The 56,182-nt window shown below is 59.0% G+C and carries 56 protein-coding genes and 1 tRNA gene (2 of these 57 only partly in view); 35 read left to right on the plus strand and 22 right to left on the minus strand.

Going from position 1 to position 56,182, the window contains the following annotated elements:
- On the minus strand, positions 1-855 hold the 5' portion of the coding sequence (locus CRO18_RS10260) for a PAS-domain containing protein (RefSeq protein WP_097082051.1). 753 nt of this gene lie to the left of the window's left edge; only the first 855 of its 1,608 coding nucleotides appear in the window; the start codon lies at positions 853-855; its stop codon lies beyond the left edge, outside the window.
- A gap of 85 nt (positions 856-940) precedes the next feature.
- Positions 941-2,344 carry a sensor histidine kinase RegB gene (regB, locus tag CRO18_RS10265; protein ID WP_083952017.1) on the minus strand — a complete coding sequence of 468 codons (1,404 nt, stop codon included), beginning with the start codon at positions 2,342-2,344 and terminating at the stop codon, positions 941-943.
- 89 nt (positions 2,345-2,433) lie between these two features.
- Here regB and CRO18_RS10270 point away from each other — a divergent pair, with 89 nt between their 5' ends.
- The 3 genes from CRO18_RS10270 to CRO18_RS10280 all read left to right on the plus strand — a co-directional run bounded on the left by CRO18_RS10270 (position 2,434) and on the right by CRO18_RS10280 (position 4,086).
- Entirely contained in the window at positions 2,434-3,075 is a 642-nt protein-coding gene (locus CRO18_RS10270; protein WP_097082052.1) for an SCO family protein, read from the plus strand.
- Positions 3,076-3,152: 77 nt separating this feature from the next.
- Positions 3,153-3,707 (plus strand): ActR/PrrA/RegA family redox response regulator transcription factor, encoded by a 555-nt coding sequence (locus tag CRO18_RS10275; protein ID WP_076484337.1) that lies wholly within the window; start codon positions 3,153-3,155, stop codon positions 3,705-3,707.
- Between the two features lie 67 nt (positions 3,708-3,774).
- Positions 3,775-4,086 carry an H-NS family nucleoid-associated regulatory protein gene (locus CRO18_RS10280; protein ID WP_076484528.1) on the plus strand — a complete coding sequence of 104 codons (312 nt, stop codon included), beginning with the start codon at positions 3,775-3,777 and terminating at the stop codon, positions 4,084-4,086.
- 16 nt (positions 4,087-4,102) lie between these two features.
- Here the strand turns inward: CRO18_RS10280 and CRO18_RS10285 are convergent, their stop codons facing one another.
- A complete protein-coding gene (locus CRO18_RS10285; RefSeq protein WP_170952628.1) occupies positions 4,103-4,957 on the minus strand; it encodes a LysR family transcriptional regulator in 855 nt (284 codons plus the stop codon).
- A gap of 203 nt (positions 4,958-5,160) precedes the next feature.
- Positions 5,161-5,751, minus strand: a complete 591-nt coding sequence (locus tag CRO18_RS10290) for an HD domain-containing protein (RefSeq protein WP_097082053.1) — start codon at positions 5,749-5,751, stop codon at positions 5,161-5,163.
- 121 nt (positions 5,752-5,872) lie between these two features.
- On the opposite strand from CRO18_RS10290, the gene CRO18_RS10295 reads away from it, so the two are divergent.
- The 3 genes from CRO18_RS10295 to CRO18_RS10305 all read left to right on the plus strand — a co-directional run bounded on the left by CRO18_RS10295 (position 5,873) and on the right by CRO18_RS10305 (position 8,344).
- Positions 5,873-6,376, plus strand: coding sequence for a hypothetical protein (locus CRO18_RS10295; RefSeq protein WP_097082054.1), 504 nt, complete (start codon positions 5,873-5,875; stop codon positions 6,374-6,376).
- Between the two features lie 78 nt (positions 6,377-6,454).
- Complete coding sequence (ahcY, locus tag CRO18_RS10300; protein ID WP_076484334.1) at positions 6,455-7,846, plus strand: adenosylhomocysteinase; 1,392 nt, start codon at positions 6,455-6,457, stop codon at positions 7,844-7,846.
- Positions 7,847-8,002: 156 nt separating this feature from the next.
- Entirely contained in the window at positions 8,003-8,344 is a 342-nt protein-coding gene (locus CRO18_RS10305) for a DUF2853 family protein (protein ID WP_097082160.1), read from the plus strand.
- 41 nt (positions 8,345-8,385) lie between these two features.
- On the opposite strand, the gene CRO18_RS10310 is transcribed toward CRO18_RS10305, so the two are convergent.
- The gene (locus CRO18_RS10310; protein ID WP_097082055.1) at positions 8,386-8,997 is read right to left on the minus strand and encodes an enoyl-CoA hydratase/isomerase family protein; all 612 of its coding nucleotides are present in this window, start codon (positions 8,995-8,997) and stop codon (positions 8,386-8,388) included.
- A gap of 111 nt (positions 8,998-9,108) precedes the next feature.
- On the opposite strand from CRO18_RS10310, the gene CRO18_RS10315 reads away from it, so the two are divergent.
- Genes CRO18_RS10315 through CRO18_RS10325 form a run of 3 tightly spaced genes read left to right on the plus strand, consistent with a single transcriptional unit; the run spans position 9,109 to position 12,783 of the window.
- The gene (locus CRO18_RS10315; protein ID WP_076484331.1) at positions 9,109-10,602 is read left to right on the plus strand and encodes a DUF2125 domain-containing protein; all 1,494 of its coding nucleotides are present in this window, start codon (positions 9,109-9,111) and stop codon (positions 10,600-10,602) included.
- 59 nt (positions 10,603-10,661) lie between these two features.
- A complete protein-coding gene (locus CRO18_RS10320) occupies positions 10,662-12,008 on the plus strand; it encodes a TldD/PmbA family protein (protein WP_097082056.1) in 1,347 nt (448 codons plus the stop codon).
- Positions 11,995-12,783, plus strand: coding sequence for a 3'(2'),5'-bisphosphate nucleotidase CysQ (locus CRO18_RS10325; protein ID WP_076484329.1), 789 nt, complete (start codon positions 11,995-11,997; stop codon positions 12,781-12,783). Before CRO18_RS10320 ends, CRO18_RS10325 begins: the two co-directional genes overlap by 14 nt.
- A 74-nt stretch (positions 12,784-12,857) precedes the next feature.
- On the opposite strand, the gene CRO18_RS19075 is transcribed toward CRO18_RS10325, so the two are convergent.
- Positions 12,858-13,106 carry a hypothetical protein gene (locus CRO18_RS19075; RefSeq protein ID WP_249276039.1) on the minus strand — a complete coding sequence of 83 codons (249 nt, stop codon included), beginning with the start codon at positions 13,104-13,106 and terminating at the stop codon, positions 12,858-12,860.
- Here CRO18_RS19075 and CRO18_RS10330 point away from each other — a divergent pair.
- The 5 genes from CRO18_RS10330 to CRO18_RS10350 are packed head-to-tail and all read left to right on the plus strand — an operon-like array spanning position 13,105 to position 17,999.
- Complete coding sequence (locus CRO18_RS10330) at positions 13,105-13,686, plus strand: transglycosylase SLT domain-containing protein (RefSeq protein ID WP_249276040.1); 582 nt, start codon at positions 13,105-13,107, stop codon at positions 13,684-13,686. The two genes, CRO18_RS19075 and CRO18_RS10330, sit on opposite strands and share 2 nt — an antisense overlap.
- Positions 13,686-15,773, plus strand: coding sequence for a flagellar biosynthesis protein FlhA (gene flhA / locus CRO18_RS10335; protein ID WP_097082058.1), 2,088 nt, complete (start codon positions 13,686-13,688; stop codon positions 15,771-15,773). The genes CRO18_RS10330 and flhA overlap by 1 nt, the downstream gene beginning before the upstream one ends.
- A complete protein-coding gene (locus CRO18_RS10340; RefSeq protein ID WP_097082059.1) occupies positions 15,770-16,546 on the plus strand; it encodes a flagellar biosynthetic protein FliR in 777 nt (258 codons plus the stop codon). The genes flhA and CRO18_RS10340 overlap by 4 nt, the downstream gene beginning before the upstream one ends.
- On the plus strand, positions 16,543-17,628 hold the full coding sequence (gene flhB, locus CRO18_RS10345) for a flagellar type III secretion system protein FlhB (protein WP_097082060.1): 1,086 nt from the start codon (positions 16,543-16,545) through the stop codon (positions 17,626-17,628). Before CRO18_RS10340 ends, flhB begins: the two co-directional genes overlap by 4 nt.
- Positions 17,628-17,999 carry a hypothetical protein gene (locus CRO18_RS10350; RefSeq protein ID WP_076484324.1) on the plus strand — a complete coding sequence of 124 codons (372 nt, stop codon included), beginning with the start codon at positions 17,628-17,630 and terminating at the stop codon, positions 17,997-17,999. Before flhB ends, CRO18_RS10350 begins: the two co-directional genes overlap by 1 nt.
- A 37-nt stretch (positions 18,000-18,036) precedes the next feature.
- On the opposite strand, the gene CRO18_RS10355 is transcribed toward CRO18_RS10350, so the two are convergent.
- The 7 genes from CRO18_RS10355 to CRO18_RS10385 form a co-directional block, all read right to left on the minus strand.
- Positions 18,037-18,939 carry a ParB/RepB/Spo0J family partition protein gene (locus tag CRO18_RS10355; RefSeq protein WP_097082061.1) on the minus strand — a complete coding sequence of 301 codons (903 nt, stop codon included), beginning with the start codon at positions 18,937-18,939 and terminating at the stop codon, positions 18,037-18,039.
- Complete coding sequence (locus CRO18_RS10360) at positions 18,936-19,757, minus strand: ParA family protein (protein ID WP_076484322.1); 822 nt, start codon at positions 19,755-19,757, stop codon at positions 18,936-18,938. The genes CRO18_RS10355 and CRO18_RS10360 overlap by 4 nt, the downstream gene beginning before the upstream one ends.
- Entirely contained in the window at positions 19,750-20,373 is a 624-nt protein-coding gene (rsmG, locus tag CRO18_RS10365; protein ID WP_097082062.1) for a 16S rRNA (guanine(527)-N(7))-methyltransferase RsmG, read from the minus strand. The genes CRO18_RS10360 and rsmG overlap by 8 nt, the downstream gene beginning before the upstream one ends.
- On the minus strand, positions 20,370-22,232 hold the full coding sequence (gene mnmG, locus CRO18_RS10370; protein WP_097082063.1) for a tRNA uridine-5-carboxymethylaminomethyl(34) synthesis enzyme MnmG: 1,863 nt from the start codon (positions 22,230-22,232) through the stop codon (positions 20,370-20,372). The genes rsmG and mnmG overlap by 4 nt, the downstream gene beginning before the upstream one ends.
- A 12-nt stretch (positions 22,233-22,244) precedes the next feature.
- Positions 22,245-23,528: a tRNA uridine-5-carboxymethylaminomethyl(34) synthesis GTPase MnmE gene (mnmE, locus tag CRO18_RS10375; protein WP_097082064.1), complete on the minus strand. Its 1,284-nt coding sequence runs from the start codon at positions 23,526-23,528 to the stop codon at positions 22,245-22,247.
- Positions 23,529-23,555: 27 nt separating this feature from the next.
- Positions 23,556-24,824: a transcription termination factor Rho gene (gene rho / locus CRO18_RS10380; RefSeq protein WP_076484318.1), complete on the minus strand. Its 1,269-nt coding sequence runs from the start codon at positions 24,822-24,824 to the stop codon at positions 23,556-23,558.
- A 152-nt stretch (positions 24,825-24,976) separates the two neighbouring features.
- Positions 24,977-25,420, minus strand: coding sequence for a CopD family protein (locus CRO18_RS10385; protein WP_076484526.1), 444 nt, complete (start codon positions 25,418-25,420; stop codon positions 24,977-24,979).
- Between the two features lie 442 nt (positions 25,421-25,862).
- Between CRO18_RS10385 and CRO18_RS10390 the strand changes: the two genes are divergently transcribed.
- The 7 genes from CRO18_RS10390 to nadC all read left to right on the plus strand — a co-directional run bounded on the left by CRO18_RS10390 (position 25,863) and on the right by nadC (position 32,144).
- Complete coding sequence (locus CRO18_RS10390) at positions 25,863-26,462, plus strand: nucleoside triphosphate pyrophosphatase (RefSeq protein ID WP_097082065.1); 600 nt, start codon at positions 25,863-25,865, stop codon at positions 26,460-26,462.
- Positions 26,459-27,298 carry a shikimate dehydrogenase gene (locus CRO18_RS10395; protein ID WP_097082066.1) on the plus strand — a complete coding sequence of 280 codons (840 nt, stop codon included), beginning with the start codon at positions 26,459-26,461 and terminating at the stop codon, positions 27,296-27,298. Before CRO18_RS10390 ends, CRO18_RS10395 begins: the two co-directional genes overlap by 4 nt.
- Positions 27,295-27,891 (plus strand): dephospho-CoA kinase, encoded by a 597-nt coding sequence (gene coaE / locus CRO18_RS10400; protein ID WP_097082067.1) that lies wholly within the window; start codon positions 27,295-27,297, stop codon positions 27,889-27,891. Before CRO18_RS10395 ends, coaE begins: the two co-directional genes overlap by 4 nt.
- A complete protein-coding gene (dnaQ, locus tag CRO18_RS10405; RefSeq protein WP_076484314.1) occupies positions 27,884-28,579 on the plus strand; it encodes a DNA polymerase III subunit epsilon in 696 nt (231 codons plus the stop codon). Before coaE ends, dnaQ begins: the two co-directional genes overlap by 8 nt.
- Before the next feature lie 114 nt (positions 28,580-28,693).
- Positions 28,694-29,746, plus strand: a complete 1,053-nt coding sequence (nadA, locus tag CRO18_RS10410; protein WP_097082068.1) for a quinolinate synthase NadA — start codon at positions 28,694-28,696, stop codon at positions 29,744-29,746.
- On the plus strand, positions 29,743-31,305 hold the full coding sequence (locus tag CRO18_RS10415; protein ID WP_249276041.1) for an L-aspartate oxidase: 1,563 nt from the start codon (positions 29,743-29,745) through the stop codon (positions 31,303-31,305). Before nadA ends, CRO18_RS10415 begins: the two co-directional genes overlap by 4 nt.
- Complete coding sequence (gene nadC, locus CRO18_RS10420) at positions 31,302-32,144, plus strand: carboxylating nicotinate-nucleotide diphosphorylase (protein WP_097082069.1); 843 nt, start codon at positions 31,302-31,304, stop codon at positions 32,142-32,144. Before CRO18_RS10415 ends, nadC begins: the two co-directional genes overlap by 4 nt.
- A gap of 1 nt (position 32,145) precedes the next feature.
- Here nadC and CRO18_RS10425 read toward each other — a convergent pair whose 3' ends face one another.
- From CRO18_RS10425 to rsfS, 8 genes are all read right to left on the minus strand, one after another.
- Positions 32,146-32,811, minus strand: coding sequence for a hypothetical protein (locus CRO18_RS10425; RefSeq protein WP_097082070.1), 666 nt, complete (start codon positions 32,809-32,811; stop codon positions 32,146-32,148).
- Complete coding sequence (locus CRO18_RS10430; protein WP_076484310.1) at positions 32,801-33,886, minus strand: GSCFA domain-containing protein; 1,086 nt, start codon at positions 33,884-33,886, stop codon at positions 32,801-32,803. The genes CRO18_RS10425 and CRO18_RS10430 overlap by 11 nt, the downstream gene beginning before the upstream one ends.
- 89 nt (positions 33,887-33,975) lie before the next feature.
- A complete protein-coding gene (locus CRO18_RS10435; RefSeq protein ID WP_097082071.1) occupies positions 33,976-34,464 on the minus strand; it encodes an RNA pyrophosphohydrolase in 489 nt (162 codons plus the stop codon).
- 48 nt (positions 34,465-34,512) lie between these two features.
- Complete coding sequence (locus tag CRO18_RS10440; protein WP_076484308.1) at positions 34,513-35,874, minus strand: S41 family peptidase; 1,362 nt, start codon at positions 35,872-35,874, stop codon at positions 34,513-34,515.
- Between the two features lie 2 nt (positions 35,875-35,876).
- Positions 35,877-37,019 carry a murein hydrolase activator EnvC gene (locus CRO18_RS10445; RefSeq protein WP_076484307.1) on the minus strand — a complete coding sequence of 381 codons (1,143 nt, stop codon included), beginning with the start codon at positions 37,017-37,019 and terminating at the stop codon, positions 35,877-35,879.
- On the minus strand, positions 37,016-38,536 hold the full coding sequence (gene gpmI, locus CRO18_RS10450; protein WP_097082072.1) for a 2,3-bisphosphoglycerate-independent phosphoglycerate mutase: 1,521 nt from the start codon (positions 38,534-38,536) through the stop codon (positions 37,016-37,018). Before gpmI ends, CRO18_RS10445 begins: the two co-directional genes overlap by 4 nt.
- Before the next feature lie 108 nt (positions 38,537-38,644).
- Positions 38,645-39,112, minus strand: a complete 468-nt coding sequence (gene rlmH / locus CRO18_RS10455) for a 23S rRNA (pseudouridine(1915)-N(3))-methyltransferase RlmH (RefSeq protein ID WP_097082073.1) — start codon at positions 39,110-39,112, stop codon at positions 38,645-38,647.
- Positions 39,113-39,121: 9 nt separating this feature from the next.
- Positions 39,122-39,487 (minus strand): ribosome silencing factor, encoded by a 366-nt coding sequence (rsfS, locus tag CRO18_RS10460; RefSeq protein WP_076484304.1) that lies wholly within the window; start codon positions 39,485-39,487, stop codon positions 39,122-39,124.
- A 409-nt stretch (positions 39,488-39,896) separates the two neighbouring features.
- Between rsfS and leuC the strand changes: the two genes are divergently transcribed.
- The 13 genes from leuC (at position 39,897) to CRO18_RS10525 (ending at position 54,606) form a co-directional block, all read left to right on the plus strand.
- Positions 39,897-41,303: a 3-isopropylmalate dehydratase large subunit gene (gene leuC, locus CRO18_RS10465; protein WP_076484303.1), complete on the plus strand. Its 1,407-nt coding sequence runs from the start codon at positions 39,897-39,899 to the stop codon at positions 41,301-41,303.
- Positions 41,304-41,315: 12 nt separating this feature from the next.
- Positions 41,316-41,921: a 3-isopropylmalate dehydratase small subunit gene (leuD, locus tag CRO18_RS10470; RefSeq protein ID WP_076484302.1), complete on the plus strand. Its 606-nt coding sequence runs from the start codon at positions 41,316-41,318 to the stop codon at positions 41,919-41,921.
- 268 nt (positions 41,922-42,189) lie between these two features.
- Positions 42,190-43,017: a hypothetical protein gene (locus CRO18_RS10475; protein ID WP_076484523.1), complete on the plus strand. Its 828-nt coding sequence runs from the start codon at positions 42,190-42,192 to the stop codon at positions 43,015-43,017.
- Positions 43,018-43,118: 101 nt separating this feature from the next.
- Positions 43,119-44,018, plus strand: coding sequence for an endonuclease/exonuclease/phosphatase family protein (locus tag CRO18_RS10480; RefSeq protein WP_249276042.1), 900 nt, complete (start codon positions 43,119-43,121; stop codon positions 44,016-44,018).
- Positions 44,019-44,087: 69 nt separating this feature from the next.
- Positions 44,088-45,197 carry a 3-isopropylmalate dehydrogenase gene (gene leuB, locus CRO18_RS10485; protein ID WP_076484301.1) on the plus strand — a complete coding sequence of 370 codons (1,110 nt, stop codon included), beginning with the start codon at positions 44,088-44,090 and terminating at the stop codon, positions 45,195-45,197.
- Positions 45,198-45,313: 116 nt separating this feature from the next.
- On the plus strand, positions 45,314-46,291 hold the full coding sequence (locus CRO18_RS10490; RefSeq protein ID WP_097082074.1) for a DMT family transporter: 978 nt from the start codon (positions 45,314-45,316) through the stop codon (positions 46,289-46,291).
- A gap of 73 nt (positions 46,292-46,364) precedes the next feature.
- Positions 46,365-46,441: transfer RNA gene (locus CRO18_RS10495), tRNA-Pro, on the plus strand.
- Between the two features lie 173 nt (positions 46,442-46,614).
- Entirely contained in the window at positions 46,615-49,437 is a 2,823-nt protein-coding gene (locus CRO18_RS10500; RefSeq protein ID WP_170952630.1) for a calcium-binding protein, read from the plus strand.
- Between the two features lie 212 nt (positions 49,438-49,649).
- Entirely contained in the window at positions 49,650-50,426 is a 777-nt protein-coding gene (locus CRO18_RS10505; protein ID WP_097082076.1) for an ABC transporter permease, read from the plus strand.
- Positions 50,423-51,076, plus strand: a complete 654-nt coding sequence (locus CRO18_RS10510; protein WP_097082077.1) for an ABC transporter ATP-binding protein — start codon at positions 50,423-50,425, stop codon at positions 51,074-51,076. Before CRO18_RS10505 ends, CRO18_RS10510 begins: the two co-directional genes overlap by 4 nt.
- Before the next feature lie 208 nt (positions 51,077-51,284).
- A complete protein-coding gene (locus tag CRO18_RS10515; RefSeq protein ID WP_097082078.1) occupies positions 51,285-52,361 on the plus strand; it encodes a hypothetical protein in 1,077 nt (358 codons plus the stop codon).
- Positions 52,362-52,367: 6 nt separating this feature from the next.
- On the plus strand, positions 52,368-53,423 hold the full coding sequence (locus tag CRO18_RS10520) for a hypothetical protein (protein ID WP_097082079.1): 1,056 nt from the start codon (positions 52,368-52,370) through the stop codon (positions 53,421-53,423).
- Positions 53,407-54,606, plus strand: coding sequence for a hypothetical protein (locus CRO18_RS10525; protein ID WP_097082080.1), 1,200 nt, complete (start codon positions 53,407-53,409; stop codon positions 54,604-54,606). The genes CRO18_RS10520 and CRO18_RS10525 overlap by 17 nt, the downstream gene beginning before the upstream one ends.
- An 84-nt stretch (positions 54,607-54,690) precedes the next feature.
- Here CRO18_RS10525 and CRO18_RS10530 read toward each other — a convergent pair whose 3' ends face one another.
- Positions 54,691-55,950, minus strand: coding sequence for a hypothetical protein (locus tag CRO18_RS10530; protein WP_097082081.1), 1,260 nt, complete (start codon positions 55,948-55,950; stop codon positions 54,691-54,693).
- A 214-nt stretch (positions 55,951-56,164) separates the two neighbouring features.
- On the opposite strand from CRO18_RS10530, the gene rfbC reads away from it, so the two are divergent.
- Positions 56,165-56,182, plus strand: the start of a protein-coding gene (rfbC, locus tag CRO18_RS10535; RefSeq protein ID WP_097082082.1) for a dTDP-4-dehydrorhamnose 3,5-epimerase. Its footprint extends 546 nt past the window's final position; 18 of the gene's 564 nt are visible here — the first part of the coding sequence; it begins with the start codon at positions 56,165-56,167; its stop codon lies off the right edge, out of view.

Raw genomic sequence — 56,182 nt, forward strand, 5'->3', positions numbered from 1 at the left:
GACCGCAAGGCCAATCGGCAAATCGGCGAAGGTCTTGCTGAGCGTTTGCACGAAATCGCGCAGCGCTGCCTCCGCCCGCACCGTGGCATCGGCTGGCACCGCAAAATGCAGCGAACCACGCTCCAACGGGTAGGAATGGCAATCGAACCAGTCGATTTTGTCGGGCGCTTGTTCCAACCGCATGCGGCGCATGCTGCCCGGGCGCAGCGCGGGATCAAGGTCAAATAGGCGCGGCAGCGGCCAGATCAGACTGTCATCGCTTTCGGAAAACGCGCCCGAGCGCAGAACATAGGCCCGGTTCGCCCAAGTGAGCATGCCCGACGCATCTTCGCGCCAAATCAGCACCGGCGCGCGGTCCAGCGTTTGGCGCATGTGATCAAGCTCGTCTTCCAGCGCGCGTTGCGACAGGCCATCAACCAAGACGCCCCGCCCCTCTGCCTCGGGGTCAATCAGCGTGATCCGGGCGAGGCCGTTCACATCCTCTGCCACAAGCTGCAATGGCAGCGTCCGCCCCTCTTCCAGTTTGGCGCGGATCTCTATTTTGCCGCGTTCGGAAAGCTGCGCCATGCGCTCGGCAAACCCCTCAAACCGAGGAGAGATAAAAGCGCAAAGCCGCGTCCAATCGTCGGCAGCCATTGGTGCTGCATCCAGAAGAAGCCGTGCAGGCGGCGTGGCGTCGACCAAATCCCGATCATCGAACAAAAACACCGTTTGTTCGAGCACCGGATGCACTGAGCTAGATTTTCTTGGCGCTTTTTTGCGCCCGGTAAGGAAGGTGACCGCCAGCAGCCCTATGGCCACAGAGCCGACGGAAGTAACGACGATAATGATCGCCTGAAGATATTCGACCTGCATGACTGCAGCCCCTCTCGCTGTCCCGCAGTCATGATTGATCAATAAAGGTTAATGGGTCGTTAAACAGGTTAGGTTTGATTCACCATTAGCTTTGGATCGGAACATTTTCGCCCAAGGGACCAGCTTCGGGTGCAAGCAACCGCCCGATGTGCCAGCGCAGTTCAACCATGGCCCCCGAACGGCGCGGCACCGGCGCGTTCTTCTGATAAGGCTCTGTTCCGTTGGAAAAGCGCAGTTTTGCGCCGGTCCGCTCCAGAAGTGTTTTGGCGATGAAGAGCCCAAGGCCCATGCCTTCATATTCGGGGCGCTCCATCTTGTTGGAGCCCCGGCTGGAGATGAAGGGGTCGCCAATGCGGTTGATCACGCTTGGCGCATAGCCCCGACCATCGTCGCTGACGCGGACGATGATGCTGCGGTCGGTCCATTGCGCATCCACCCAAACCGTCGTTTGTGCAAAGTCGACCGCGTTTTGCACAAGGTTGCGCAAAGCATGGACGAGTTCCGGGTAGCGGTAGATGGTCGGCTGGCGTTCAGAGCCGCCTTCGCCCGGAACACAGTCGAAATAGATATTCTTGCCCCGCTCCATATGCGGCTCGGCGGCCTCGCGAAGCACGGCCAAAAGCGGCGCAGTGCGCAGATGCACGTCATCTTTGCCCGCGCGCCCCATGGAGCGCAGAATATCGCGGCACCGATCCGCCTGATCGCGGATCAGGACCGCGTCGTCAAAAAGCTCTGGATCATCGGAAAGCTCATCGGCCAATTCGCTCGACACCAGTTTGATCGTGGCCAAGGGCGTGCCCAATTCATGCGCCGCCGCAGCCACCACACCACCAAGGTCCGTCAACTTTTGTTCGCGCGAAAGCGCCAATTGCGTGGCAAAGAGTGCATCAGACATGGAGTGGATTTCTTGGGCGATCCGGTGCGCATAGGCCCCCAGAAAGATCACGCCAATCACGATGGCGACCCAAGTGCCAAATTCGATCTGCATCGGCACGGTGATCAGCTCACCATCATGGGTGCTCAGCGGTTCCGCCACCAAAGCCACAAGCGTGATCATCAAAATCGTCGCGCCACCCAAAAGCAGCGTTGGCCGCAGCTTCAGCGCGGTGGCCGCAATCGTCACCGGCACAAGAATGAGCAGGGCAAAGGGGTTATTGAGGCCCCCAGTCAGCGTCAGCAACAGCGCCAATTGCGCGGTGTCGAACAGAAGCGTTGTCGTCACCTCAACCTGCGAAAGTCGCCGCGATTCCGGGTAAAGGTTGATCGCCGCAATGTTCGCCACCACCGCCGCACCCACGGTGATGAGGCACAGGGGCAGGTTCAACTCGATATTGAAAAACGTATGCGCCGCGACCAGCGCCGCGAGCTGACCGAAAATCGCCGCCCAGCGCAGCAAGATCAGCGTGCGCACCCGCACCCATTCCTGATGGCTTAGCGTTGCCGAAATATCGAGTTCCACCCGCTCGGGCGCTCGCAGCAGATCAGCCATCGCTAAAACCCTCTTCTTATTAAAAAATCCCTGCCTCTTGATATTCGCGATGGGCTGGGCAATCAATGGCTTGCTTGAAAGGATGTCGCATGGCCATTTCTGCGAAAACTGCCGCCGTCGGCGCCACGCTTGCTGTGGTGGCACTGCTGGGGGTGACCTACACGCTGACCGTGGGCGCTGGCGCCGATGACCCCTTTGCCGAATGCCGTGTTGGGCCGCGCGCGGGCGCCGCCCAGATTGGTGGCCCGTTCACGCTGCTTTCGGAAACCGGGGCAACGGTGACCGACAAAGAGGTGATCACCAAGCCGAGCCTTGTTTACTTTGGCTACACATGGTGCCCCGATGTCTGCCCGATCGATTCAGATCGCAACGCAGAAGCTGCCGAACTGCTTGAGCAGCGCGGCTACGATGTGACCCCGGTCTTTATTTCGGTGGATAGCGCACGCGACACACCCGAAAGCCTGCAAGAATTCACCGATATCATGAGCCCGAAAATGATTGGGCTCACCGGCACGAAAGCGCAGATTGATGCTGCGGTGAAAGCCTACCGCGCCTATTACAATGTGGCCGACCCAAGCGACCCTGAAACGCTGATCGACCATTCCACTCAGACCTATCTGATGGACCCAAAATTCGGATATCTTGATTTCTATGATCGGGACACACCGCCCAAAGAGATGGCCGATAGCGTCGCTTGCTTCATCGACGCGCTGAAAACAAACGCAAAATAAGACGCATCTGATCAAGAGAAATTGACCCGCGCGACAGTTCGTCCTAGAAACTGGAAAACGGGTGGAAGGGGAAGACCATGGCCGACGAAGAATTTACCGAACTGGGTAGCGACCGCACGCTTCTTCTTGTTGATGACGACAATGCCTTCCTGACCCGCTTGTCGCGTGCAATGGAAAAGCGTGGTTTTCAGACCGAGATCGCCGAAACTGTCGCCGCTGGCAAAGCCATCGTGCAAAACCGCGCGCCCGCTTATGCGGTGATCGACCTGCGGCTGGAAGATGGCAACGGTCTTGAAGTGGTGGAAGCGTTGCGCGAACGCCGCCCCGAGGCGCGCATTGTCGTGCTGACCGGTTATGGTGCGATTGCGACGGCCGTGGCCGCTGTGAAAATGGGTGCCACCGATTATCTGTCGAAGCCGGCCGATGCGAATGACATTTCCAATGCGCTGCTCGCCAAAGGCGAAATGTTGCCGCCGCCGCCGGAAAACCCGATGAGCGCGGACCGTGTGCGTTGGGAACATATTCAGCGCGTTTACGAACTTTGCGACCGCAACGTTTCGGAAACCGCGCGTCGTTTGAATATGCACCGCCGGACGCTTCAGCGGATTTTGGCCAAACGCAGCCCGCGTTGACCTTTAATACTACTTGAATATTTCACAATAATAATCGATATCCGTAGAAACCCCCATGGAGGCTTTTATGGATATCGAAGACCTTTCGCTCAGCGAACTCAAGGCCCTGCGTGCGAAAGTAGACCGGGCGATCGTCACTTACGAAGATCGTAAGAAAAAAGAAGCTCTTTCGGAGCTTGAAGATGTTGCCCGCAAGATGGGCTATTCGCTCGCCGAATTGACGGAAATGACCGTGAAGAAACCGCGTAAAGCGGTGGCGCCCAAATACCGCAATCCGGAAAATGCCGAAGAAACCTGGACCGGGCGTGGCCGTAAACCGAAATGGGTTGAAGCGGCTCTGTCGGCAGGCAAAACCATCGACGATCTGCTGATTGCCTGATTGGGGCGTTGCGGGGTCACACCTCCGCTTTTAGCCACTCAATGAATGTTTTGGCCGCTGGGTTCACCGGACCTGGCGGCCTGACTATATAATAGCCCAAGCTTTCCTCGGTCAGCTCGTGAATTTTTACGAGCCAGCCAAGCTTCAAATCTTCTTGAATAAGGGATTCTGTTTCCAAATGGAGGCCAATCCCTTCGCGCGCTGCCGCAAGCGCCAATTCCTCGTTCGGAAAGTCCACAAACTTTAGCGCGGCGGGCTTGAGCCCCATGCTTTCGAGCAATTGCATTTGCTCTGGCCAGTCGCCCTCTCGAATCCACGGCAGGACCGACATCTCTCGCAACGAAAGCCTTGTGCGCCCGCCCAGCAATTCGGGCGCTGCAACCACCACCTGCGGCGCAGCGGTCAGAAATTCGGATACCACCCCGCGCCATTTTCCCACACCGAACCGCAAGCCCAGATTGGCGCCTGCGGTTTGCAGGTCGACCACCCGCGCTTCTGGCAACAGCGAGAGCGCGATATCGGGATGCTTCTTCCAAAACCGCGCCAGCCGCGGCATGAGCCATTCAGAGGCGAAGGTCGGCGGCACCGTCACCGCGAGTGGCTTTTCAGACCCCGTGGCGCGCAGATGATCAGCCGCAGAAAGGATTGTCGCAAAGCCCTCGCCCAGCGCCTCGGCAAAGCGCTGGCCCTCTGGCGTCAACGCCAGATGTTTGCCATCGCGCCACACAAGCGGCACGCCCAGATCGGCCTCTAACGCACGAACCTGCTGTGCTATCGCAGCATGGGTAACATTCAGTTTACGGGCTGCTGCACTGAAACCACCCTCCTTTGCCGTTGTGACAAAGGCACGCAGGGCCGTAAGGGGCGGCATTCTTTTCCAGTCGATTTCACTCATGTGTTAGCCAATCTAACAGGTGGTGAAAAATTCCTGACTCGCTTTACAGCCCGCGTCAAGGCAAAGCAGGCGCAGAAGGAAGACAAGGAGATCCGTGATGTTCCGGATGCTTGGAGAAGTATTCACCTTGGCGATTGGCGGCTACGCGCCCCGCGCCCGTAAAGCTGGCGAATACACGTTCAACCGCTAAGCGCGGTCAGCAGGCTTTGATAGCGCGCCGTGAATTCGGCGCGCACCTCAGCCGGGGGACGCAAACGGATCGTCAGCCCCCGCGTATGCACCAAATCAGGCTTGCCAAAAATCCGATCCGCTTCCGCTTTTGAAAATCCGGCAATCTGCTCGGCTTCCAGCCGGGCTGAAACCGTATCCGCCGCTTTGATCGCTTTCTTGATCGGCGCGGGCAATGCGGCTGGCAGGCCAAAGCGCAAATGCACCGCCGCCGTCAGCCGCGCATCCAACTCACCATAGCCCGACCCAATTGCCGCTTTGACCGGGCTGATCATATCGCCCAGCACATATTCGGGCGCATCATGAAGCAGCGCCGCAAGCCGCCAGCGCAGATCAATGCCGGGGTTCATGCGGGCAAAAAGCTCTTCCACCAAAATCGAATGTTCGGCGACCGAATAGGCATAATCGCCAAGGGTTTGCCCGTTCCAGCGCGCCACGAAAGCAAGCCCGTGGGCGATGTCTTCGATCTCGATATCCATTGGCGTCGGGTCCAGCAGATCAAGCCTGCGCCCCGAAAGCATCCGCTGCCACGCCCGTTTCATTGCACCCTCCACATAGGTGCCTTCTGCTAGCCAATGCGGGCGCGGCTGTAAACGGGATGCGGAACTTTAAAGCCCCATCTGACGTTAACCTTTTGTGCGACCAATCGAAAGGGGGCCCGCCATGACCATCTCCACCCGCAAGATCACGTATATCGGCGCAGCCGTTGCGCTGGCGATGCTGGTTCCGGTGACGGTCGCCTTTTCAAGCATTGATCCTGATGAGGTTACTGGCCCCGCCGAACCGCAAGCTTGGGCCTCCAGCAATGCGGACTGGGGTCGCCCGATGGATGATCATGGGGCCGATATTGCCTATGGCGATTTGAGCGTCTTTGACGCGATTTCGGAAATCGGCGCCGATCAATCCCCCAATGTGCCCTATTGTGATCGCCATGGCCGTTTGGGCGAAACGCTTGCGCATGACTTTGGCGAACACCCCCGTGTCCAGCGCCCACTTTCAAACAACCGTTCGGTGGCGCTTTGGGCCTCTGATGTGATGGGGACTTGGACCGCCGTTTATACCCGCGCCGACGGTGTGGCCTGCGTGGTCTCTTCCGGGATCGGCTGGGAAAGTGGTGGAAACCCTATTGCTCTGCTCGGTTCTGCGGGCTTGCTAAGCAATGGCTAAGCACCGCGACCACTGCTCCGTTGCTGCGAAGCTGAGGGGATGGTAGACAGCGCCAACTGAAATTTGAAGGAAGGCGTCATGGTCGATTACATCGTCAAAGATATCAAGCTGGCCGACTACGGTCGCAAAGAACTCGATATTGCCGAGACCGAAATGCCGGGCCTGATGGCCTGCCGCGAAGAATTCGGGCCGAGCCAGCCGCTGAAAGGCGCGCGTATTGCCGGGTCGCTGCACATGACGATCCAAACCGCAGTGCTGATCGAAACGCTCAAAGCGCTTGGCGCCGATGTCCGCTGGGCCTCGTGCAACATCTTCTCGACGCAAGACCACGCGGCCGCGGCCATTGCTGCGGGCGGCACCCCGGTCTTTGCGATCAAGGGCGAAACCCTTGAGGAATATTGGTCCTATACCGACAAGATCTTCCAGTTCGAGGAAGGCACCTGCAACATGATCCTCGACGATGGCGGGGATGCGACGCTTTACATCCTGCTTGGCGCGCGCGTCGAAGCGGGTGAAACCGATCTGATCGCCACGCCCACCTCGGAAGAGGAAGTGTGCCTGTTCAACCAGATCAAAAAGCGCATGGTCGAAACCCCCGGCTGGTTCACCAAACAGCGCGAAGCGATCAAGGGCGTTTCGGAAGAAACCACCACCGGCGTGCACCGCCTTTATGACCTGCACAAGAAGGGCCTGCTACCCTTCCCGGCGATCAACGTGAACGACAGCGTCACCAAGTCGAAATTCGACAACAAATACGGCTGTAAGGAATCGCTGGTCGACGGTATCCGCCGCGCCACCGACACGATGATGGCGGGCAAAGTGGCCGTGGTCTGCGGTTATGGCGACGTGGGCAAAGGCTCGGCCGCCTCGCTGCGCGGCGCTGGCGCGCGCGTGAAAGTCACCGAGGTGGACCCGATCTGCGCGCTGCAAGCGGCGATGGACGGGTTTGAGGTCGTGGTTCTCGAAGACGTGGTGCATGACGCCGACATCTTCATCACCACCACCGGCAACAAAGACGTGATCCGCATCGAGCATATGCGCGAGATGAAGGACATGGCGATCGTTGGCAACATCGGCCACTTCGACAACGAGATCCAAGTTGCCGCGCTGAAAAACCACAAATGGACCAACATCAAAGACCAGGTGGATATGATCGAGATGCCCTCGGGCGCGCGGATCATCCTGCTCTCGGAAGGACGTCTGCTGAACCTCGGCAACGCCACCGGCCACCCGAGCTTTGTGATGTCGGCCTCCTTCACCAACCAAACGCTGGCGCAAATTGAGCTGTGGACCAAGGGCGAAGAATATCAGCCCGGCGTCTACATCCTGCCCAAAGCGCTGGATGAAAAAGTGGCTCGCCTGCATCTGAAAAAGATCGGCGTGAAACTGACCGAACTGCGCCCCGACCAAGCCGACTATATTGGTGTCACGGTCGAAGGCCCCTACAAGCCGGAACATTACCGCTACTGATCTGGCAATCAGAAACGTTCAAACGGGGCCCTCGCGGCCCCGTTTTTTATTGCTTCGTTCTATTGTCCTGTCTCTAATTCTGCTTGCGGGATGGGAAACTCCAATCAACTTTGAGGTTACCGCGAAAATCATAAAACACGCAAAGGGAGAGAGATGATGGGGAAACGGGACGAATTGATCGCCAAATATTCCGAAGACCTGAAATCCAAATGCGGCATAGAGCCGGATATGGATTTGCTGACCAAAGTCACGATCGGCTGCGGCCCGGCGATTTATAGTGCGGATGCAGAAACTGTCGCCGCAACGCAAAAGGAAGAGTTGGACACCGTTCGCAAGAACTTCCTCGTCAAGAAACTCGGCCTGAAAGATGGCCCAGAGTTGGACGATGCGATTGACGCGGTCATCGAAATCTATGGCCGCTCAGAGCGGAACAAATACCGCGCCGTTGTCTATTACATGCTGGTCAAACACTTCCGCAAAGAAGCCGTTTACGCCTAATCAGATTGCCCAAGCGCCCGGTGATCCGGGCGCTTCACATTTTAAAGCAGCGCTTTGATGCCCACAACATGGGCGTGATCGGCGGCTTTCACATCGGCCACCAAGGCTTCAAGCGTTTCATCCATCGCCTCTGGGGCAACGATCCGGTCGACAAGCCCCCACGCCAGCGCCTCTTCCGCGCCGACCTTCTGTCCCGCCATCAGCAGCATTTTCGCCCGCGCCGGACCCACCAAGTTTTCAAGGCGCTTCGGGTCGGAGGGCTGCGGCATGAAGCCAAGCTTCATCACCGGATAAAAAATCTTCGCTTCCGGCACGGCAATCCGCAGATCACAGGCCAAAACCATCCCCATCGCGCCGCCCGCAAGCGTGCCATTCAGCGCAGCAATCGTGAGGCAATGGAGCGAGGCAACGCTGCCCGATAGCTTTTCCCAAACCCAATCGGTGGCAAGCCCGGCACGCGCCTCATCCAAATCGGCACCAGCAGAGAAGACCTTACCTTTGCCGCGCAAGATGAACGCATTCGCCTTGGCAGCCTCGGCGGCTTCTGCGGCTTCGGTGATTTGGATCAGCATATCCCGCGTGAGCGAATTGGCTTTTTCAGGCCGATCAATCGTGACTGTCCAGATACCCTCTTGATCATCAACATGGATCATCGCCCAAACTCCCGATTTCTGCCGAACTCGTCCTAGCAACCCGTTCGGCCCTTGACCATTGGGAACACGCGTCAGAGGATGCGTGCGTCCATTTTCCACAAGAGGTCACATATGACACGGCTTCGCACCGCTGGCACAACGGCTTTCATCGCCCTTCTTTTGAGCTCGACGGCGCTGCGCGCCGATGTCACCCCGGAACAAGTCTGGGAAAGCTGGCAAAAACAATATTCATCCTATGGTTTCACCGTCGCTCCGGGCAGCGTGGATCGTTCTGGCGATACGCTTGCCATTCGGGACGTTGTCTTTACGGCGGCGGATCCCGATGGCTCCACCACCACGGTTCTGAACGTGCCCGCGCTTTTGCTTGAAGACCAAGGTGATGGCACCGTGAAAGCCTCGGTCGAAGGGGAAATCACCGGGACCAATAGCGCCAATGTGGATGGCGGTACCGAAACGGCGCATATCCGGATCGACAAAAGCGAAGCCATTGCCGTTGTGTCGGGCACGCCCGAGGCGATGTCTTACCTGATCGACGCGCCGAGCATCATGCTTGCGGTAAGCACAGAAAGCACGGTTCCGAGCGCGGGTGAACCGGCTGAAGTATCAATGCAGCTCACCGGGCTTGCGGGCACCCAACAAGTGACCGCCGATGCCACGGCGCAAACCATGAAAACCGACATGAAAGCCGCCGGTATGACCATGCATCTGACGGGCACGGACCCGGAAGAAGGCACCACGGTCGTTGCCGATGTCGCGCTGACGGATCTGGCCATCCTTGGCACGAATGTGATGCCCGAAGGCGCCGATGCCGCCGAAATGGGCAATGCCATCGGCATGGGCATGAGCACCGACATGAAGATGGGCTATGGCGGCGTCACCTACACGATGTCTGCTGAAACCAGCGATGGCCCGGTGAACATTTCGGGCAGCGCGCAATCGGGCCAAGCCACGATCGCGCTGAGCCGCGATGGGTTCCGCTACATGGTTTCGGGCGACAATACCGCGGTTTCGGTGCAAACCGCGCAATTCCCGATGCCGGTTTCTGCGCAAATCGCGCGCGGTGAGATGGATCTGGCTCTGCCGCTTTCGGCCACGCCCGATGCACAACCCGTTACCGCCAAGCTGGTGATTGATGGGCTCAGCGTTTCGGAGCAGCTTTGGGCGATGTTTGACCCGCAAGGCCATCTGGGCCACGGCCCGGCCACTTTGGTGATTGACCTGAGCGGCAAGGCCAAAGCGCTGATGGATCTGTATTCGGACGAAGCCGCAAAATCGCCGGTGCCGCCGATGCAGATCGACAGCCTTGACGTGAACAAGATCCAGCTCACCGTTGCGGGGGCGGATCTGAGCGGCAAAGGCGCGCTGACCTTTGACAATTCGATGGGCATGCCGATGCCGCTTGGCGCGATTGACCTGCAACTCTCGGGTGCCAACAAGCTGATGGATGGGCTCGTTGCAATGGGGATGATGCCCCAAGATCAGGTGATGTTCGCCAAGATGATGATGGGTGTTTATGCCACGCCGCAGGGCGAAGACATGTTCAGCTCGAAGATTGAGTTCAAAGAAGGCGGGCGCATCCTCGCCAACGGGCAACCGATCCAGTAAAGCAAACCAACGCATGAGCCGCCCGGTCCACGCTGGGCGGCTTTTTCATTGAGGAACCGATGCCGCCAGTTTTGTCCGATCTGACCGAGGCGCTGCTTGCCGCCGCCAAATCCGCCGGGGCCGAAGCCGCCGATGCGCTTGCTGTTGAGGGCCGCGCCGTGTCGATTGATGTGCGCGGCGGCGCGCTGGAACAGGCGGAACGCTCTGAGGGCGTGGAAATTGGCCTGCGGGTGCTGATGGGCGGGCGTCAGGCTTGTGTCGCCGCCTCGGATATTTCGGCGCGCACGATGGCCGATATGGCCGAACGCGCAGTGGCAATGGCGCGCGAGGCGCCAAATGACCCCTATGCCGGGCTCGCCGATCCCGCGCAATTTGCGCGCGCTTGGGATATTGCCGCCTATGAGATTGAAGACCCAAGCGCCGAGCCGGACCCGGCCGCACTTGAAGCCGATGCCCGCGCCGCAGAAGCCGCAGCGCTTGCGGTTTCTGGCGTCGCGCAGGTGCAATCGGCCTCTGCCTCTTGGTCTGGACGCAAGCTGCATTTGGCCAATTCAAAGGGATTTTCAGGGGGTTACGGGCGCACGTCTCGTTCTGTTTCTGCCGTTGCAATTTCGGGCGAAGGTGCAGAGATGGAGCGCGATTGGGCCGCTGAATCGCGCATTTTCCAAGCTGATCTGCCCGCTGCGGAAGAGGTCGGGCGCCTTGCTGGCGAACGCGCCGTGGCACGCGCCAAGCCCCGCCGCCCGAAAACGGGCGCCTATCCGGTGCTGATTGATGAGCGTGTGGCGGGCAGCCTGATCGGCCATCTCCTTTCGGCGATCAACGGCTCGGCGATTGCGCGCGGCGCCTCTTGGCTGCGTGATGGGCTTGGCACGCAGGTTCTGCCCAAAGAGTTGAGCCTGATCGAAGATCCTTTCCGCCCGCGCATTTCAGGCTCGCGCCCCTTTGATGCCGAGGGACTGCCCACGCAGCGCCGCGCGATTGTGGAAAACGGTATCCTCACCGGTTGGACGCTGGATTTGGCCACCGCGCGCAAACTGGGCCTGCAAAGCACCGCCAATGCTTCACGTGGAACGACCTCAACGCCAACACCCGCCACCGGCAATGTGGCGCTGACCCAAGGCACCCGCTCACGCGATGAATTGTTGCGCGACATGGGCACCGGGCTTTTGATCACCTCGTTCATCGGTGCCACGATCAACCCAACGACGGGCGATTATTCGCGTGGGGCCAATGGCTTCTGGGTTGAGGGAGGCGAAATTCGCTATCCGGTGAACGAATGCACCGTGGCGGGCAATTTGCATGACATGCTGCGCGCGATCATCCCCGCCAATGATGCCCGCACACATCTGAGCCATGTCGTTCCCTCGCTTTTGCTGGAGGGATTGACCCTTGCCGGGGCCTGATTACGCCACCGATCTTGCGCTTCTGAGCGAAGCAGCCGTGGCAGCGGGCGAACTGGCTTTGCGTTATTGGAAGCGCGCGCCCAACGCTTGGGAAAAGGATGGCGGCGCCGGCCCTGTGTCAGAGGCCGATCTGGCCGTGAACGATCTTTTGGCCGAGATTTTACGCGATGCCCGGCCCGATTACGGCTGGCTATCGGAAGAAAGCCAAGACGATCCGGCTCGGCTCGCCGCCAAACGGCTGTTTGTTGTTGACCCGATTGATGGCACGCGAGCGTTTTTGGCCAATGAACCGGGCTTTGCCCATGCAATTGCGGTTGTTGAAAACGGCAAGGCGGTTGCGGGGGTCGTGCATTTGCCGGTGCTGGAACAAAGCTACACCGCCACGCTGGATGGCCCGGCGCAATTGGATGGAAAAACCATCCAAGCCACGGAAACAGAAGAGATTGATGGCAGCACGCTGTTGACGGTGCGCGCCGTTGATGAGCCGTTTCATTGGAACGGCCCCTGCCCCGCTTACAAACGCAGTTTCCGCCCTTCGCTTGCGTGGCGGCTCTGCCTAGTGGCAGAGGGGCGCTTTGATGCGAGCCTTTCGCTCCGTCAGGCATGGGAATGGGATGTCGCCGCCGCGAGCCTGATTGCGGAGCGTGCGGGCGCGGTCACAAGTGACCGGATTGGCACGCCGCTGAGCTTTAACACCCCCTCTGCGCGGGCCGATGGACTGTTGGTCGCAAACCCGATTTTACACGCGCATTATCTGGCGGCGCTGCGCCGATAATCGCCACGATCCGGGCAATCCTTACCGGTTATAAACCTTCTTTGCCTAGCTTCACCCGTAGCAAGAACTGCTGATCAGAGGGTGAAGCCCATGCCAAAATTTTGGCTTTTATCAATAATTTCCATGCTTTGCATGGTTTTTAAGGTTGCGCCCTTGGCCGCATCCGAGTCGGCAACCACCGTCTCAGCCACTTGCGAACGAGTCGCAGAAGAAGCCTCCCGCCGCACCGGCGTGCCGATTTCTGTGCTCAAAGCGATTTCGCTGACCGAAACCGGCAAGAAAATTGATGGTAAGCTGCGGCCCTGGCCCTGGACGGTGAACATGGAGGGTGCTGGCCATTGGTTCGACACGCTCGATGAAGCCCGCGCCTATGTGTTCAAGGAATTCAAGCGCGGCGCGCGCAGCTTCGATGTGGGCTGCTTCCAGATCAACTACAAATGGCACAACCAGCATTTCTCTTCGATTGACGAGATGTTCGACCCGCTGGCCAATGCGCTTTACGCCGCAAAGTTTCTGGCTGAGCTTTATGATGAAAAAGGCTCGTGGAACGGGGCGGCGGGCGCTTACCACTCGCGCACCAAAGAATATGCAGAGCGCTATTCGGCCCGCTTCGCCGAACTGCGTCAGCGCTTTTTGGCCTCTGATGGGGCCGAGGGCATGGTGGCAATGAATGATGCCGCTTGGACAGGGGCCACGCAAACGGCCACGCAACCGATGCAAACCGATATTCCCGAGATCCCCGATATTGTTGCTGCAATGAACGCCCCCACCGCCCCACGCCGCCCGCCTCGGGTGAATACCTATCCGCTGTTGCAACGTTCTGGCACCGCCGCGCCGCCGCTGGGCGCCGCCCCCGGAGCAAGCCTTTTTGCGCTGTCGCTGAACAAAGGTGAGGGCAACTGATGCCGAAACTAACGATGCAGGCGATATTCCAGCCCACCATTTTGCTGGCGCTGGCGCTGATGGCGGTGATCGTCATGATGATCCTGCCGGTGCCCTCTTGGGTGCTGGATGTGGGCTTGGCCGTGTCTTTTGCACTGGCCATCTTGATCTTTACCGTGACGCTGTTCATCGAGCGGCCGCTTGATTTTTCGTCGTTCCCGACCGTGCTTCTGGCCTCGCTGATGCTGCGCTTGTCGCTCAACGTCAGTTCCACGAAGCTGATCGTGGGCAACGGCCACACGGGCACCGGTGCAGCGGGTAAGGTCATTCAGGGCTTTGCAAATTTCGTCATGGGCGGCTCGGTGATGATCGGGCTCGTCGTCTTTGGCGTGATCTTGATCGTCAACTTCATCGTCATCACCAAAGGCGCAGGCCGGATGGCCGAAGTGAGCGCACGCTTTGCCTTGGATGCGATGCCGGGCAAACAGCTCGCCATTGATAGCGATATGAATGCGGGCGCGATCGACCATGCCGAAGCCCGCGCACGGCGCGAAAAAGAACAGGCGGAAACGACCTTCTTCGGCTCGCTCGACGGTGCGTCGAAATTCGTGAAAGGCGATGCCGTTGCAGGCCTGTTGATCACGCTTTTGAACCTGATTGTCGGTCTGATCATTGGTTCGGTGGTGCATGGGATGCCGCTTGACCGCGCCTTGGAAACCTATGCGATCTTGACCGTCGGCGATGGGCTTGTGGGCCAAATTCCGGCGGTGATCATTTCCATCGGTTCGGCGATCTTGCTGTCGCGCGGTGGGGCCAAAGGCTCGACCGATGCCGCGCTGTTTGAGCAACTTTCGCGCTACCCCTCGGCGCTGATGACGGTTGGCGTGCTGATGGCGCTGTTCGCGCTGGTGCCGGGCCTGCCCTTTGCGCCCTTTATGCTGGGTGCGGCGGCGCTGATTACGGCTTCGATCATGGTGCAGCGCAACAATGCCAAGAAGGCCGCGCGCGAAGCGATGAAGATGCCGGCCCCCATCGAAGAGCGGAAAAAGAAATCCATCGGGGATGTGCTTGATATCGACGATATCCACGTTGAATTTTCACCCGACCTTGTGGCGATGGCGCTTGATCCGGCAACCGGGCTCGACGCCCGAATTTCCAATATGCGCAACCATGTGGCGGCAAGTTACGGGCTGATTTTGCCCGAAATTCGACTGACCGATGATGCCACTTTGGACCCGGGCTGTTATCGCATCCGTATTCAGGGCGTGGAACAAGCCAAAGATCGGCTGTTCCCGGAAAAGGTTCTGGCGCTAATCTCCGACAACCGCGATTTTCTGCCCAAAGGCGAAGATGTGCGCGAGCCGGTCTATGGGGCGCCTGCACGCTGGCTGCCCGCCTCGGAACAAGAAGATGCCGCGCTTGCCGGTTCGACCGTGGTATCGCCGACCGAAGTTCTGGCGACGCACCTTTTGGAAGTGATCAAACGCAACTTCGGCCGCTTGATGACCCTGCGCGCGCTGCGCCGCCTGCTGGAAGAGGTTTGCAACCTCTCTGATCCGGCACGGGCTGATAGCAACCGTCGTCTGCTGGACGAATTGATCCCCGATAAAGTGCCGACGGACCTCCTTTTGGCGGTGCTGCGTCTGCTCTTGGAGGAACGTGTTTCGATCCGCAACCTGATGGTGATTGTTGAAGCCATTGCCGAAGTGCGCGGTATGAACTCGCCCGAAGCGATCTGCGAACATGTGCGCCAGCGCCTTGGCTTCCAGCTTGTGGCAGAGTTCCGCCGCGAAGATGGCACGCTGCCGCTCTTGCAGCTTGCGCCGGAATGGGAAGACACTTTCTCGGCCTATCAAATCTCGGGCGAGCGTGGGCAAACCGATGTGGCGCTGCCGCCCGACAAGTTCAACCGGCTCGCCAATAACGTGGCTGAACGGGTCGCGCGGGCTGGGGAATCGGGGATTTTCCCGGCAATTGTGACCTCAACCCGCCGTCGTCGGTTCCTCAAAACCGTGCTTGGCGCCAAGGGGATCGGCGCGCCGGTGCTCAGCTTTGAAGAAATCGGGCTTGACGCGAAACCCTCGATGGTGGGGGTGGTGCCCGCATGAACCCGCTTTATGCAGAGGCTTTGCAATCGGTTCAGGGGTTTCTCTGGGCCGGTTTCATCGTTTTTTTGCGCATTGGCGGGGCGATGCTGGTGCTGCCCGCCTTTGGCGAGATGGTTGTGCCCGCCCGCGTGAAGCTGGTTTTGGCCTTTGCTTTCACGCTGATCGTGCTGCCCGGCGCGATGCCCTATATCAGCCAGCCTGAAACCAACCTGCCCGCGCCTGTGTGGCTGTTCGCGGAAAGCCTGATTGGCCTCGCCATCGGCATGACGATGCGGATGTTCGTTTTGTGTTTGCAGATTGCAGGCATGATGGCAGCGCAATCTGTTTCTCTTTCTCAGCTTTTTGGCGGCACCACGGGCGAACCGCAGCCCGCCGTTGGGCAACTACTGGTGCTCGCCGGGCTGGCGGTTGCGGTGCATATGGGTCTGCATATCCGCGTGACGGAAGTTTTTATCGGCTCTTATCAAGCGCTGCCGCCCGGCACCTTCCCCGATGCCGATCTGATCCGGAGATGGGAGCTTTCGGGTGTTGCACGGGCGTTCACGCTTGGCTTTTCCATCGCGGCGCCTTTTGTGATTGCCGGTCTAGTCTACAATATCGCGCTTGGGGCGATTAACCGCGCAATGCCGCAATTGATGGTGGCTTTTGTCGGCGCTCCGGCGCTGACGCTAGGCGGGCTTGCGCTTTTGATGGTCGCGCTCCCCAGCGGGCTTCTTGTGTGGCATGATGCCTTTGTCACGTTCTTGTCTAATCCGTTCGAGGTGCGCCCATGAGCGAAGAAGACGACGACTCAAAGGAATTCGACCCAACACCACACAAGATCGAGGAAGCCCGACGAAAGGGTGACATCGTCAAATCCGCCGAGATTACGGTCGCGGCGGTTTACGCTGGTTTTGTGGTGACCGCGCTGGCCTTTGGGGTCTATTCGCTCACAAAATTTGGCACTTGGGCTAGCGTGCTGCTTGATCAGGCGGATACGCTCTCGGTGCAGATCCTTGGTGGCGGCCCCGCTGTGGCAGGCGGAATCTTCTTTCAACTGATCCTGACACTTGGCCCGTGGATTTTGCTGCCGATGGCGGCGGTGATCTTGGCGCTGGTCGCGCAGCGTGCGCTCGTCATTGCCCCCGACAAGCTTGAACCCAAGCTGAACCGGATCGACCCGATCCATAACGCCAAACAAAAGTTTGGCCGCAGCGGGCTCTTTGAATTCCTCAAAAGCTTCGTGAAGCTCGTCGTGATCTCGATCATTCTGGGTTATTTTATCATGCGGGAATTGCCGCTGATCTTGATGACCCAGCAATATGAAGCCCCGCTGATTGCGGGTGAATTCCTCAAGCTGATCGTCGAATTTCTGCTGTTGATGCTGCTACTTGCGGGTGTGATCGGCGCGATAGACTACCTTTGGCAATATTCTGAGTTCATGCGCCGCAACCGGATGTCGCGCAAGGAACTGATGGATGAGATGAAGCAGTCCGAAGGCGACCCCCACATCAAAGCGCAACGCCGGCAAAAAGCCATTGAGATCGCCACACAACAGATGATTGCCGATGTTGCCAAAGCCGATGTCGTGATCGTCAACCCGACCCACTACGCCGTGGCGCTGAAATGGGAGCGCGGGGCGAAGCGCGCCCCGGTCTGTGTGGCGAAAGGCGTGGATGAAGTCGCCGCGCGTATTCGCGCCGTGGCCAATGAAAACGCGGTGCCGATCCATTCGGACCCGCCGACCGCGCGCGCGCTGCACGCAGCAATCGAAGTCGGCGATGAAATCCGGCCCGAACATTACCGTCCGGTCGCAGCCGCGATCCGCTTTGCCGAGAAAATGCGCCGTCGCGCGAAAGAACGGGGGATGCGCTAATGTCCAACAAACGGCTCGAAAAACTGCAAGAGCTTGCCGCAATGGTCCGCGAACGCGAAATGGCCGAATTGGCGCGGCTTACCCATGCCAAACAAAGGCTTCAGGCCGAACATGCCCGCGTGGGCGAAATGGCAAAAGCCGCACGGCTTGAAGGGCAAGAAAGCCTGATGCTCGCCCAATCAGCCGAGACCTTTGGCGCTTGGAGTCGGGGTCGGCAGGCGCAGATCGACGGGCTGATTGCCGAAATGCAGGTGCCGATTGACGCGCAAAAGGCCCGCACCGCCAAAGCCGTGGGTCGGCACGAAAACCTTGGCAAGATTTCGCAGAAGCTAAAGGCAGAAGAAGAGAAAAAGGCCGCAAACAAGATCTAACGGTCTGCGGCCTTTCTCTAACAATATATGGTGTCTTTTAGCCCATTTGGCTTAGGGTTTGGCACAGCCGATCCAGCTCATCGAGCGAGCTATAGGAAATGCTGATCCGCCCACCCTCAGCGCCATCATGGTCGATCGAGACCTTCATGCCGATGGTTGCGGCCAAATCCGCCTCAAGCGCGCGGGTGTCGGCGTCTTTATCCGGTGCCCCTGCCCTGCGCTTGCCGCTGCCAGCTTTCGGCGTGGTGCTTTCACCACCCTTCACAAGCCGTTCGACTTCGCGCACCGATAGGCCGCGATCAATCACTTCGCGCGCCATTTTCACCGGATCGTCGGCGGTGATCAGCGCGCGCGCATGGCCTGCCGTCAGCTTACCGTCGCGCAAATGATGCTGCACCTCTTCGGGCAGGCTCAGCAAACGCAACAGGTTCGCAATATGGCTGCGGCTCTTGGAAAGCGCCTCGGCCACTTTTTCTTGGGTATGGCCAAAACGATCCATCAACTGGCGATAGCCCATCGCCTCTTCCAGCGGGTTTAGATCGGCGCGCTGGATGTTTTCGATGATCGCGACTTCCAACACCTCGGTATCGGTAAAGTCGCGGATGATCACCGGCAGTTCGTGCAATTTGGCAAGCTGGGCTGCCCGCCAACGCCGTTCCCCGGCGACAATCTCGTAATGATCGGCCTTTTCAGGATGCGCACGCACGATCAGCGGCTGAATCACGCCCTTCTCAGCAATAGAGGCGCGCAACTCCTCCAAAGATTGCTCTGAAAAGCTGCGCCGCGGCTGATCCGGGTTCGGCACGATATGCTCAATCGGCACCAACATATCGCGGCGCCGGGGCGCATCTTCCGCTACATCTACCGATGCTGACTGCACATCGGCCATCAGGGCTGAAAGGCCACGCCCCAGCCCGCGCCGTTCCGGCTTCTTGCTCATCCTGCCACCTTTGTTTTTGTTGGGACATGCCGCGCCAGCAGTTCGCGCGCCAAATGCCGGTACGCCACCGCCCCTTTGGACGATCCATCATAGGTCAAAACCGGCAACGCAAAACTCGGCGCTTCGGAAATCCGCACATTGCGCGGGATCATCGTGCGGAACACCAATTCCCCCAACGTCGCCCGCGCATCGGATTCCACCTGCTGGGAAAGGTTGTTACGCACATCATACATCGTGAGCACGATCCCCTCGATCCGCAGGTCTTTATTCGCCGTTTGGCGCACTTCGCGGATCGTCAGCATCAGTTGCGACAGGCCTTCCAGCGCGAAGAATTCGGCCTGAAGCGGCACCAGCACCGATTGCGCAGCAACCATCGCATTGATGGTGAGCAGGCTGAGCGACGGCGGGCAGTCGATCAGCACATAATCAAAGGCCCAAGCGTCAATATCGACCTGACGTAGCGCATCATAGAGCAAGAAGGTTCGCTTTTCGGCGGAAACCAATTCCATATCGGCCGAGGAAAGATCGGTCGTCGCGGGCGAGATCCAAAGCCCGTCAAAATCGGTTTTCTGAATCACATCCGACAGCGGCGCCTCGCCCAAGATCAGATCATAGGTCGAATAGCGCCGGGCATTGGTTTCAATGCCCAAACCGGTCGAGGCATTGCCTTGCGGGTCCAGATCCACCAGCAAAATCCGCTTACCCTGCTCGGCCAAAGCGGAAGCAAGATTGATCGTCGTCGTCGTTTTGCCGACCCCGCCTTTTTGGTTTGCCACTGCGATGATTCTTGGCCCTGGTGGCCGCGTCGGATCAGACACGTTTCAAACCCCTGATTTTCAAGACAACCGCCTGCGGGTCGGTCAAGCTTTCCCGCGGCTCGCTGGTAAAGGACCATGAAGCCTCGGCCAAAGCAACCTCCTCTTTCCAGCGCTCCCCTTTCGGGAAGATGGCTGTGCCATTCGCGCCCAGGTGACGCTCGGCAAATTCCAAAAGTTTGGGCAAAGCGGCCAATGCACGGGCAGAAACAACATCCGCTTGAAGCGGCGCAGTTTTCTCAATCCGCTCAGGCTTGACCTTGAGCCCAAGGCCCAATTCGCGCGCCGCGTTGATGAGGAAGGCCGATTTGCGCTTGTCACTCTCTACCAAGGTCAATTGCATCTCGGGCCATTTTTCTTTGGCCAGAATGCCGATGATCAAGCCCGGGAAGCCGCCGCCACTGCCCAGATCGGCCCAACTTGCCGGCGCCTCCTCAATGCAATGGAACAGTTGCGCCGAATCGAGGAAATGCCGCCCCCAAATATCATCGAGCGTTTGCGCGGAAACGAGGTTGATCGCTGGGTTCCATTTGCGCAGCAGCGCTTCGAGCGTAGTGAGCCGATCCAATGTTTCACGTGAAACATCGAAGTGGCGCTGGAAGAGCTCTGCCCCGCTCATTTCGCTGCGGCCCGCTTTTGCTGGCGCAAATGCGCCAAAATCAGCGCCAAAGCTGCGGGCGTGGCCCCTTCCACCCGGCCCGCTTGCGCCAGGGTTTGTGGCTTTGCACGCGCAAACTTGCCACGCAGTTCTTTGGAAAGCCCCGGCAGCGCGTCGTAATCAAAGTCCGCTGGGATTTCCCAATGCTCGTCGCGGCGCATCGCTTCAACATCTTGCTGCTGGCGCGTGATGTAATTTGCGTAAAGCGCCTCGCGCGAAATCTGCTCGGCCACCTCTGCTGGCACCGCCTCTAGTTCCGGCAAAGCGGCGGTGATCGTGGCAAAGTCGATCTCGGGGAACGACAGGAATTCGAAGGCAGAGCGCTTGGTGCCATCTTGGTTCACCCGCAATCCGCGCTCATTTGCTTGCTTCGGCGTCAGCACCAGCGAATCGAGCAAGGCGCGGCCAGCAGCCAAGGCTTCCATCTTTTCCTCAAAAGCCACGCGCCGCGCTTCTCCAACGCAGCCAGCTGCCACGCCGATCGGCGTTAGCCGTTGGTCGGCGTTGTCAGCCCGCAAAGCCAAGCGGAACTCGGCGCGGGAGGTGAACATGCGATAGGGCTCTGAGACTCCGCGCGTCACCAGATCATCGATCATCACGCCAATATAGCTGTTGGTGCGGCTGAAAGTGACCGCTTCCTGCCCCAAAACTTGGTGGGCGGCATTAAGGCCTGCCACCAAACCTTGAGCTGCGGCTTCTTCATATCCGGTGGTGCCATTGATCTGGCCCGCCAAGAACAGCCCCGGTTGCGCTTGCAGTTCCAGCGTTTGCGTCAGCGCGCGCGGGTCGACGAAATCATATTCAATCGCATAGCCCGCTTGCAGGATTTTCACCTCTTCCAAACCGCGGATCGAACGTACGTAAGCCTCTTGCACCTCAAGCGGCAAAGAGGTCGAGATCCCGTTCGGGTAAACCGTGTGATCGTCGAGCCCCTCCGGCTCCAAAAACACTTGGTGCGAGGTTTTATCGGCAAAGCGCACGACCTTATCTTCAATCGAGGGGCAATAGCGCGGGCCGACCCCTTCAATATGACCGCCATACATCGCCGAGCGCTGCAGGTTGGCGCGAATCACCTCATGCGTCGCTTCATTGGTATGGGTGATGCCGCAGGAAATTTGCCGGGCATAAGGCTTGCGGTTCAGGAAGCTGAACAACACCGGGTCTTCATCGCCCGGCTGGCTTTCCAAAATATCCCAATTGATCGTGCGGCCATCCAACCGTGGCGGCGTGCCGGTTTTCAACCGGGCAAGGCGGGGCTCCAAATCCTTCAATCGTTGCGCAAGCCGGATCGAGGGCGCATCGCCCACCCTGCCCCCGGCGGCGCGTTGGTCGCCAATATGCATGATCCCGTTGAGGAAGGTGCCCGTGGTCAAAATCACCGCGGGCGCGGTGATTTCAGACGAATCGGCTAAGGTAATACCCGCCACGTGCCCCTCGCGCAGGATCAGGTCGGTCACTTCGCCTTCGATCACCTCAAGATTCGGCTGCGCTTCGGTGAGTTCGCCCATCGCTTGGCGATAAAGCTTGCGGTCTGCCTGCGCGCGCGGGCCTTGCACGGCGGGGCCTTTGCGGCGGTTGAGCAAGCGAAATTGAATCCCCGCCTGGTCCGCCGCGCGTCCCATAACCCCATCCAGCGCATCAATCTCGCGCACAAGATGGCCTTTACCCAAGCCCCCAATCGCCGGGTTGCACGACATCACGCCAATATCGGCGCGGCGCATCGTGACAAGCGCAGTGCGCACGCCCACGCGGGCCGCCGCATGGGCAGCCTCGGTCCCGGCATGGCCGCCGCCGACCACGATGACGTCAAAATGTTTCACGTGAAACACTCCTCACTTGCCGATGCAAAAACTCGAGAAAATCTCATCCAGCAAGGCCTCGACATCCACACGGCCCAGAAGCGATTCCAGTGCCCGCGCCGCATTGCGCAGATGATCCGCTGCAAGCTCTAGCCGTTCTTGCCCAAGCGCCAGTTCAACCTGAGCCGCATCTAGCGCATTTTGCGCGCGCTGCAAACAGGCGCGATGGCGCTCGCGGGTCATGACCCCTGCCCCGGAGGCGCGATCCGACAAGCGCTTGGTCAGTTCCGCCACCAGCCGATCAAGCCCCGCCCCCGTTTTGCCCGAGACGGAAAGCCCCTGCCCTTCGGCCAGATCGGCTTTGCCCTGCACCACAAGGTCATCAGGCTGCGGTACCAAAAGCGGCAGATCATCGCCATCCAGCAAGAAGAGCCGCAAATCCGCAGCCCGTGCCCTTTGCAGCGCGCGTTCCACGCCAATGGCTTCGACCTTATCATCGGTTTCGCGCAGGCCAGCGGTATCCAGCAGCGTCACCGCCAAACCGCCAAGGTCCATCCGCACTTCGATCACATCGCGCGTTGTGCCCGCAACTTCGGAGGTAATCGCTGCTTCGCGGCCCGCCAATGCGTTCAGGAGCGTGGATTTACCCGCATTCGGGCGGCCAACAATAGCGACCTCAAACCCTTCACGCACACGTTCTGACGCGGAAATCCGCCCTACTTCACGCGCCAAATCGCCCTGAACAGCGGCCAAAAGGCTTGAGACCTCGGGCGAAACATCCTCTGGCACCTCTTCATCGGCAAAATCAATCACCGCTTCCAAAAGCGCCGCCGCACGGATCAGTTGCGTGCGCCAACGCTCGACCAACTGCCCGACCCCGCCAGACAGAACCGCCAAAGCCTGTTTGCGCTGCGCCTCGGTCTCAGCTTCAATCAGATCAGCCAAACCCTCGACCTGAGACAGATCAAGCCGGCCATTTTCCATCGCACGGCGGGTAAATTCCCCAGGTTCCGCCAATCGCAAACCGGATTGTGCGGCCAAAGCTTGCAACACAGCCTGCACCGTTGCGGTTGCCCCATGCACCTGCAATTCGGCGCAATCTTCCCCGGTGAAACTTGCGCCCTTTTCAAAGCACAGCACCAAAGCTTCATCGAGATAATCGCCCGCGAAACTCAGCCGCCGCAGCCCCGCCTGACGCGGCGCGGGCAAACGCCCCGCCAAAGCGGAAACGGCCTCCCAGGCTTGGGGCCCGGAAAGCCGAATAACCGCCACGCCCGCTTTGCCGCGGCCGCTGGCCTGTGCGAAGATCGTCGCCATCGAAACCCCTTTTGGACGAACGGGCCTTTAGCCGTTCATCGAATCGAAGAATTCGCCGTTGGTTTTGGTTTGCTTCAGCTTGGAGATCAGGAACTCGATCGCGTCCGTGGTGCCCATCGGGTTCAGGATGCGACGCAGCAGATAGGTTTTCTGCAGATCTTTTTGATCGGTGAGCAGATCTTCTTTCCGGGTGCCGGATTTGAGAATGTCCATCGCGGGGAAGACGCGCTTGTCGGCCACTTTGCGGTCGAGCACGATCTCGCTGTTGCCGGTGCCTTTGAATTCCTCAAAGATCACCTCATCCATGCGCGAACCGGTGTCGATCAGCGCGGTGGCGATGATGGTAAGCGAGCCGCCTTCTTCAATGTTCCGCGCGGCGCCAAAGAACCGTTTCGGCCGTTGCAGCGCGTTCGCATCCACACCACCGGTCAAAACCTTGCCTGAGCTCGGCACAACGGTGTTGTAGGCGCGACCAAGTCTTGTGATCGAGTCGAGCAAAATCACAACATCTCGTTTATGTTCGACCAAGCGCTTGGCTTTTTCGATGACCATCTCGGCCACAGCCACGTGCCGCGTTGCCGGTTCGTCAAAGGTCGAGGAAATCACCTCCCCTTTGACCGAGCGCTGCATATCGGTCACCTCTTCCGGGCGTTCGTCGATCAAGAGCACGATCAAATAGCACTCCGGGTGGTTTACCTCGATGGAATGGGCGATGTTTTGCAAGAGCACGGTTTTACCCGTGCGCGGCGGCGCCACGATCAGCGAGCGCTGCCCCTTCCCGATCGGTGCAACAAGGTCGATGATCCGGGCGGAACGGTCTTTGATCGTGGGATCTTCGATCTCCATCTTCAGACGTTCATCGGGGTAAAGCGGGGTCAGGTTGTCGAAGCTGACCTTGTGGCGCGCTTTTTCCGGCGATTCGAAGTTGATTTTCTCAACCCCGGTCAGCGCGAAATACCGCTCATTCTCACCCGGTGCACGAATAACGCCAGAGACCGTATCGCCGGTGCGCAGGCTGTATTGACGGATCATATCGGGCGAGACGTAGATGTCATCCGGACCCGGCAGATAGTTCGCCTCGGGCGAGCGCAAAAAGCCAAACCCGTCTTGCAACACTTCCAAAACGCCATCGCCGCCGATCACGATGTCTTCCTCGGCATGCTCTTTGAGGATCGAGAACATCATCTCGCCCTTGCGCATGGTGGAGGCGTTTTCGATCTCCCATTCCTCGGCCATCGCCAAAAGGTCTTTGGGGCTTTTCGCCTTAAGATCGGAAAGGTTCAAACGTTCGGTCATCTCGCATCCATCCGCGAAAGGCGCCACAGCCCAAGCGGGCGCGGCGCAATATAGGTCATATCTCGGCTAAACCGATCGGCCGGACGGCCGGGGCTAAGGCGCGCATACGCGTAAACGCGCTGCGAGTCAATGAAACTGGGGTTTCCGCCCTGTTAGAACTTCAAGATCACCGCCAGAACGATCAACACCATCAGCAGCGTTGGAATTTCGTTCATCATCCGCCATTGGCGGCCTTTGAGGTTGTTCGTGCCATCAATGAAGGTGAAGCGCGCCTTGGCAAGATACAGATGGAAGATCGTCATCGCGATGATCCCAAAGCCTTTTGCATAGGGCCAGATCGAATCCCACCACACAACGCCCGGCGTGAACACAAGGCACAGGCCAAAGAACCAAGTCGAAATGGCCGCCGGATGCATGATCGCCTTCATCAGCAAACGTTCTTGATGCTGAAACAGAAGGTCCATGTCGCTGCCACGGGTCACGCCCTGCTTCTTCAGCCCTTCCACGTGGTAGACGTAGAGACGCGGCAGGTAAAAAAGCCCGGCCATCCAAGCCAAGACAGACATCACATGCAGTGACTTGGTCCAGAGGTACATGTCCGAGAGAAAACTGCTCACCAGGTCAAGAATTTCGGTCACGTGCGCCTCCTGTCTTCTGGCTCTCTTCTTAAGAGAAAATATTAAGAAAAGAAAAGAAGATGATGATGTTTGCCCTGTGGATAGTGTGGATTAAACAGTTCTCCCCAAACTTCAAGGCTAGCGGATGCATCCAGATGCTGAAATGGGCGATCCTGTTGAAAGACAAAATATTACCCACGTTTTCAAAGATTTGCTGAATTGAACCCTGTGGATGATTACGAGGGACGAATCTGCGCCAGCCTGTGGGCTGCGGCGCTTTCCCACACCCCGGCGGCCTGCGATTCCACATGTTAAGAAAGTCTTTACTTTTCTTGACAAACCCCCGGACAAATGGGGAGGAAATGGAGCTCACAGGCTCGCCCACAGTTCTGCCCCCGTGCTTTTCCCAATGGTTGTCCACATGTCCCCTAGCCTCATCCTTGCCTCCGCCTCTGAAATCCGCGCGCGCCTGTTGCGCGCCGCGGGTCTTTGCGTTGAGGTCGCGCCCGCACGGATTGATGAAGAGGCGATCAAACAGGGTCTTTTGCACGAAGGGGCGAAGCCGCGTGATGTGGCGGATGCTTTGGCCGAGGCGAAAGCGGCGCGGATCGGGCGCAAACAGCCCGAGAAATTGGTGATGGGCGCGGATCAGGTGCTGGAGTTGAGGGGCGAGATTTTTTCCAAGCCCGTAACCCCGGAAGACGCGATGGAGCAATTGCGTCGCCTCTCTGGTCAAACGCACAAACTTTTATCCGCTATGGTGGTAATGCGCGATGGCGCACCAATTTGGCGGCATGTGGCAGAGGTCCGGCTCACCATGCACCCGTTGAGTGAGCCGTTCATTGCAGATTATGTTGCGCGCAATTGGCACAGCATTCGCCACGCGGTGGGCTGCTACAAGCTCGAGGAAGAAGGCGTGCGGCTTTTCTCCTCGGTCGAAGGCGATTACTTTGCCGTTCTGGGCTTGCCCCTTCTTGAATTTCTAAACTGGCTGCGCGCCCGCGGAGAGCTGACAACATGACCGAGCACAAAAAAATTCCCCTCGCCGGGGTGATCGGCCACCCGATTGCACATACCCGCTCGCCTGCGCTGCATGGCCATTGGCTCAAAACCTATGGGATCAAAGGGCATTACGTGCCCATGGATATCGCACCTGAGGATTTGGAAACCACCCTGCGCGCGTTGCCCAAGGCGGGGTTTGTGGGCTGCAATGTCACGATTCCGCATAAAGAAAAGGTGCTTGCGCTCGCTGATAGCGTGTCTGATCGCGCGGCGCTGATTGGTGCGGCGAATACGCTCGTTTTTCACCCCGATGGGCGTATTTTTGCTGATAATACAGATGGGTATGGTTTTATTGCCAATCTCAAAGATGGCGCGCCCAACTGGCGGGCTGATCTTGGTCCCGCGGCTGTTGTGGGCGCAGGTGGTGCTGCGCGGGCGATTGTGTCTGCGCTGATTGAAACCGGCTGCCCCGAAGTGCGCATTGCCAACCGCACCCGCTTGCGGGCCGAGAAACTGCGCACCGAATTTGGCGCCCGGATCGTTGTCTATGATTGGGCACAGGCGGCGAATATGATGGAAGGCGTGGCCACGCTGGTGAATACCTCCTCGCTTGGGATGCCCGATACGCCGGAATTCCGCATTTCGCTTGAGGCGTTGCCGCAAAGCGCTGTGGTTACCGATCTGGTCTACACCCCGCTTGAAACCCGGCTTTTGAAAGAGGCGGCGAGCCGTGGCTGTGTCACGGTGGATGGGTTTGGGATGCTGCTTCATCAAGCCGTGCCGGGGTTTGAGCGCTGGTTTGGCCACCGCCCCGAGGTCACCGCCGAACTGCGCGAACGGGTGCTTTCGGCATGACCTACCCCTTCCGTCTCGGGCTCACAGGGTCGATCGGGATGGGCAAATCCACCACCGCGCGGCTGTTTGCCGAAGAGGGTATTCCGGTGTGGGATGCCGATGCCACGGTGCATGGGCTGTATCAAAAAGACGGTGCGGCCGTGCAGGCGATCGCACAGGCCTTTCCGCAAGCGGTGCAAGATGGTGCTGTGCAGCGCGCCTTGCTGAAAAAGGCCCTAGTGGAAGACAAACAGGCATTCGCGCGGCTAGAGACCATCGTGCATCCTTTAGTGCGCGCGGCGCGGGCGGCGTTTTTGCAAGCGCATGCGGGCGCAGAAATCGTGCTCCTTGATGTGCCGCTTTTGTATGAAACCGGCGGCGAAAAAGACTGCGATGCGGTTTTGGTGGTCACGGCAGACCCGCAAGTGCAGCGTGAACGGGTCTTGGCGCGCGGACAAATGACCGAAGCGCAGCTTGATCTGATCTTGGCGCGCCAAATGCCCGATGCGGAAAAACGCGCCCGCGCGGATTACATCATTGAGACGCGCAGCCTTGATCAGGTGCGGGCGGCTGTGCGAGACCTGATCAAAACCATCAAGGCTGCCCATGCGTGAGATCGTTCTAGATACCGAAACCACCGGTTTTGAGCCGGGCGAGGGGGATCGCATCGTCGAAATTGGCGCGGTGGAGCTTTACAACCATGTGCCGACGGGCCGCACCTATCACCAATACATCAACCCCGAACGCGCAATGCCGCAAGAAGCCTTTGCCGTGCACGGTTTGGGCGATGATTTCCTGCGCGACAAGCCCCGGTTCATCGAGGTCGGCCAAGCATTTTTGGATTTCATCGGCACTGATTCGATCCTTGTGATCCACAATGCCGCCTTCGATATGAAATTCCTTAATGCGGAGCTGGGCTGGGCGAAGATGCCGCTCATTCCGATGGAGCGTTCGCTCGATACCGTGGCAATGGCGCGGCGCAAATTTCCGGGCTCGCCTGCCTCGCTTGATGCGCTTTGCCGCCGCTTCAACATTGATAACTCTGCCCGGACCCTGCACGGCGCGCTTCTTGATGCCGAAATTCTGGCCGAGGTCTATCTGGAGCTGATCGGCGGGCGTCAGCCGGGTTTTGGGCTCAATATCGCCGAAGCAGGCACGAAAAACGGCGAAGATGGCAGCGATTGGCGGCCTCGTCCGCGCCCGGTGCCGTTGCCCTCGCGCATCACCGAGGAAGAAACCGCCGCGCATGAGGCTTTTGTGGCGAAGCTTGGTGACGCCGCGATCTGGAACCGCGTCAGCTAGGCGCGGCCAGACACAAAAGTTTCATATTTCTCGGCCTTGCGGCAATTTTGTCATTCCATACCGGGCGCGCAGACCTTACATGCATTTGCGTTCTCGGTTTTGGGGGAGGGGCCCATGCTGGACTTCACGGTGATCCGCGCGACCTTGGTCGAGGCTTATGACCTTGCGCCGTCGCTTACGCTGGCTCAGGAAATGGCCGATATCCATGCGCGCATGGATCGGGTCGTACCTTTGCCCGATTTTGCGCGTTACGCGCCCTATATCCGCGCGATCAATCGCCTAAAGGCCGAGAAGAACGCGGTGATCTTGGCGCATAACTATATGACGCCGGAAATCTATCATGGCGTGGCCGATGTGGTGGGCGATAGCCTGCAATTGGCGATTGAGGCGACGAAGGTCGAGGCGGAAACCATCGTGCAATGCGGCGTGCATTTCATGGCGGAAACCTCCAAAATTCTGAACCCGGCCAAACGGGTGCTGATCCCTGATGTCACGGCGGGCTGTTCTTTGGCTGAAAGCATCACCGCCGAAGGCATTGCAGAGATGCGGGCCAAATACCCCGGCGCGCCAGTGGTGAGCTACGTCAACACGACCGCCGAGGTGAAAGCGGCCTCTGACATCTGCTGCACCTCGTCCAATGCGGCGCAGATCGTCGCGGCTTTGCCCGAAGACACGATCATCATGACGCCCGACCAGTATTTGGCGCAAAACGTGGCGCGCGATGTGCCGCAAAAGAACGTGGTTTGGTGGGCGGGCTCGTGCATCGTGCATGAACAATATACCGCCGAAGATCTGCGCGGCTTCCGCGCGGGCCACCCTGAAACGCGGATCATCGCGCATCCCGAATGCCCGCCGTCGGTTGTGGCAGAGGCAGATTATTCCGGCTCTACCTCGGGGATTATCGACTATGTGGCGCGCGAAAAGCCCGCCCAGGCGATGCTGGTGACCGAATGTTCGATGGCCTCGAACATCGCGGATGCCTATCCGGATGTTGAGTTCATGGGGCCGTGCAACATGTGTCCCTATATGAAGAAAATAACGCTCGAAAAGATCTTGTGGTCGCTGCATGCGGGCGCGGAAGAGGTGGTGGTGGACCCCGCCATTGCCGCCAAAGCGCGCGTGGCCGTGGAACGGATGATCGAGCTTTCGCGGACGATTGCGAAGTGAGCACCCCCATTTTGGACACCCGGCGCGTTATCATTGTGGGCGCGGGGCTGGGCGCGCTTTATGCGGCGCTGAAACTGGCGCCGCATCCGGTTTTGGTGATTTCACCGGAAACCTTGGGGGAGGGCGCTTCTTCCGCTTGGGCGCAAGGCGGTGTGGCGGCTGCCATGGCCGTGACGGACAGCCCGCAATCGCACGCAAATGACACCGAAATTGCCGGCGCTGGCACGGTCGATGCCGCGATTGCGCGGCTGGTGACCGAAGATGCCAAAAGCCGGATTCATGATCTGACCACGCTTGGAACGCCGTTCGATCGCGACGGGCAGGGCGGCTACGTCATGTCGCGCGAGGCGGCGCATTCGGTCGCGCGCGTTGTGCGCGTGAAGGGTGACCAAGCCGGGCGCGAAATCATGGAAACCCTGATTGCCGAGGCGCGGCGCTGCCCCTCGGTTCAAGTCGCCGAAGGGGTTCTGGCCTCGGGGCTAGCGGTTGAAGCGGGGGCCGTGACGGGTGTTTGGGTGGAGCGCGCGGGCGCACCTTCGGGGCGGATTTTGCTCAAAACCCCGGCTGTTTTGTTGGCGGGCGGCGGCTCGGGCGGGCTGTTTGCCGTGACCACGAACCCGCCGCGCATTCGGGGGCAGGTCATTGGCATGGCGGCGCGGGCAGGGGCCCGAATTGCCGATGCGGAATTCGTGCAATTCCACCCCACGGCCATCGCCACGGGTGAAGACCCGGCCCCCTTGGCAACCGAGGCTTTGCGCGGCGAAGGCGCGGTGCTTTTGAACAACCGGGGCGAGCGGTTCATGCTGCCCATCCACCCCGATGCCGAACTTGCGCCGCGCGATATTGTGGCCCGCGCCGTTTATACCGAACGCCAAGCAGGTCGGGAGCCGGTTTTGGACACGCGCGACGTGCTGGGGGCAGAGCTACCCGCACGCTTTCCGGCGGTGGCCGAAGCCTGCCTTCAAGCTGGAATAGACCCTGTTTTGCAGCCGATCCCGGTTGCCGCTGCGGCGCATTACCATATGGGCGGTGTTGCGGTGGATGAAACAGGCTGCGCCTCGCTGGATCGCCTTTGGGTCTGCGGGGAGGCCTCTTCTACCGGGCTTCATGGGGCGAACCGCCTCGCCTCGAACGGGCTTTTGGAGGCGTTGGTTTTTGCGCGTATCTGCGCAGAAGGTATCGCCGATTTGGTCGATGAAACACCCGCACCCGAAGTGGTGCTGGATTTCCCCGAAGGCGGGCAAGAGGTCGATGAAGATGCCGTGCAGCGCTTGCGCCAAGCCATGACCAATGGCTGTGGCGTGGTGCGCAGCGCAGAAGGCCTGACCGAAACGCTGGCCACCATTGCTGACATCGAAGCCCAAGCCACTTGCGAAACCCTGCGCAACATGACCGCCACTGCGACGTTGATTGCCGCCGCCGCGCTGGAACGGACCGAAAGTCGCGGTGGGCATTTCCGATCAGATTACCCAAAAACAGACCCTATTCAGGCCAAAAGGCGGTTTTTGACCCTGCCTGAGGCGCTCATCCTTCGTACCCGAGCATTGGAGACAAAATGACCCCGTTGCCCGATTTTCTGCTCGAACCCGTGGTTCAAGCCTCGCTGATGGAAGACCTCTCGCCGATGGGCGATGTGACCACCCGTGCCGTGGTGCCCTTTGGCAAAACCTGCCAAGCGCGGCTCAATGCGCGCGAAGATGGCGTTGTCTCCGGCATGCAGGTGGCGACCATCGCCTTTCGGCTGGTGGATGCGGGGCTGAAAGTGGAAACGCTTGTGCCCGACAGCCACCCCTGCGGCAAAGGGCAGTGCTTGATGACCATCACCGGCTCTGCCGCATCCATTTTGATGGGCGAGCGGGTGGCGCTCAATTTTGCGGGTCGGATGACCGGGATCGCCTCCCTCACCGCCGCCTTTGTGGCGCAAACGCAGGGCACCAAAACCCGCATCACCTGCACCCGCAAAACCACGCCGGGGCTGCGCGTGGTCGAAAAGCTGGCCGTGACGCATGGCGGGGGCCACAACCACCGCTTTGGCCTGTCTGATGCGATCTTGATCAAAGACAACCACATCGCCGCCGCCGGGGGCATTCAGGCGGTGCTAGAGGCCGCCAAAGCCGCGCGCAGCCATATGATGCGGGTGGAACTAGAGGTCGATACGCTGGATCAGTTGGAAGAGGCGCTGGGCGTCGGCGGGGCCGATGTGATCTTGCTCGATAACATGGACAGCCCGACGTTACGCCAAGCGGTGGCCTTGGCCGAAGGGCGCGTGGTGCTCGAAGCCTCGGGCAATATGCGGCTAGAACGCATTGCCGAAGTGGCCGCGACCGGGGTGGATTACATTTCCTCTGGTGCGCTCACGCATTCGGCGCGCACCTTTGATTTGGGGCTCGATTTTTAAGCTAGATGATCTGCCGCTCGCGCAACGCCGCCATCACCACCTTGCCATAATCGGCGGTGGCGTGGTTGGGGTCATCTTTTACGAAGCGCGAGGGGAAACCGGGCTCATCGGCGAAGAGTTCCACCATCGGGTCAAACACCGTCAGACCGCCTTTGCGCATCAAACGGATCAGTATTTCGCGGGCTTTATGGCCGTTGATATCAATGCCAATGGGCGGTGGCGGTACCACAAGCACATCGGCTTCGCGCGCCATGCGTTTGAGCACGCGTATATGCTGCGTGCGGTGATGCTGCACATAGGCGGTCAGAAACGCTTCGGAGGCCACAAGACCCTCTTCCGGCATCGGTTCGGCTTCGCTCACCACATGATGCCCGGTCCAGCGCAGCCCGCGCACCAACATACCCAAGTGAAAACCAATGGTGGTAATCACCGGCACGCCGAGCGTGAGGATATTGGTCACGCCTTGACGTTCGCGAATGCCGTCGATGGAGCGGCGACCCATCGGGGTGTTTTTCGGCACAATCCCATCGGTGTTGAAACCGAACTTTCCATCATGCCACCCCGCACCGCCGCAGCGGAACACCTCGGTTGCGATGCCAAGCTCTTTCGCCCCGTCTTCCAGCGCGATGGTGTGGCTGTCGCCGACCAGCAAAACCTCAGGCTTCATTGAACCGCTCCAAGATCATTTCTTCGCAAACCAACTCTTCTTCTGCGGCCTTTTTATCGGCCGCTTCACGGGCGGCACTATCGGATGTGGTGCGGCCATGCGCGGGGAGCGTGAGGTTTAGCCCTTTGAAGAAATGCCCCATCACAAGGTCCACGCCTTGGGCGGCGATGCCGCGCATATTGGGCTCAAAGAAGGTGCCGCGTGTGGGTGGGCTGGCGATAATCTCATAAGAGGGGAAGTAATCTACCGCCGCATGTGCGCGCGCCACATCGCCCGCCACCGCACGCAAAACGGATTTGGAATATTGCGTGGCCACAAGCACATGGTCGCCCGAAGCGGTGGCGACGAGCGGCACGGGGGAAACGGTTAGCAGCACCTTCAGATCGGGGTTCATTTCCCACATCAGTTCCAGCGCCAACTCCAAATCACGCAGGATCTCGGGATAGGTGTAGTTCTTGAACACATGCACCTCGGGATCAAAGGTGCCAACGCCAGTGCCGGGGCAAATGGAATAGCTTTGCCCCGTGCGAGAATTGATCCATCCTTCCGTGAGCCCGAGCGTGAACACGAACACATCCGCCTCGGTGATGCAGCGCTTGAAGGCACGCGCGGTGGACAGAACCGAGGCGCGGGCCTCGATCTCGCTCACAAAGCCTTCGGGTTCGATTTTGGGGCGCAAAAGGTCATGCACATGGCCCTTTTCATCGGTCCAAAGCTCCACCGCCTCGGGGCCAATATGGCCCGCTGCGAGCCGCGCCCAAATCAGCAGCTGCGCGGCGGTGTAAATATTGCCGGTGCGCGCCGAAAAGACCCCGTAATTGAAGCTGCGCGCAATCTCAGGCGGGGTGCGACCGGGGGCCGGTTCGGCATTCAGCCAGTTCATTTTGCGCGTCATCAGCGCGCGGCTGATGTGTTGCGCAAAGCATGAACCAAAAGTGGCAAAGATCGCATCGGCGGGCAAATCCCAGGCCGAGGTCCACAGATCAGAAAAGCCAAACAGCCCCGGTTCGGCTACGGCACTGCGCCAAAAGCCACGGGGGGCAATATGCTTGTAGGGATTGTCGCCGCTTGTCATCTTCTGCCCGAATTGCTGCGTTTCAATAGCGAAAGCATCGCAGGCAGCCGAACGGCTGGCAACAGGCAAAAGCTTGGAAGTTTTAGAGTTTAGCGCGCGATATGCGGGCGGAAGGTGTCAAACACCTGCTCATAGACCGCGCGTTTAAAAGGCACGATCTTTTCAATCAGCTCTGCCGGTTCCATCCATTGCCAGACCGAAAACTCGGGGTGTTCGGTGGCAATGTTGACATCGCTGTCTTGGCCCAGAAAGCGGAACAGGAACCACTTCTGTTTTTGGCCGCGATATTTGCCGCCCCAGATTTGGCCGATCAGTTCCTCGGGCAGATCATAGGTGACCCAATCCTCGGTCTTGGCGATCTTTTCCACCAAATCGGCGCGCACGCCGGTTTCTTCGAACAACTCGCGCAGCGCGGCTTCTTTCGGCTTTTCACCTGCATCAATGCCCCCTTGTGGCATTTGCCACGCATGGCCGGGGTTATCGATGCGCTGACCCGCGAAAATCAGCCCTTCGGCATTCATCAAAACAATGCCGACATTCTTGCGATAGGGCAGGGCGGAAAGATCTTTGCGCGACATGAGCGGAGCCTTTGCGGAAAAAGGGGGCCTTGCGGCCCCCGATGGTGCTTATTGCTGCGGGGCTTCCGCTTCAATCGGGGTCAGCGTGGCGCCCGCCACAGACAAACCTTTGATGATGTCGATCGCATAGGCCATCTGGAAGTCTTCAAGGCGCAGTTTTGCGGCCTCTTCGGCTTGCAGACGCTCTTCTTCGGCCTGTTTCTTCTCATCCTCGGTCATCGAGTCATTCGACAACACGCCGCGCAGATCGGCTTCCGAACGCATTTGACGTTCGGTCCCGGCCTCATCTTCGGCAGCGGGGGTTGCGGGCGGTTGCGGCACGACGATATCGGGCGCAATGCCAAGCGCTTGGATCGAACGGCCCGAGGGCGTGTAATAGCGCGAGGTGGTGAGCCGCATCGCACCTTCGCTTGCCACCGGGATCACCGTCTGCACAGAGCCTTTGCCGAAGCTTTTCGTGCCCACGACGATGGCGCGGTGATGGTCTTGCAGCGCCCCCGTCACAATTTCCGATGCCGAGGCAGAGCCACCGTTGATCAGCACGACAATCGGTTTGCCATCGGCCAGATCGCCCGGCGTAGCGTTGAACCGCTCGCTGTCTTCGGGGTTGCGGCCACGGGTCGAGACGATTTCGCCTTTATCCAAGAACGCATCCGAGACCGCGATGGCCTGCGTGAGCAGCCCACCGGGGTTGTTGCGCAGATCCAAGATCACGCCATTGAGCTTGTCGATCCCGCCCGCTTCTTCGGCCACTTTGGCGAGGCTGTCTTCAAGGTTCGGGAAGGTTTGGTCGTTGAAGGTGGTGATCCGCAAGATCGCGGTATTCGCCTCAAGCCGGCCTTTCACCGCCGTCAGTTTGATCGTGTCGCGGGTCATCGTCACGTCGAAGGGTTCGTTCTTGCCTTCGCGCACCACAGAAATGGTGATTTCGCTGCCAACCGGGCCCCGCATTTTGTCGACCGCTTGATCAAGCGTCAGCCCCATCAGGCTTTCGCCATCCACTTGGGTGATGAAATCGCCAGATTCGATGCCAGCGGCGGCGGCGGGGGTGCCATCAATCGGCGAAACCACTTTGACCACGCCGTTCTCTTGCGTGACCTCAATGCCAAGGCCACCGAAGGAGCCACGGGTTTGCACTTTCATATCGGCGTAATCATCGGCCGACATGTAGCTGGAATGCGGGTCCAGCGACGAAAGCATGCCGTTGATCGCCGCTTCGATCAGTTTTTTCTCATCGACCTGCTCAACGTAATCGGTGCGAATGCGCTCGAACACATCGCCAAAAAGATCAAGCTGTTGGTAGACCGAGGCGGGTTTTTGCACCTCTTGGGCCAGAAGCGGCGCAACCTGTGCCGAGAACAAGGTTCCCGCGATTGTGCCGCCCAGCGCGGCCATAACGAACTTTTTCATTCTCAACCCTTGTTCTGGCTTGTTTGGGCGAACCACGATGCGGGATCGATCGGCTCCTTGCCCTCTCTCAACTCGATATAAAGCGTTTCCGTGCGGCCCGCACCACTCCCCATCCGCGCATTTCGCACGAAATCCTCGCCAAACTCTTGTGCGCCGGGCTCTAGCCCACCCATCAACCCAATGGGCGCACCTGCCGCCAGCACATCGCCGGTTTCACCATAGACCGCGCCAAGCCCGGCCAGAACCAACAAATACCCCTCCGCAGGCTCAAGGATCATCACATTTGCGTAGTCCAAAAGCGGGCCGCGATAGCGGATTGTGGCGGGCCAAGGCGTTGTGACAAGCGCGGCAGGCGCGGTGGCCACCACCAGACCGGGGCGGCGAATACCCGCGGCGTCGGCTTCATTGAAAGCGCGCAGCACCCGGCCCAAAACCGGCATGGGCAAGCGGCCTTTGGCACCCTCGAAATCTTCCATCGGAGGGCCGATGTCGCTGTCGAGATCCACGATCCCGGAAGCAAAGCCCTCTAGCGTATCGACGCTTTCGACCAATTGGCGCAGTTCTTCGGGTTCTTCCAAATAGCGCTGGGGCAGGCCCTTGCGCTCCGATATCGCTTTTGACAGCGCCGTGCGCGCAGCCTGTACCGAGCCAAGCCCAGTTTCCAGCACTTGCGCTGCATTGCTTTGCACGGCGCGCAAACTGTCAATTTCTGCTAGATCGGCGCGCAACAGATCGGCCTCGGCATTTAAGGCCGGGGTCACAGAGCCCAAAATCATGCCAGAGCGGGCCGAGCCAAGCGGCCCAGAGGGGTGCAACAGCAACAGCGGCCCCTCGGATTGGCTCATCGTGCTCATGACCCCCAAGAGGCGGCCAATATCTTCGCGCTTGGCTTCAAACTGCGCGCGAATTTCGCCTTCGCGAATGGCTGCGCGGCGCAGCCCGTCGCGCAGCGCGCCAAGCCCGGTTTCATAAGCGGTGATCGTTTGTGTGAGCGCAGCGACCCGATCAGCCCGCGATTGCGCCGCATCAAGGGCCGCGATCGCGGCGCGCAGATCATCAGCGGCCTGTTGCGCGACATCCGCAGCAGGGCTGGCCATTGCCACCCCCGCCGAAAGACAAAGCGCAACAACCGCCGCCCGGATCATGCCGTGATCAGGCTTTCGCCGGTCATTTCTTCCGGCACGGGCAATTGCATCAGTTGCAACAGCGTCGGCGCCAGATCAGCGAGCCGCCCTTCGCGCAGCTTCACGCCCTCAGGTCCACCCACCAGCGCCACCGGCACAAGGTTGGTGGTATGCGCGGTATGCGGCCCGCCCGTTTCCGGGTCGATCATGGTTTCGCAGTTGCCGTGATCTGCGGTCACGATCATCGCCCCGCCGGCCTTTTCCAAAGCTTCCAACACTCGGCCAATATCGCGGTCAATCTCTTCGCAAGCCGCAATCGCAGCGGGAAGCGAGCCGGTATGGCCAACCATATCGGGGTTGGCATAGTTCACGATGATCAGGTCATAGCCCTTCTCAATCGCCGCCACGAATTGATCGGTCACCTCGGGCGCGCTCATTTCGGGCTGCAAATCATAGGTCGCCACTTTGGGCGATTTCGGCATGAACCGATCTTCCCCCGGCCAAGGCGCTTCTTTGCCGCCATTGAGGAAGAAGGTGACATGCGGATATTTCTCGGTTTCCGCCAAGTGGAACTGCGTAAGCCCTTGTTTGGAAACCCATTCACCAAGCGTATTGACGATGTCGCGCTTGGGGTAGGCGGTGGTCATATAGGCGTTGTGATCGACCGAATACTCCACCATGCCCAAAAGCGCAGACCATTGCGGGCGGGTGGAGACATCCATTTCTTCAAAGCCCGGCTCGGCCAAAGCGCGCAAAATCTCGCGGGCGCGGTCGGCGCGGAAGTTCAGGCAGAAGAAACCATCGCCATCTTGGGCGCCTTGGTAATTGCCGATCACCGTGGGTTTGATGAACTCGTCCATTTCCTTTTTGGCATAGCTTTGCGCCACGGCCTCGGCCGGGGTGGGGGCCGAGAAACCCTCCCCACGGACCATCGCGCCATAGGCAAGGCCCACGCGTTCCCAACGGTTGTCGCGGTCCATCGCCCAATAGCGGCCAATCACCGTGCCAACCGTGCAGCCCTCGGGCAGGCGGGCGACAAGCTCATCGACAAAGCGTGCGGCGGAATCAGGGGCCACGTCGCGACCATCGGTGATGGCGTGCAGCACGACCGGAACACCGGCCTCCGCCACCATTTTGCACGCGGCCAGCACGTGTTCGATATGGCCATGCACGCCACCATCGGAGACCACACCCATCAGATGCGCGCGCCCGTCTGCCGCTTTCACCTTGGCGATAAAATCAAGGATCGCGGTGTTTTGGAAAAAGCTGCCATCTTCGATCGCAAGGTCGATCTGGCCCAGATCCATCGCCACCACGCGGCCCGCGCCAATGTTCGTGTGCCCCACTTCCGAATTGCCCATCTGCCCGGTCGGCAGGCCCACATCAGGCCCAAAGGTGATCAGCGTCGATTTCGGGCAGGTGGAAAAAACCCGGTCGAGGTTGGGCGTATGCGCTTGCGCGGGGGCATTCCCCTCGGTTTCAGCACGTTCGCCCCAGCCATCAAGAATGCACAGAACAACGGGTTTCGGACGGGTCATAGGCGCCTCCAGAGCATTTGTTCCCCGTTTACGCCGCCAACCCGTTCTCGGCAACCATTGGGTTTACGGAGGGAAAGCGCGGGTCGTTTTCTGTGCCAAGTGGCGCGTTCAAACGCGGTGATAGGGCGTTCCGGCCAGAATTTGTCCGGCGCGGTAAAGCTGTTCAGAGAGCATCACCCGCACCATCATATGCGGCCAGACCATACGCCCGAAAGAAAGTGACCAATCCGCCTTGGCGCGCAGGCTTGGCGCAATGCCATCAGCCCCACCAATCACAAAGGCCAGATCGCGGGCATTGTCGCGCCAGCCGCCCAGTTTTGCCGCAAATTCGGGGGAGGACACCACATCGCCGCGTTCATCCAGTGTGATCAGCACCGCACCCGCGGGCAGGGCGCGCTCCAGCAGTGCGGCCTCCGCCTCCATGCCCAAATTGCGCTTATCTTCGACCTCAACGACCGAAGCCGGGCCAAGCCCTTGGGCTCGCCCGGCTTTGCCGAACCGATCAAGATAGTCGGAAATCAGCGCAAGTTCGGGCCCTTTGCGCAGCTTACCCACTGCGCAGATCGTGACCTTCATAAGCGCGCGTCAGACTTGGCTGCCCGCAGGCATCCACATCTTTTCAAGCTGGTAGAATTCGCGCACCTCGGGGCGGAACACATGGACGATCACATCGGCTGCATCAATCAGCACCCAATCGCCTTGATCCTTGCCCTCGATCTTGCAGGTGCGACCGAAATCTTCCTTCAGCCGTTCCACCAGCTTCTCGGCGATGGCGCCCACTTGCCGCGACGACCGGCCCGAGCAGATCACCATGTGATCGGCAATCGAGGAACGGCCGCGCAGATCAATCTGCACGATATCCTCGGCCTTATCATCATCGAGGGATTCGAGAACGCGCGCCAGAACCTGGTCGCTCGTGGGTTCGGCAGCCGCCGCAGCATTCGCGGTCATGGCTGCCACCGATGCGCCCGAAGTGCCAGACGCGACAGAGAGTTGAGACAGGACATTGTCCTCCGAAGGCTCACGCGCCGCAAAAGCCCCGGCGCCGGGCTAAACAAAGAGTAGCATCCGATGTGTTAAATCTCAACTGATGGCAAGAGGTATTGGCGCCGCAGTGTTTGTTATGGTTGCGAAAGCGCTGTTTCATCGCGTGACATTTCCTTGCGGGACTCAGGGCGATGCCCTATATCGCGCGGCATGATCCGCATTTTCGACATGGATGATCGCGCCCGCCTTCGTGAGCGCTTCTACGGCGAAAGCCGCTCTGTCCTTGCCCGACTGTGAAGTTGGCGCGGGGCTGATGCCCTATGTCTGACCGGCTTCATGCCGACCGATCTTCTAGCTATCGAAAGAGAGAGCCATGTCCGCTCCGAAGACCCTGTATGACAAGATCTGGGATGCCCACGTCGTTTCTGAAGACGCCGATGGCACCTGCCTGCTCTATATCGACCGCCACCTCGTGCATGAGGTGACCTCCCCGCAAGCCTTTGAAGGGTTGCGGATGGCGGGGCGCCAAGTGCGCTGCCCGGAAAAAACCATTGCCGTGCCGGATCACAACGTGCCCACCACCGAGGGCCGTGAAACCCATATCGACAACGAAGAAAGCCGCATCCAAGTCGAGGCGCTGGATAAAAACGCCCGTGACTTTGGCATCAACTATTATCCGGTGACCGATATCCGCCAAGGGATCGTGCACATTGTTGGCCCCGAGCAAGGCTGGACCCTGCCGGGCATGACCGTTGTGTGCGGCGACAGCCACACCGCGACGCATGGCGCTTTTGGCGCGCTGGCGCATGGCATCGGCACCTCGGAAGTGGAGCACGTTCTGGCGACGCAAACGCTGATCCAGAAAAAATCCAAAAACATGAAGGTGGAAATCACCGGCCAATTGAAGCCGGGTGTGACCGCCAAAGACATTACCCTTGCGGTGATTGGCAAAACCGGCACCGGCGGCGGCACCGGCCATGTGATCGAATATTGCGGCGAAGCGATCCGCGCGCTGTCGATGGAAGGCCGTATGACCGTTTGCAACATGGCGATTGAAGGCGGCGCCCGCGCTGGCTTGATTGCGCCGGATGAAACCACCTTTGCTTATGTGATGGGTCGCCCCCATGCGCCGAAGGGCGCGCAATGGGAAGCCGCGCTGACTTGGTGGAAAACGCTCTTCACCGATGAAGGCGCGCATTTCGATAAGGTCATCACGATCCGTGGCGAAGATATTGAGCCGGTTGTGACCTGGGGCACCTCGCCCGAAGACGTGCTGCCGATTTCGGCAGTGGTTCCCGCGCCGGAAGATTTCACCGGGGGTAAAGTCGAAGCAGCGAAACGCGCGCTTGATTACATGGGCCTGACGCCCGGCCAAAAACTGACCGATATTGCCATCGACACCGTTTTCATTGGCTCGTGCACCAATGGCCGGATCGAAGACCTGCGCGCTGCGGCGGAGATCGTGAAGGGCAAAAAGGTCAAAGAGGGTATGCGGGCGATGGTCGTGCCTGGCTCTGGCCTTGTGCGCGCGCAGGCCGAAGAAGAGGGGCTCGCCCAGATCTTCCTCGATGCGGGCTTTGAATGGCGTCTGGCCGGGTGCTCAATGTGCCTCGCCATGAACCCCGATCAGCTGGGCGAATATGAGCGTTGCGCCTCTACCTCGAACCGCAACTTCGAGGGCCGTCAGGGCTACAAGGGCCGCACCCATCTGGTGAGCCCGGCGATGGCGGCAGCGGCGGCCTTGACCGGCCACCTCACCGATGTTCGCGAGATGATGTAAGGAGCGACAGACATGGAAAAGTTCACCAAGGTCACCGGCATCGCCGCGCCCATGCCGCTCGTCAACATCGACACCGACATGATCATCCCGAAAGGGTTCTTGAAAACGATTAAGCGCACGGGTCTGGGCGTTCATGCCTTTGACGAGATGCGCTATGACCGCCAAGGCAACGAAATCCCGGATTTCGTGCTCAACAAGCCGCAATATCGCAAAACCGAAATTCTGGTTGCGGGCGATAACTTCGGCTGTGGCTCTTCGCGCGAGCATGCCCCTTGGGCGCTGGCCGATTTCGGCATCAAGGTGATCATCTCGACCTCGTTTGCGGACATCTTCTTCAACAACTCGTTCAAAAACGGGATGCTGCCGATTGTGTTGCCGCAAGAGCAGGTTGATCTGCTGATGTCGGATGCCGAAAAAGGCGAAAACGCCCGCATGACGGTGGATCTGGAAGCGCAGGAAATCACCACGTCGGATGGTCAGGTGATCAAATTCGAAGTGGATGCGTTCAAAAAGCACTGCCTGCTCAATGGGCTCGACGATATCGGCCTGACGCTGGAAAAAGCGACGGCGATCGACACGTTCGAAGGCCAAGCCGCGCAAAGCCGCCCTTGGGTCTAACACCCTTTAGTGGGTGCCAACCCATTGAAACACAACATGAAGGGCCGCCCATTGGGCGGCCTTATTTTTGTACCTTTATTGATGCATTCCCGCACCAGTTGGACCCACAAATCGCCCGAAAGGTATCCAAACTCTATCCCAAAGGTTGCAATGCAGAACGCATTTGGGCAGAATCATGGCAGAAACAAGGCAGTTCGCCGCAATAGGCGAAAACACATGGCACAGGTTCGGCAAAGTATCGGATCTGGCAGAGGCAAAGGGCAAAACCGTGGTCGGACGCTATTTTGGCGCGCTGATAAGGGCGATTTTGATCGTCGTTGTCATCGCACTGCCATCCATGATTCTCCCCGCAGTTAGCGCCGATACCGGGCAGATCGTGACCCTGATCGCGTTCTTTGCCGCCGCGCTGACCTTCTTTGAATATGCGTCTGTCTATCCGGGGCTGGTCGAGTTTCGTGACGCCCCGCCCTTTAACCGCATTCGCTATGTGTCGCTGTTTGCGACTGTGGGGCTTTTGTCTGTCGTGGTCTTGGCGCGCAGCGAGGCTTCAACCTTTGCGAGCTTTGTTGATGTTCTGGGCGCAGCGATGGCCCGTTCCATCGACTTGCCTTACAGCCCGGTGCGGCTTCTGGTGCTGATGCTGCCCGCCAATGCAAGCGCCGATCAGGTGGAACTGGTGCGCACGGCTGGGGGGCTTGCCTATATGACCTCGCTCGTCACGCTGGGCTATTTCGTTGTGGTGATCCGCGCGCTGGGCTGGCCGATGCGGGGTCATGGGTTCAACGTTTGGGTGAACCTGCCCACCTTTGACCCGACAACCGGCGGCGATGTGGTGGAGCGTTTGCGCCGCGATGCTTGGTTCAACATTGCTTTGGGCTTCCTTTTGCCGTTCCTTATTCCGGCGGTGATCAAGGCGATCTCGACCGGATTTGCGCCGGTCACACTGGAATCGCCGCATACGATGATCTGGACGGTGACGGCATGGGCTTTCCTTCCTGCCAGCCTGTTCATGCGCGGCATCGCGATGGGCCGGGTGGCCAGCATGATCGAGGAAAAACGGCGCACCTCGGATGCGTCTGGTTTGCAGCCGGCCTGATTTCTCTCCTTTGCGGGACCTCTGCCGGGGCCGAAGGGCTGCGGCTCGCGATCTATTCCGCCAACTTTTCGGCCAAAGGGCCGGGGTTGGTGTTGCAGCAGTTGGAACGTGGCCAAGATCCGCAGATTGAGGCGGCGCTTGCGGTAATTTCCGAAGCGGCCGCTGATATCTTGCTGCTCACAAATCTGGATTGGGATTACCACGGTGAAACGCTTGGCGCGTTGCAAGCGCGGTTGGCGGGGCAGGGGCTCGACTATCTCTTTGCCTTCGCACCGCAGCCCAATACCGGGGTGGATACGGGCGTTGACCTTGATGGCAATGGCCGCTTTGGCGAGGCCCGTGATGCGCAGGGCTATGGCTGGTTTACCGGCCAGCATGGCATGGCGCTGCTGTCGCGTTTTCCGATTGAAGCAGAGGCCGCGCAGGATTTTTCGACCCTACTTTGGCGCGATGTGCCGCAAAACCAAATATCCGGCGCGGCTCTGCCCGAGGGGGCGGAGGATGTGCTGCGGCTTTCCTCTACCGCGCATTGGGATGTGCCGGTACAGACGCCGGAGGGCGTGCTGCATCTGTGGGCCTATGCCGCCACGCCCCCGGTTTTTGATGGGCCCGAAGATCGCAATGGTCGCCGTAACGCCGATGAAAACCGTTTTTGGTTGCACTATCTCAACGGCACCTTGCGGCAACAGCCCGCTCTCGAGCCGTTCGTTTTGCTGGGGCTTGCCAATCTGGACCCAAACCGGGGCGAGGGGCAGCGCGGCGCGATCCTTGACCTGCTGACAGACCCGCGTTTGCAAGACCCCGCGCCCACCGGGCCGGGCGCGCCTGCATCAAACCCCACCGCAACAGCGGATTTTGGCGAAAGCATTGGCCCCTTGCGGGTCGATTACATTTTGCCCGCTGCCGATCTGACGGTTCTGGACGCCGGGTTGATCTGGCCCGCACCCGCACAAAAGGGCGTGAAACGGGCGCTTCTCTGGGTCGATCTGGCGCGGCGTTAAGGGCCGCGCTTGACCGCGCGTCGCCCAAAGGCTAGGCCGCTTGCAACCCTTTATCCGTTGGAGAAGATCATGGCCAATCCTTCCATTCTCATCCTCGCCGGTGACGGCATCGGCCCCGAAGTCATGGCCGAGGTGAAGAAAATCATCACGTGGTATGGCGACAAGCGCGACCTCGCTTTTGATGTGAGCGAAGACCTTGTGGGCGGTGCGGCTTATGACGTGCATGGTGTGCCGCTGGCCGATGAAACCATGGCCAAAGCGCAAGAAGTGGACGCCGTGCTTTTGGGCGCCGTGGGCGGCCCGAAATATGACGTGCTCGACTTCTCGGTGAAGCCCGAGCGTGGCCTACTGCGCCTGCGTAAAGAAATGGATCTGTTCGCCAACCTGCGCCCGGCGCAGTGCTTTGACGCGCTGGCTGATTTCTCGTCTTTGAAAAAAGACGTGGTCGCGGGGCTCGACATCATGATCGTGCGCGAACTGACCTCGGGTGTTTACTTCGGCCAACCGCGCGGCATCACCACGCTGGAAGATGGCTCGCGCGTGGGGATCAACACCCAGCACTACACCACCGAAGAAATCCGCCGCGTGGCGCGTTCGGCTTTTGAACTGGCCAAACGTCGCGGCAACAAAGTCTGCTCGATGGAAAAAGCCAACGTCATGGAATCGGGCATTCTGTGGCGCGAAGAAGTGCAATGGGTGCATGACAACGAATATCCGGAAGTCGAGCTGAGCCACATGTTCGCCGACAACGGCGCGATGCAGCTTGTGCGTTGGCCCAAACAGTTCGACGTGATCCTGACCGACAACCTGTTCGGCGATATTCTGTCTGATTGTGCCGCGATGCTGACCGGCTCGCTCGGCATGCTGCCCTCGGCCAGCCTTGGCGCGCCGATGGAAAATGGCCGCCCGAAAGCGATGTACGAACCGGTGCACGGCTCGGCCCCCGATATTGCGGGCCAAGGCAAAGCCAACCCGATCGCCTGTATCCTCAGCTTCGCGATGGCGCTGCGCTTCAGCTTTGACCAAGGCGAAGAAGCGACCCGCCTTGAAAAAGCGATCGAGAAAGTGCTGGCCGATGGTGTGCGCACGGCCGATCTGATGGGCCCCGAAGGCGGCACCCCGGTTTCCACCGCGCAGATGGGCGACAAAATCATCGAAGCGCTGGAAGCCAGCCTCTAAGCAAGGCGCGGAAATTTCAAACAAAACGCATCGGCGCGGGGCGAAAGCCTCGCGCCTTTTGCTTTCGCGCTTGCCGGGGGGACGCATTGCCGCATATGGGGAAAAAGGAGGTGCGCATGACCGACGCAAGCAAAAACAATGCGAAAGGGGCCCTGCTGGGGCTCGCCTCTATGGCGGTTTACGCCACCCATGATGCGGTGGCGAAGCTACTGGGCGGGCATTACGCTGCCGTGCAGATCATCTTCTTTTCTGCACTGCTCAGTTTCCCCGTGCTCACTGTGATTTTGCTGCGCGACAAGCGCGAGGCCAGCCTGCGCCCGGTGCGCCCCGGTTGGGTTTTGGCCCGTGCGGCGGCGACTGTCGCTACCGGGGTTTGCGCCTTTTACGCCTTTTCGCATCTGCCGCTTGCGCAGGTCTATCCGATCCTTTTTGCGATGCCGCTGTTGATCACCATCTTCGCGATCCCGATCTTGGGCGAGAAAGTGGGCCTGCATCGCTGGGCTGCCGTGATCGTGGGGCTGATTGGCGTCTTGATCGTGGTGCGCCCCGGTCAGGCAGAGCTTGGTATGGGGCACCTTGCGGCACTTGCAGCAGCGATTTGTGGCGCCACGGCTTCCGTCATCGTGCGCAAGATCGGCAAAGAGGAACGCTCGGTCGTGCTGCTCCTTTCGCCGCTATTGGGGAATTTCGTCGCGATGGGCTTGGCCCTGCCCTTTGTTTGGGTGCCGCTCGAGATTTCCGCGCTGGGCCTGATGGGGGTGATTGCACTGTTTGGTCTTACGGGGGCGTTTTTGTCGATTCTCGCCTATCGCACCGGCGAGGCGGCGATTGTCGCGCCGATGCAATATTCGCAGATCGTTTGGGCGGTGTTGTTTGGCTGGGTGTTCTTTGACGAAGGCGTGGATGCGGTCACGCTTTTGGGTGCCTCGGTGGTGATTGCCTCGGGCCTTTACATCGTTTGGCGCGAAAGCACCGCGCATACCTCGCAATTTACCCCGGTTTTGCGCACGCGTGGGCGGACCGAATTTGTCACCGCACCCCGCGCCTCGATCTTGCAACGCGCGCTTAATCCCAGCGCGCGGGGTGGGCGCTGAAACGTCGCGGCATAAAAGGTCACGAATCCCCCTTGCAAATACCTGCGGGGTTCGGTAACTCGCCCCTCACGGTCGGAGCGTAGCGCAGCCTGGTAGCGCACCTGCTTCGGGAGCAGGGGGTCGGAGGTTCGAATCCTCTCGCTCCGACCATTTCCCGAAAATCCAAACTTTTGGTGCCAAGCCTTTCAAGGGCTTGCGCATGCGCGGTCGCCGAGAACCGCCGATGCACAGCATTGGCGTGATGCGCCACAATTTCGCCACGCTTCGTTCCTCCTTTGACCCGGTGACGTTCGCAATTTGCCCCGTGTGTAAGGGGGATGATCATGCAGATCGTGTTTTCGGATCGGTTTACGGCGGGGCTTGCGCTGCTGGACACAGACATCAGGCAGCTTGATGTAGTCACCACGGCCAGCGGCAGCTTTCTTTACACCGCCACAGGCGTGAATGGCGGGCTTGCTTGCTATGATCTTTCTACCGCTACGCCCGTGTTGCTGGACACGGCCTATTTTTCTTCTGCGATGCGCTCGATGGGGATGGTGGGGCTCGACTGGCTGACCACCAGCACGAACGCGCGGCTGATCTTCGGCATCACTCAAGCGGGCGATATGCTGACGGCGAATGTTGCCGCGCCCGGAGATTTGGGCAGCTTGGCGACGATTTATCTGGATGATGCCTATTCGCCATGGCTGCAAAGCGGGCTGGTTTCCACCCTTCTCTCCAACGGGACGCAGATGGTCTATGTGGCCGATGCGATCAGTGGCGCGCTAGAGGGCTATACCGTGTCTGACCGTGCGCGGGTTGCGCATGTGTCGAGCACCCCCGGCGATGTGCTGCCAACACTCGGCCCAGTGCTGCTGGAAACCGTGAACGCTCATGGCGCGGATTATCTGTTGCGGGCTGATGATGCGCTGGATGGGGTCGACCTCTACCGGATTGAGGCGAATGGCAGCCTGACCCGCACTGGGCAATTGGGCGCGGAAAACGGGCTGGGGGTGAACACACCCACGGTGATGGGAACTGTGCAAGCGTGGGGCGAGACCTTCGTGATTTTGGGCGCAGCGGGCAGCAGTTCGCTGTCCGTGATGCGGATCGCGGCGGATGGCAGCCTCCAGCCCACCGATCATTTGTTGGATACGCTTGAGACCCGCTTTGGAAATATTTCTGCCCTAGAGGTGGTGACGGTGGGGGACCGGGTCTTTGTGGCGGCCGCAGGGGCCGATAGCGGGCTGACACTCTTCACGCTCTTGCCGCAAGGCCAGCTGCTTTACCTGCAAACGCTGGAGCATCAATTTGGCTTTGGGCTGGAAAACATCACCGCGCTTGAAAGCAGTGTTGATGGCACAACGCTTAGCCTTTTCGCGGCCTCGGGCACGGAGGCGGGGCTCAGCCGCCTGACGCTCGACCTTGCAAGCCTTGGCGTGACCGAAAGCGGGGCCAGCACGGGCGCGGTGATACGCACCGGCGATGCGCTGGATGATTTTCTGATCTCCAACAGCATTGGCGCCGATACGCTGCTTGGCAATGCGGGCGATGATATTCTGGTGTCGGGGCCGGGCGCGACGCAGATGTTTGGCGGTACAGGCAATGATCTGTTCGTCATCCGCCCCGGCGTGGCGCGGCACTATGTGATGGATTGGGAGGCCGGGGATCGGTTGGATCTGAGCGCTTTGCCGATGCTGCGCAGCACCGCGCAATTGGAGGCAACCTCCACCAGCCGCGGGGTGTTGCTGCGTTTCCAGGGATACGAGATTGAGATCGTCGCCCGAGACGGCCAGCCGATGGGGCTATCGGACATTTTCTCCGGGCTCAGCCTTGGCGGCGCGGATCGGGTGATGGTCCTTGGCACAGGCGCGGGCCAATGGCTGCTGGGCGGGGTCGGGCCGGACACACTGCGCGGCGGCACTGGCAATGACACGCTATCGGGAGAGGGAGCTGATGACCGACTTGAGGCTGGCGCGGGGGATGATGTGCTGGATGGCGGGTCGGGAAATGATGCGCTTTTTGGTGCGGCGGGGAATGACACGCTTTTGGGCGCAGATGGCCATGATTTCTTGGCGGGCGAAGCCGGAAATGATGATCTCTTCGCGGGCGCGGGGAATGATTTGGTGCTTGGCGGCACAGAGAACGACACGATCCGGGGCGATGCGGGCAATGACACGCTTTTTGGCGAAGATGGGGATGATCGTCTCGAAGCAGGTGCCGATGACGACTATCTCGATGGTGGCCTTGGGAACGATGCGCTTTTTGCCTCCGGGGGCAATGACACGCTGATAGGTGGCGCAGGCCATGATTTCCTCGCCGGTGAGGCCGGGGCCGATGACATCTTTGCCGGTGAAGGCAATGATCTGGTGCTCGGCGGCACGGAGAACGACACGATCCGGGGTGAGGCGGGGAATGACACGCTTTTTGGCGAAGATGGGGATGATCGTCTCGAAGCGGGTGCCGATGATGACTATCTTGATGGTGGTCTTGGGAATGATGCGCTTTTTGCCTCCGGGGGCAATGACACGCTGATAGGTGGTGCAGGCCATGATTTCCTCGCCGGTGAAGCTGGGGCCGATGACATCTTTGCCGGTGAAGGCAATGATCTGGTGCTCGGCGGCACGGAGAACGACACGATCCGGGGCGAGGCGGGCAATGACACGCTTTGGGGTGAAGACGGGGATGATCGTCTCGAAGCGGGTGCCGATGACGATTATCTTGACGGTGGTCTTGGGAACGATGCGCTTTTCGCCGCAACCGGGAACGACACACTTTTTGGTGGCGCGGGCCATGATTTCCTTGCCGGTGAATTGGGCCATGATGTGCTGGAGGGCGGCGCAGGCAATGACTTGTTGCTCGGCGGGGGCGAGAATGACACGCTTTCCGGCGGGCTTGGCGATGATACGCTTTGGGGTGAAGCGGGGGCGGATGTCTTTGTCTTTGCCTCGGGCGATGGCGCCGATGTTATCGGGGATTTCTCTGCGGCTTCTGGCGACCGGATCAACCTTACAAGCCTAACGAGCGTGGCCGATTTTGCCACGCTGATAAGTTCCGCAAGCGCGCTATCCGGGGCGACGCTCTTGGACTTTGGCGCTGATGGCAGCCTAACCCTGATTGGCCTGAGCCCCGCTGTACTTCAGGCGGATTGGTTCTTCTTTGCATGAAGCAAAGAGCATTATGCGATGAAATCCGGCGTAAGCCGATGGCAAGATTTCCTTAACCATGCCGCGTTATGCCTTGAAAAACAGGCCCTTCACGGCATAGGATTTCGCCAATAGGTTGTGATGCATCCCCCTCTTTCCCGATCAGCACAGGGTCACGGGCATCTTGCCCTTGGACCAAAAGTCACCCTTGGCCGTTTTGACGGGCAGGACCCATGATTGAGACCCTCAAAAGACGAGCACAGGTGATTGCCGCGCTGATGCTGCGGGATATGCGCACGCGGTTTGGTAGCAGCCATCTTGGCTATATTATTCAGATCTTGTGGCCGCTCACGCATTTGGTGGCGATCACCTTGATTTTCTCTTTTTTGCGGCGCACCACGCCGATCTTTGGAGCAGAAAATTCCGTTTATATTGCCACAGGGGTCTTGCCATATATCTTGATGATCTATCCGTCGCGCATGACGAGCTATGCGATCGACACGGGTCGACAAACACTGGTCTTTCCGATCGTCAAGCCGCTAGATATCATTCTGGCGCGCGCCTTCGTTGAGATTCTGACGGCCTTCGTTGTCGTTATTCTCTACATTCAATGGAGCCTTCTTTACGGTATCGAAGTGCTTCCCGAAAACTATGAAATGGCTGCTGAGGCAATTTTGGCGACGGTCTATTTGTCGACAGCGCTTGGTATTGTTGGAAACGTGTTTCTGGCTTTGTCAAATTTCTGGGGCACGCTTTTGGCAATCATGATGATTTTCGCCTATCTCTTATCGGGAATTTTCTTTCCGATGGCGAGCCTCAAGCCGGAAACGCAGGCCATTTTGTGGTGGAACCCAGTCGCGCATTGCGTCGAATGGCTTCGCGCCTCCTATTACATCGGTTATGGACAAGAATTCGTGTCGAAAGCCTATGTGTTTTGGACCGCGACAGTGCTTTTATTCTTGGGGCTTTTGGGCGAAAAATTCCTGCGTGGAAAGTTGATTGCCGGATGATCGACCTAGAGCATGTGACAAAATTCTACAAAAATCGGGGGCGGCGTAAGCTGATCCTTGATGATGTCAGCTTCTCGATGCTCTCGGGCACCAGCTACGGCATTATCGGCATCAACGGGGCGGGCAAATCGACGACGATGCGGCTTTTGTCGGGGTCAGAATTGCCCAATTCGGGCAAGATTCGGCGCAATGTGCGCGTCTCTTGGCCGCTTGGCTTTGCGGGCGGGCTTCATCCGCGCCTTTCGGGGCGAGAAAACACCCATTTCATTGCAAGGCTTTACGGTGAAGATATTCGTAAAGTCGCGGATTTCGTCGAAGACTTTTCCGAACTCGGATCGGACTTCGATCTGCCGACGGGGCTTTATTCCTCGGGGATGATGCAACGCTTGGCGTTTGGCCTTTCCATGGCGATCGAATTTGAATGCTACCTGATCGACGAGGTCATGGCAGTGGGTGATGCACGTTTTCAAGAAAGATGCGCGTCTGAATTCCAAAAACGAAAAAACACGTCTGATGTCGTGATTATTTCCCATTCGATGGAGATGATCCGGGAGTATTGCAACAAATGTCTGGTTTTGGCGCATGGGGTTTTGCACGAGTTTTCCGATGTGTCGGATGCGATCGAACTTTACAAAAAGCTGAACCAGTAGGGAAACCGGGGCAATGTCCATGACGCAAGGACCAAAAGCAGGAACTCCGCCGGTCGATGCGCGTGGGCGCCGTGATCTTGAGGCGGCCAAGGCTCTTTCACAAGAAGTGCGGGCACAAATTCGGGAATTGATCCCACGCGCACGCACTGCAGCAAGTCGTGCTTACGGCGGTGGAGGTTTCAAACCTCGCCGGATTGACCGTGTTTTGATGCGGGTTTTGACACTTGCGTTTTTGGTGATTTGGGTGATCCCCGTCGTGGGCGGTGGCGTATATTATGGTTTTCTGGCGGCTGACCAATATGTGACGGAATCGCGTTTTTCGATCAATGGCGGCGGTTCCGGGGTCGACCTCGCTTTGGGTGGGGTCATTGGCGGCACTTCAAGCAGCTATTCCACCTATGCGGCGGAATATATCAAAAGCTCGAACGTGGTCGAAGATATTCGTGCTTATGTCGATCTCAAGTCGGTCTTTGGAAAAGTGCAAAATGATCCGATTTCGGGGCTCAAGCCGGAAGCGACGTTGGAAGAAACCGTCGAGTTTTGGCGAAATCAGATCAAGGTGAAAACGGAAAGCCTCAGCGGGCAAGTCACCTTCCAGTTGCGCGCCTTTACACCTGAAGATTCGCTCGCACTGCATGAGGCCGTGCTGGCGAAAACAGAAGCGAAGATCAACGAAATCTCGGATCGGATGCGGCAGGTGCGCTTGCAAGAGGCAGAGGTTGCAGTGGCACGCGCGCGCACCGCGCTTGAGGCCGCGCTGAGAGATCTTGCCCGGACACGCGAAAAGCATGGGATCTTGGATGTTGAGTTGAGCATTCGCAGCTATGAAGAACTCATTCAAAGCCTGCGTTCGGAACGTGCAAAGCTGGAGCAGCGTCTTGCCGTTTCGAGGATCACCACGCCCAATGCGCCGGAAGTGACAATCCTTGCCTCCCAACTCGATATTCTAAACGGGCAAATCGATGCGCTGAACGCGAAGATGGCCTCGCAAACCTCTGGGGATGCCGAAAGCCTTGCTGCAATCGCAGTCGACATTGGGCTGCGTGAAACCGATGTCACGATCGCGCGCACCGAACTGGTTGCCCGGCTTGCCGATCTGGAAACCGCCACATCGGAACTGGTCGAGCAAGACATGTTCGTCGAGATCAACGTGCGCCCGACGTTGCCGCAAAAGGCGACCTATCCAAAGCGCTGGCAAAGCTGGGCCCTGATCACGGCGGCGGCAACGGTGCTCTATCTGGTGACGATGGGGCTTGGATATCTTGTCAGAGACAACATGGGGTAGGGGCAAATGCAGTTCGCCATAGATGCAGACCACGGCAACAGCATTTTCTTTTGGCTGGTGCCCGATAACCCCGACATGGAAATCCGTGTTTTCGTGGGAAACCCGGAGATCGGCTATCGGGAAATTGCGGCCAACCAGCATCGGCAAGACCTTGTCGATTTGGGCTTTCATGAGAGCGGCTGGGCGGGTTTCCGCATTGATGAAAGCAATTTCCCGGAAATTGCGCAGCTCTCAGAGCTGCAAATTATTGATGCAGACAGCCTCGTGCCGATCTATGCGCGCAACCGCGGCGGGCGTTTCCCATCCTCCCGGCTTCTGATCTGGGACTTTTGGAGCTATCCACATGCGCGAGATATTGCGCCTGTGATGGCCCGCCATGCCTTGGCCTATGAAACAGTGGATGCGCTGCCAAGCGAAACCGTCAACGCGGTGTTGAGCAGCACGCTTTCCACTTCGGTTGCGGCGGCAGGGCGGCTCCCGTGGCGGCGGGTGCGCCCCATGGTCGAGAGCCTGAACTATACCTGCTATGCGCTGATCGGTGATCCTTGTGCTTATCTGGCGCGGCGGTTGGTCGATTTGCAGCGCCCTCTGCGCGATGCCGCGCAAGGCATGTCTCGGTCGGAAAATCTGCGCAAACTGGCCCAAGACCTCGATTTGGGAAGTGATCGTGGCATTTCTGCTTTTCTCAAAGGGCTGATGGATGAAGACCGTCTGGCCTTGCGCAGTCCAATGACACGGGCTTTTGCGCGCGGTGCCGGGGAGGATTGTCGGCGCCAAGACATTGTCTATGCGCTGCAAACGCTGTCGCATTTCGACCTTGTCTGTACCGACAAGACAAAACACCTGTTTTCGGCCTATTTCGCGGCGCCCAAAGCATCGGTGCCCGCGGCGGAGCAGATTTCTGAGGCGCAACCGGAGCAAGAGTTGATCGACCGTTTGCGACGGCTCGGCCCGGTGGATGATTACCTGAATGAGGACATCGCCCTTTACGAGTTTATCTCCGAGGCGATTGCAAAGGCCCAAGCGAAATCAGAAGGACAGCGCAATGCCCAAAGTGCCTGAGATTTCCCCCACCCGCGCGGCGCTCCCAGAGCAAATGCCCGCGACCGCCCCCAAACAGGGGAAGGAAACGCGGCGCTGGCGCTTTTCGCGGCTGATGGGGTTCAGCCTTCTGATTTGCGTAATCCTGCCGACGCTCCTCTTTGCCTATTACACGGTCTTTCATCGCAGCCCGCTTTACATGAGCGAGGCGCGGCTGATGGTGAGTTCTGCGGATAACAGTTCCAATATCTCGGGCGCGGCGCTTAATTCTTTTGTCCGTAAGATCGGCAAAGGGACAAGCCTGCCGAACCATGGTGATGTGTATAGCGCGCGCGATTACATCTTGAGCCGCAACATCATCTACGAAATTGGTGGCAAGGAGCGGTTGATCCAGGTCTTTTCCGGCGCGGAAACAGATGTCCTCTCACGGCTTGATCCGACGGGCTCCATCGAAGATTTCTGGCTTTATTGGCAAGACCGGGTGACGGCCTATGTCGACCCGACATCGGATATTTTGATTGTCCGCGTCCATGCGTTCCAGCCCGAAGATGCCCAGAAGCTTATGGAAGATATCGTCGCTTCCACAGAGAAACTGATCAACGATATGTCAGTGCGCCGGCGTCAGCAGGCGTTGGAAATGGCGCGGGCAAAGGTTGCAGAATCGCTTGATGAAGTGGCCCGCACGCGCGCGGAAATGCTCGAGTTGCAGCAAGAGACGGGGGTTATCGACCCGCTCAAGACCGCCGCGCAGATCACAAAACTGATCAGCGAGTTGAAACTGGAGCGGATTGAGCTTGAAATTGATCTCTCGACGCGCGGCTCTTCGGGTCTGCGCAATGACACCCGCAATCAGGAAACCGAATATAAGATTGGGGCGATTTCCCGTCAGATCGAGGATTTGCAAGGTCAGTTGGTGAACGCTGGGCGGGCCGACTCGATGATTTCGGTGCTGCGCCACTATGAGCTTTTGGCACTGAACGAAGAGTTTCAGACCCAGATCTACACGATTGACCGCAACGCCTATGAAAACGCGAAGCGTGCATTGGAAGAGCAGCAAAAATATCTGAGCGTGATCGTTAAAGCGCTACCGCCTGAAAAGCCGATCAACACGAACCCCACGCGTGAGATCATCATGCTGTTCTTTGCGCTCTTGGTGCTTTGGGGGATCGTGACTCTGACCGTCTCGGCCATTCGGGATCGGTAATCCATCTCTGGAAATCGCTCACAAAAAAGCCCGCCCGATCCATGACAGATCGGACGGGTTTCGCCTTGGCTTGGCGGGAAAGGTTTACAAAAGTCCGAGGTGGAAGGCCGCGAGTTGCCAGCCCACCAGATGGTGGCCACCATAGGGGCGCGACAGCAGCAGTTTGCGCATCTCTTCCGATTCATCGGCGTCCATGAGGTCCGACAAGCGCAGCAAATCCTCAACATTCAGCAGACCGCGATAGACGCCATCGTTTTTGATGATCGGTAGCCCCATCTTCAGCAGGATCGTCGGGTTTTGGTGGATGTGGCTACCCGTCAGGAAGCCATCGCCAAATTCATCCGCCACCATCACGGCAATATCCTCGGCGCGAAGCGCGTCGGTGTTGCCGATATCCGACAGATATTTCGCCAGATCTTCGACACTGCGAATATAGTCCTCATGCGGCTCGCCAGAGGTCATGATCGTGTTCTGTTTGCTGCCGTGAACCTGATCAGAGCGGTTCACAAGATAGCGGGTTCTGAATTTTTCGATCACGTTCTTCAACGAGGCGCGCGGCCAAGGGTTGATGTCGGAAGCGCGCACATTGGCAATCGAGAAATCGACCAGTTCCGGGTTGGCGCGCAGCGCGCTGATATAGCGTTCGCCGCTATACAAAGACGTGAATTGATCGGGGCTGCTGACGCAGGCTTTGAGCGTTTTGGAAAGCCGCATCTCGCCACGCTTGATCACGGTCGGGCGGCGATCCGACAGCCGATAGTCTTTCCAATATTGCTGAAACTTCGGATTACGCAGAATCGGATTCGCCATCGTGATGCAGAACGAGCCAAGATGGTGTTCTTCATCATAGTTTTCGGTGCTGCCCAGAACCTCTTTGCCCGAAGAAACCATGTCACGCAGGAACTTTGGCAGGCGCTCCCGCGTAAAGAAGACACTGTCATTCAGCATCAAAACATTGGGGCAGGTTTCGGCCCAGCCGCGCGCAAAAAGGTGCAAAAATCCATCACGGTAGCTGGCAAAGTCGCGCCCGAAATTGGGTCGCTCGATATAGCAATCAATCAGGCCTTCCACGGCGCTCGGATCGGCAAGCCGCATCGTGTTGACGGCGAGCACATAGAAACCCTCTGCCTGTGCGGCTTGTAGCAGACGCTGAACGTCGGGGCGCAGACTTCCTTTTTCGTAAAGCGCTAAAAGCAGCACATTGCGCCCGTCATAGGCCTTTTCGCATAGAATACGAGGCTTTAGCGACCGGGTCGCATAGCGTTTGCGCTCCGACTGGGCGGTAACGATGATCGAGGCAAGTGGAAGAAAGGACGCTGTGACCAGCCTGTCCAGAATTCTCATCTTTTTCGTCCTCTCAGTGACAAGTTCGGCAAGCAGGCGCAGCACCCCCTGCAGTTGTGCCGCGCAACTTGGTGAACAGTTGGACGATATTGGTTAAGAAAAACCTTAACCGGGTTTACCTATTTGTTTGATCTCGTCAGGGTTGTGTAAAGGGCTGTGCGGGCAGCTTGCCCCTATGCCGAATCACAACAATCGAATTTCAGGAGCTGATGCCATGCAGATTGAAGACACG

Source organism: Rhodobacter sp. JA431, assembly GCF_900217725.1.
GTDB lineage: Bacteria > Pseudomonadota > Alphaproteobacteria > Rhodobacterales > Rhodobacteraceae > Rhodobacter > Rhodobacter aestuarii.

Bases quoted from the DNA above. Each gene is read 5' to 3' on its own strand.
- CRO18_RS10505 (WP_097082076.1), top strand. From the start codon at position 49,650: ATGATTGAGACCCTCAAAAGACGAGCACAGGTGATTGCCGCGCTGATG.
- flhA (WP_097082058.1), top strand. From the start codon at position 13,686: ATGCCGAAACTAACGATGCAGGCGATATTCCAGCCCACCATTTTGCTG.
- CRO18_RS19075 (WP_249276039.1), bottom strand. From the start codon at position 13,106: ATGTTCACCGTCCAGGGCCAGGGCCGCAGCTTACCATCAATTTTCTTG.
- leuD (WP_076484302.1), top strand. From the start codon at position 41,316: ATGGAAAAGTTCACCAAGGTCACCGGCATCGCCGCGCCCATGCCGCTC.
- CRO18_RS10510 (WP_097082077.1), top strand. From the start codon at position 50,423: ATGATCGACCTAGAGCATGTGACAAAATTCTACAAAAATCGGGGGCGG.
- leuB (WP_076484301.1), top strand. From the start codon at position 44,088: ATGGCCAATCCTTCCATTCTCATCCTCGCCGGTGACGGCATCGGCCCC.
- flhB (WP_097082060.1), top strand. From the start codon at position 16,543: ATGAGCGAAGAAGACGACGACTCAAAGGAATTCGACCCAACACCACAC.
- CRO18_RS10490 (WP_097082074.1), top strand. From the start codon at position 45,314: ATGACCGACGCAAGCAAAAACAATGCGAAAGGGGCCCTGCTGGGGCTC.
- rho (WP_076484318.1), bottom strand. From the start codon at position 24,824: ATGACCGAACGTTTGAACCTTTCCGATCTTAAGGCGAAAAGCCCCAAA.
- rsmG (WP_097082062.1), bottom strand. From the start codon at position 20,373: ATGAGCGGGGCAGAGCTCTTCCAGCGCCACTTCGATGTTTCACGTGAA.
- leuC (WP_076484303.1), top strand. From the start codon at position 39,897: ATGTCCGCTCCGAAGACCCTGTATGACAAGATCTGGGATGCCCACGTC.
- CRO18_RS10430 (WP_076484310.1), bottom strand. From the start codon at position 33,886: ATGACAAGCGGCGACAATCCCTACAAGCATATTGCCCCCCGTGGCTTT.
- CRO18_RS10525 (WP_097082080.1), top strand. From the start codon at position 53,407: ATGCCCAAAGTGCCTGAGATTTCCCCCACCCGCGCGGCGCTCCCAGAG.
- CRO18_RS10425 (WP_097082070.1), bottom strand. From the start codon at position 32,811: ATGAAGCCTGAGGTTTTGCTGGTCGGCGACAGCCACACCATCGCGCTG.
- CRO18_RS10350 (WP_076484324.1), top strand. From the start codon at position 17,628: ATGTCCAACAAACGGCTCGAAAAACTGCAAGAGCTTGCCGCAATGGTC.
- CRO18_RS10270 (WP_097082052.1), top strand. From the start codon at position 2,434: ATGGCCATTTCTGCGAAAACTGCCGCCGTCGGCGCCACGCTTGCTGTG.
- CRO18_RS10500 (WP_170952630.1), top strand. From the start codon at position 46,615: ATGCAGATCGTGTTTTCGGATCGGTTTACGGCGGGGCTTGCGCTGCTG.
- CRO18_RS10305 (WP_097082160.1), top strand. From the start codon at position 8,003: ATGGGGAAACGGGACGAATTGATCGCCAAATATTCCGAAGACCTGAAA.
- CRO18_RS10290 (WP_097082053.1), bottom strand. From the start codon at position 5,751: ATGAAACGGGCGTGGCAGCGGATGCTTTCGGGGCGCAGGCTTGATCTG.
- CRO18_RS10515 (WP_097082078.1), top strand. From the start codon at position 51,285: ATGCGGGTTTTGACACTTGCGTTTTTGGTGATTTGGGTGATCCCCGTC.
- rsfS (WP_076484304.1), bottom strand. From the start codon at position 39,487: ATGACCGCGAATGCTGCGGCGGCTGCCGAACCCACGAGCGACCAGGTT.
- gpmI (WP_097082072.1), bottom strand. From the start codon at position 38,536: ATGACCCGTCCGAAACCCGTTGTTCTGTGCATTCTTGATGGCTGGGGC.
- rlmH (WP_097082073.1), bottom strand. From the start codon at position 39,112: ATGAAGGTCACGATCTGCGCAGTGGGTAAGCTGCGCAAAGGGCCCGAA.
- CRO18_RS10390 (WP_097082065.1), top strand. From the start codon at position 25,863: ATGTCCCCTAGCCTCATCCTTGCCTCCGCCTCTGAAATCCGCGCGCGC.
- CRO18_RS10295 (WP_097082054.1), top strand. From the start codon at position 5,873: ATGACCATCTCCACCCGCAAGATCACGTATATCGGCGCAGCCGTTGCG.
- coaE (WP_097082067.1), top strand. From the start codon at position 27,295: ATGACCTACCCCTTCCGTCTCGGGCTCACAGGGTCGATCGGGATGGGC.
- CRO18_RS10355 (WP_097082061.1), bottom strand. From the start codon at position 18,939: ATGAGCAAGAAGCCGGAACGGCGCGGGCTGGGGCGTGGCCTTTCAGCC.
- CRO18_RS10435 (WP_097082071.1), bottom strand. From the start codon at position 34,464: ATGTCGCGCAAAGATCTTTCCGCCCTGCCCTATCGCAAGAATGTCGGC.
- CRO18_RS10315 (WP_076484331.1), top strand. From the start codon at position 9,109: ATGACACGGCTTCGCACCGCTGGCACAACGGCTTTCATCGCCCTTCTT.
- CRO18_RS10395 (WP_097082066.1), top strand. From the start codon at position 26,459: ATGACCGAGCACAAAAAAATTCCCCTCGCCGGGGTGATCGGCCACCCG.
- CRO18_RS10330 (WP_249276040.1), top strand. From the start codon at position 13,105: ATGGAGGGTGCTGGCCATTGGTTCGACACGCTCGATGAAGCCCGCGCC.
- CRO18_RS10385 (WP_076484526.1), bottom strand. From the start codon at position 25,420: ATGTACCTCTGGACCAAGTCACTGCATGTGATGTCTGTCTTGGCTTGG.
- mnmE (WP_097082064.1), bottom strand. From the start codon at position 23,528: ATGGCGACGATCTTCGCACAGGCCAGCGGCCGCGGCAAAGCGGGCGTG.
- CRO18_RS10275 (WP_076484337.1), top strand. From the start codon at position 3,153: ATGGCCGACGAAGAATTTACCGAACTGGGTAGCGACCGCACGCTTCTT.
- nadC (WP_097082069.1), top strand. From the start codon at position 31,302: ATGACCCCGTTGCCCGATTTTCTGCTCGAACCCGTGGTTCAAGCCTCG.
- CRO18_RS10320 (WP_097082056.1), top strand. From the start codon at position 10,662: ATGCCGCCAGTTTTGTCCGATCTGACCGAGGCGCTGCTTGCCGCCGCC.
- CRO18_RS10520 (WP_097082079.1), top strand. From the start codon at position 52,368: ATGCAGTTCGCCATAGATGCAGACCACGGCAACAGCATTTTCTTTTGG.
- CRO18_RS10310 (WP_097082055.1), bottom strand. From the start codon at position 8,997: ATGATCCATGTTGATGATCAAGAGGGTATCTGGACAGTCACGATTGAT.
- CRO18_RS10440 (WP_076484308.1), bottom strand. From the start codon at position 35,874: ATGAAAAAGTTCGTTATGGCCGCGCTGGGCGGCACAATCGCGGGAACC.
- CRO18_RS10530 (WP_097082081.1), bottom strand. From the start codon at position 55,950: ATGAGAATTCTGGACAGGCTGGTCACAGCGTCCTTTCTTCCACTTGCC.
- CRO18_RS10285 (WP_170952628.1), bottom strand. From the start codon at position 4,957: ATGCCGCCCCTTACGGCCCTGCGTGCCTTTGTCACAACGGCAAAGGAG.
- ahcY (WP_076484334.1), top strand. From the start codon at position 6,455: ATGGTCGATTACATCGTCAAAGATATCAAGCTGGCCGACTACGGTCGC.
- nadA (WP_097082068.1), top strand. From the start codon at position 28,694: ATGCTGGACTTCACGGTGATCCGCGCGACCTTGGTCGAGGCTTATGAC.
- CRO18_RS10340 (WP_097082059.1), top strand. From the start codon at position 15,770: ATGAACCCGCTTTATGCAGAGGCTTTGCAATCGGTTCAGGGGTTTCTC.
- regB (WP_083952017.1), bottom strand. From the start codon at position 2,344: ATGGCTGATCTGCTGCGAGCGCCCGAGCGGGTGGAACTCGATATTTCG.
- CRO18_RS10280 (WP_076484528.1), top strand. From the start codon at position 3,775: ATGGATATCGAAGACCTTTCGCTCAGCGAACTCAAGGCCCTGCGTGCG.
- dnaQ (WP_076484314.1), top strand. From the start codon at position 27,884: ATGCGTGAGATCGTTCTAGATACCGAAACCACCGGTTTTGAGCCGGGC.
- CRO18_RS10445 (WP_076484307.1), bottom strand. From the start codon at position 37,019: ATGATCCGGGCGGCGGTTGTTGCGCTTTGTCTTTCGGCGGGGGTGGCA.